The organism is Paenibacillus sp. FSL W8-0186 (assembly GCF_037969765.1).
In the GTDB taxonomy this organism is placed as follows: Bacteria; Bacillota; Bacilli; order Paenibacillales; family Paenibacillaceae; genus Fontibacillus; species Fontibacillus woosongensis.
This window is the reverse complement of record NZ_CP150207.1, coordinates 3,998,242-4,055,912: the sequence shown is the minus strand read 5'-3', so window position 1 is coordinate 4,055,912 and position 57,671 is coordinate 3,998,242. Positions and strand designations below refer to the sequence as shown.

General features: G+C 46.1%; 42 protein-coding genes and 1 pseudogene (2 of these 43 only partly in view). 32 read left to right on the top strand and 11 right to left on the bottom strand.

Annotation, left to right across the window (positions count from 1 at the left end; all coding sequences use genetic code 11):
• On the bottom strand, positions 1-669 hold the 5' portion of the coding sequence (locus tag MKX50_RS18175; protein WP_339157526.1) for a bile acid:sodium symporter family protein. 303 nt of this gene lie to the left of the window's left edge; the window shows 669 of its 972 coding nt (coding positions 1-669); it begins with the start codon at positions 667-669; its stop codon lies off the left edge, out of view.
• A gap of 297 nt (positions 670-966) precedes the next feature.
• Here MKX50_RS18175 and MKX50_RS18170 point away from each other — a divergent pair, with 297 nt between their 5' ends.
• Positions 967-2,763, top strand: coding sequence for a phosphatase PAP2 family protein (locus tag MKX50_RS18170; RefSeq protein ID WP_339157525.1), 1,797 nt, complete (start codon positions 967-969; stop codon positions 2,761-2,763).
• Between the two features lie 131 nt (positions 2,764-2,894).
• On the opposite strand, the gene MKX50_RS18165 is transcribed toward MKX50_RS18170, so the two are convergent.
• Positions 2,895-4,055: a serine hydrolase domain-containing protein gene (locus MKX50_RS18165; RefSeq protein WP_055107203.1), complete on the bottom strand. Its 1,161-nt coding sequence runs from the start codon at positions 4,053-4,055 to the stop codon at positions 2,895-2,897.
• A gap of 341 nt (positions 4,056-4,396) precedes the next feature.
• Here MKX50_RS18165 and MKX50_RS18160 point away from each other — a divergent pair, with 341 nt between their 5' ends.
• A complete protein-coding gene (locus MKX50_RS18160; protein WP_339157524.1) occupies positions 4,397-5,584 on the top strand; it encodes an MFS transporter in 1,188 nt (395 codons plus the stop codon).
• 89 nt (positions 5,585-5,673) lie between these two features.
• On the opposite strand, the gene MKX50_RS18155 is transcribed toward MKX50_RS18160, so the two are convergent.
• Positions 5,674-6,297, bottom strand: a complete 624-nt coding sequence (locus MKX50_RS18155; protein WP_339157523.1) for an acetate uptake transporter — start codon at positions 6,295-6,297, stop codon at positions 5,674-5,676.
• Between the two features lie 251 nt (positions 6,298-6,548).
• On the opposite strand from MKX50_RS18155, the gene sigK (MKX50_RS18150) reads away from it, so the two are divergent.
• From sigK (MKX50_RS18150) to MKX50_RS18115, 8 genes are all read left to right on the top strand, one after another.
• Positions 6,549-7,244 carry an RNA polymerase sporulation sigma factor SigK gene (gene sigK / locus MKX50_RS18150; RefSeq protein ID WP_055107206.1) on the top strand — a complete coding sequence of 232 codons (696 nt, stop codon included), beginning with the start codon at positions 6,549-6,551 and terminating at the stop codon, positions 7,242-7,244.
• Positions 7,245-7,743: 499 nt separating this feature from the next.
• Positions 7,744-8,712: a LacI family DNA-binding transcriptional regulator gene (locus tag MKX50_RS18145; protein WP_283925416.1), complete on the top strand. Its 969-nt coding sequence runs from the start codon at positions 7,744-7,746 to the stop codon at positions 8,710-8,712.
• A gap of 240 nt (positions 8,713-8,952) precedes the next feature.
• Positions 8,953-9,903, top strand: coding sequence for an ABC transporter permease subunit (locus MKX50_RS18140; protein WP_283925415.1), 951 nt, complete (start codon positions 8,953-8,955; stop codon positions 9,901-9,903).
• 12 nt (positions 9,904-9,915) lie between these two features.
• Positions 9,916-10,812 carry a carbohydrate ABC transporter permease gene (locus MKX50_RS18135; protein WP_339157522.1) on the top strand — a complete coding sequence of 299 codons (897 nt, stop codon included), beginning with the start codon at positions 9,916-9,918 and terminating at the stop codon, positions 10,810-10,812.
• 110 nt (positions 10,813-10,922) lie between these two features.
• Complete coding sequence (locus MKX50_RS18130) at positions 10,923-12,551, top strand: ABC transporter substrate-binding protein (protein WP_339157521.1); 1,629 nt, start codon at positions 10,923-10,925, stop codon at positions 12,549-12,551.
• A 24-nt stretch (positions 12,552-12,575) separates the two neighbouring features.
• Complete coding sequence (locus tag MKX50_RS18125) at positions 12,576-15,044, top strand: PfkB family carbohydrate kinase (protein ID WP_339157520.1); 2,469 nt, start codon at positions 12,576-12,578, stop codon at positions 15,042-15,044.
• Positions 15,041-17,320 (top strand): GH32 C-terminal domain-containing protein, encoded by a 2,280-nt coding sequence (locus MKX50_RS18120; protein ID WP_339157519.1) that lies wholly within the window; start codon positions 15,041-15,043, stop codon positions 17,318-17,320. Before MKX50_RS18125 ends, MKX50_RS18120 begins: the two co-directional genes overlap by 4 nt.
• Positions 17,321-17,430: 110 nt before the next feature.
• A complete protein-coding gene (locus MKX50_RS18115; RefSeq protein ID WP_339157518.1) occupies positions 17,431-23,082 on the top strand; it encodes an S-layer homology domain-containing protein in 5,652 nt (1,883 codons plus the stop codon).
• A gap of 597 nt (positions 23,083-23,679) precedes the next feature.
• Here the strand turns inward: MKX50_RS18115 and MKX50_RS18110 are convergent.
• Positions 23,680-24,528, bottom strand: a complete 849-nt coding sequence (locus tag MKX50_RS18110; RefSeq protein ID WP_339157517.1) for an AraC family transcriptional regulator — start codon at positions 24,526-24,528, stop codon at positions 23,680-23,682.
• A gap of 450 nt (positions 24,529-24,978) precedes the next feature.
• Between MKX50_RS18110 and MKX50_RS18105 the strand changes: the two genes are divergently transcribed.
• The 7 genes and pseudogenes from MKX50_RS18105 to sigK (MKX50_RS18075) form a co-directional block, all read left to right on the top strand.
• Positions 24,979-26,259 (top strand): extracellular solute-binding protein, encoded by a 1,281-nt coding sequence (locus tag MKX50_RS18105; protein ID WP_339157516.1) that lies wholly within the window; start codon positions 24,979-24,981, stop codon positions 26,257-26,259.
• Positions 26,260-26,313: 54 nt separating this feature from the next.
• On the top strand, positions 26,314-27,234 hold the full coding sequence (locus tag MKX50_RS18100; RefSeq protein ID WP_339157515.1) for a sugar ABC transporter permease: 921 nt from the start codon (positions 26,314-26,316) through the stop codon (positions 27,232-27,234).
• A 13-nt stretch (positions 27,235-27,247) separates the two neighbouring features.
• Positions 27,248-28,102, top strand: a complete 855-nt coding sequence (locus MKX50_RS18095) for a carbohydrate ABC transporter permease (protein ID WP_283925406.1) — start codon at positions 27,248-27,250, stop codon at positions 28,100-28,102.
• Positions 28,103-28,126: 24 nt separating this feature from the next.
• Entirely contained in the window at positions 28,127-29,566 is a 1,440-nt protein-coding gene (locus tag MKX50_RS18090; protein WP_339157514.1) for a glycoside hydrolase family 32 protein, read from the top strand.
• Between the two features lie 786 nt (positions 29,567-30,352).
• Positions 30,353-31,225, top strand: coding sequence for a fructokinase ScrK (scrK, locus tag MKX50_RS18085; protein ID WP_339157513.1), 873 nt, complete (start codon positions 30,353-30,355; stop codon positions 31,223-31,225).
• 411 nt (positions 31,226-31,636) lie between these two features.
• Positions 31,637-32,980: a NosD domain-containing protein gene (locus MKX50_RS18080; protein WP_283925403.1), complete on the top strand. Its 1,344-nt coding sequence runs from the start codon at positions 31,637-31,639 to the stop codon at positions 32,978-32,980.
• A gap of 316 nt (positions 32,981-33,296) precedes the next feature.
• A pseudogene (gene sigK / locus MKX50_RS18075) lies at positions 33,297-33,800 on the top strand (RNA polymerase sporulation sigma factor SigK); the annotation flags it as partial.
• 118 nt (positions 33,801-33,918) lie between these two features.
• On the opposite strand, the gene MKX50_RS18070 reads toward sigK (MKX50_RS18075), so the two are convergent.
• The 3 genes from MKX50_RS18070 to MKX50_RS18060 all read right to left on the bottom strand — a co-directional run bounded on the left by MKX50_RS18070 (position 33,919) and on the right by MKX50_RS18060 (position 37,444).
• Positions 33,919-35,997, bottom strand: a complete 2,079-nt coding sequence (locus MKX50_RS18070) for a sugar-binding protein (protein ID WP_339157512.1) — start codon at positions 35,995-35,997, stop codon at positions 33,919-33,921.
• Between the two features lie 206 nt (positions 35,998-36,203).
• Entirely contained in the window at positions 36,204-36,941 is a 738-nt protein-coding gene (locus tag MKX50_RS18065; protein ID WP_339157511.1) for an MFS transporter, read from the bottom strand.
• Between the two features lie 35 nt (positions 36,942-36,976).
• Entirely contained in the window at positions 36,977-37,444 is a 468-nt protein-coding gene (locus MKX50_RS18060; protein WP_339157510.1) for an MFS transporter, read from the bottom strand.
• Positions 37,445-37,632: 188 nt separating this feature from the next.
• Here MKX50_RS18060 and MKX50_RS18055 point away from each other — a divergent pair, with 188 nt between their 5' ends.
• The 4 genes from MKX50_RS18055 (at position 37,633) to MKX50_RS18040 (ending at position 40,965) form a co-directional block, all read left to right on the top strand.
• The gene (locus MKX50_RS18055; RefSeq protein ID WP_213589779.1) at positions 37,633-38,664 is read left to right on the top strand and encodes a LacI family DNA-binding transcriptional regulator; all 1,032 of its coding nucleotides are present in this window, start codon (positions 37,633-37,635) and stop codon (positions 38,662-38,664) included.
• Between the two features lie 435 nt (positions 38,665-39,099).
• Positions 39,100-39,954 carry an ABC transporter ATP-binding protein gene (locus MKX50_RS18050; RefSeq protein ID WP_339157509.1) on the top strand — a complete coding sequence of 285 codons (855 nt, stop codon included), beginning with the start codon at positions 39,100-39,102 and terminating at the stop codon, positions 39,952-39,954.
• Entirely contained in the window at positions 39,947-40,603 is a 657-nt protein-coding gene (locus MKX50_RS18045) for an ABC-2 transporter permease (RefSeq protein ID WP_213589783.1), read from the top strand. Before MKX50_RS18050 ends, MKX50_RS18045 begins: the two co-directional genes overlap by 8 nt.
• A complete protein-coding gene (locus MKX50_RS18040) occupies positions 40,600-40,965 on the top strand; it encodes a GntR family transcriptional regulator (RefSeq protein ID WP_213589785.1) in 366 nt (121 codons plus the stop codon). The genes MKX50_RS18045 and MKX50_RS18040 overlap by 4 nt, the downstream gene beginning before the upstream one ends.
• A gap of 446 nt (positions 40,966-41,411) precedes the next feature.
• Here the strand turns inward: MKX50_RS18040 and MKX50_RS18035 are convergent, their stop codons facing one another.
• From MKX50_RS18035 to MKX50_RS18025, 3 genes are read right to left on the bottom strand one after another with little or no spacing between them, the layout of a single operon-like run.
• Positions 41,412-42,089 carry a hypothetical protein gene (locus tag MKX50_RS18035; protein WP_339157508.1) on the bottom strand — a complete coding sequence of 226 codons (678 nt, stop codon included), beginning with the start codon at positions 42,087-42,089 and terminating at the stop codon, positions 41,412-41,414.
• 1 nt (position 42,090) lies between these two features.
• Positions 42,091-42,960 carry an ABC transporter ATP-binding protein gene (locus MKX50_RS18030; RefSeq protein ID WP_213589789.1) on the bottom strand — a complete coding sequence of 290 codons (870 nt, stop codon included), beginning with the start codon at positions 42,958-42,960 and terminating at the stop codon, positions 42,091-42,093.
• Between the two features lie 7 nt (positions 42,961-42,967).
• Complete coding sequence (locus MKX50_RS18025) at positions 42,968-43,336, bottom strand: GntR family transcriptional regulator (protein ID WP_244996357.1); 369 nt, start codon at positions 43,334-43,336, stop codon at positions 42,968-42,970.
• A gap of 258 nt (positions 43,337-43,594) precedes the next feature.
• On the opposite strand from MKX50_RS18025, the gene MKX50_RS18020 reads away from it, so the two are divergent.
• The 4 genes from MKX50_RS18020 (at position 43,595) to MKX50_RS18005 (ending at position 50,948) form a co-directional block, all read left to right on the top strand.
• Positions 43,595-44,299 carry an ABC transporter ATP-binding protein gene (locus MKX50_RS18020; RefSeq protein WP_213589798.1) on the top strand — a complete coding sequence of 235 codons (705 nt, stop codon included), beginning with the start codon at positions 43,595-43,597 and terminating at the stop codon, positions 44,297-44,299.
• Positions 44,299-46,620, top strand: coding sequence for an FtsX-like permease family protein (locus tag MKX50_RS18015; protein ID WP_339157507.1), 2,322 nt, complete (start codon positions 44,299-44,301; stop codon positions 46,618-46,620). Before MKX50_RS18020 ends, MKX50_RS18015 begins: the two co-directional genes overlap by 1 nt.
• Positions 46,621-46,750: 130 nt before the next feature.
• Positions 46,751-49,906, top strand: a complete 3,156-nt coding sequence (locus tag MKX50_RS18010) for an amino acid adenylation domain-containing protein (RefSeq protein WP_339157506.1) — start codon at positions 46,751-46,753, stop codon at positions 49,904-49,906.
• Positions 49,899-50,948, top strand: a complete 1,050-nt coding sequence (locus MKX50_RS18005) for a hypothetical protein (RefSeq protein WP_213589804.1) — start codon at positions 49,899-49,901, stop codon at positions 50,946-50,948. Before MKX50_RS18010 ends, MKX50_RS18005 begins: the two co-directional genes overlap by 8 nt.
• Before the next feature lie 79 nt (positions 50,949-51,027).
• On the opposite strand, the gene MKX50_RS18000 is transcribed toward MKX50_RS18005, so the two are convergent.
• Positions 51,028-52,125, bottom strand: coding sequence for a glycoside hydrolase family 88 protein (locus MKX50_RS18000; RefSeq protein ID WP_339157505.1), 1,098 nt, complete (start codon positions 52,123-52,125; stop codon positions 51,028-51,030).
• 154 nt (positions 52,126-52,279) lie between these two features.
• Here MKX50_RS18000 and MKX50_RS17995 point away from each other — a divergent pair, with 154 nt between their 5' ends.
• The 7 genes from MKX50_RS17995 to MKX50_RS17965 form a co-directional block, all read left to right on the top strand.
• Positions 52,280-53,113 (top strand): AraC family transcriptional regulator, encoded by an 834-nt coding sequence (locus MKX50_RS17995; protein WP_339157504.1) that lies wholly within the window; start codon positions 52,280-52,282, stop codon positions 53,111-53,113.
• Between the two features lie 217 nt (positions 53,114-53,330).
• Positions 53,331-54,581 carry a radical SAM protein gene (locus tag MKX50_RS17990; RefSeq protein ID WP_339157503.1) on the top strand — a complete coding sequence of 417 codons (1,251 nt, stop codon included), beginning with the start codon at positions 53,331-53,333 and terminating at the stop codon, positions 54,579-54,581.
• Positions 54,582-54,584: 3 nt separating this feature from the next.
• Positions 54,585-55,613 carry a radical SAM protein gene (locus MKX50_RS17985; RefSeq protein WP_213589812.1) on the top strand — a complete coding sequence of 343 codons (1,029 nt, stop codon included), beginning with the start codon at positions 54,585-54,587 and terminating at the stop codon, positions 55,611-55,613.
• 5 nt (positions 55,614-55,618) lie between these two features.
• Positions 55,619-55,783, top strand: coding sequence for a hypothetical protein (locus MKX50_RS17980; protein ID WP_213589814.1), 165 nt, complete (start codon positions 55,619-55,621; stop codon positions 55,781-55,783).
• On the top strand, positions 55,758-55,985 hold the full coding sequence (locus MKX50_RS17975) for a hypothetical protein (RefSeq protein WP_213589816.1): 228 nt from the start codon (positions 55,758-55,760) through the stop codon (positions 55,983-55,985). The genes MKX50_RS17980 and MKX50_RS17975 overlap by 26 nt, the downstream gene beginning before the upstream one ends.
• 112 nt (positions 55,986-56,097) lie before the next feature.
• Complete coding sequence (locus MKX50_RS17970; RefSeq protein WP_339157502.1) at positions 56,098-57,117, top strand: S8 family serine peptidase; 1,020 nt, start codon at positions 56,098-56,100, stop codon at positions 57,115-57,117.
• Positions 57,080-57,671, top strand: the beginning of a protein-coding gene (locus MKX50_RS17965; protein WP_339157501.1) for an ABC transporter ATP-binding protein. It continues 1,130 nt past the right edge of the window; 592 of the gene's 1,722 nt are visible here — the first part of the coding sequence; it begins with the start codon at positions 57,080-57,082; its stop codon lies off the right edge, out of view. The genes MKX50_RS17970 and MKX50_RS17965 overlap by 38 nt, the downstream gene beginning before the upstream one ends.

The window sequence follows — 57,671 nt, the reverse complement described above, 5'->3', positions numbered from 1 at the left end:
CAGGCTGAAATCCGTCAGATAGGGGGCAACGACCGAGCCGTTAATGGCCACGATGGCGGCCATCGAGAGCTTAGAAAACGGGTTGAGCCGCGGGCCCCACACGGGAGCGATACCTCCTTTACTCCATTCATTCAAAATCATGCCGATCAGGGAGGGCACGACGATCATCCAGAACAGGCTGCTCATCATGTCGTACACATCTAATTGCACGTCGGTGCCGACAAGCAAGGATAGAATGCCGGGAACAAGGAAGGGAGCCAGCATCGTGTCAATCAGAATAATCGATAGCGTCAGGGCGATGTTACCTTTGTACATGCTGACCCATACAAAGGTGCTGACCCCCGTCGGGATGCTGGCAGCGAGGATTAGCCCGGTGATCATATACATATCTCCCGGATAGACAAGATGGCCGAAGCCCATCGCAATCAGAGGCATCGCCAGATGCAGGATGAACAGGCAGATGAACAGGGGCAAGGGCCTCTTGAGCACATTCACAAAATCTTTAAAACCGAGGCTGATGCTTCCGGCAAAGGTCATGAATGCGAACAGCCATGGGGACAAATAAGTAAATGAAGACAGGCGGCTGCCGCAAAGGAGACCAATGACGATGCTCACCGGAGTAATTATAGGCATCAAGCGGTTCAGCAGGCGGTTCATGGATTGCAGCATGGTTGATTACGTCCTTTTCATTAGCTAGTAGAGTGGAATGTTTTGTTTAAGACGGGAGCTGCTAAATCAGGTGATGCAGCAGGCCCACCTTTTATATTAAAGGAAAGAAGAGGATGTTTAAACAGGGATGCTGTATGGATTTCGGAATGAGCTGGTTGCCTGATTGCCTGTTATGTCATGTCCAGAAATTTAATAATTCAATAACATGTCCCGGACTCTACCATGACAATCGTAAGTTACGGTTGATATGTACATATTTTTGTATAAATCTGAATTCATGCCAGCAGGAGGAGAATTATGTTTAAGTTGAAGCCGTCGAACAAAAAACGAATCGTTGTATCCTTAGCGGTATGTTTGCTGTCAGGGAGCCTTGGCGGAGGAGCAGGGGCAAGCGCCGTGGCAATCCCCGAATCGGTAGCTCCGCCGAAGCCGTCATGGGGTTACTTTGTGGACCATTACAAAAATAATGATAAAGATCATTTATCGGCCGTCTTCAATCCCGCGATTGGAGTTCTATCGGAATATCACAAGCTCTGGACTCCCGGGGACAGCTGGGATACGGGAAGCAAATTGAACAATGCGCTGCTGGACGCCAATATCCAGAAGGTCGTCGAAATCACTGCCAACCGGACGGTTGAAGAGGCGGAAGCCGCCTATTACGATGACCGCCGCAAGCAAAGCTACAGCGTCATTGAAGGATTAGGCCCCCTTACCGATATCTACCGCGTCAAAGCAGGAGCTAGGACGACGATCAAAAGCATTCCGGCCGACGCTACCCGTAAAAAATATGACGATGAGGGGACGAATTCGGGCATTCCCGAATCATCGCTTGGCAGTATTGTCAGCTTAGTCGATACGCTGCGCGGCAGCTATTCTTCGACGAATCCTGCGAAGAGCTATTACAACTATGCCCGCCCTTTCCGCTGGAATGACCATGTAGCTGTCCTGCCAACTCTTGTTCCAGCTCAAAACCCCGATCCAAGCAATGACGGCGGCTATCCCAGCGGTCACACGAATGCGGCATATTTGACGGCCTACGCGATGGCTTATGCCATCCCGGAGCGTTACCAAGAGCTGCTCACCCGCGCGTCGGAGCTTGGGCATAATCGGATTGTGGCAGGCATGCACTCGCCATTTGACGTCATGGGAGGGCGGGTCATGGCGACAGCGCTAGCTGCGGCAATCCTGAATGATCCGGCCAACAGCAGCCTGAAGAAGGCGGCCTACGAGGAGGCGCACAATATATTGCTCGCTCATACGGGGGCAGCGGCAGATCGTTTCAGCGATTATGCTGCGAACAAGCAGAACTTTACGAAGCGGTTGACTTATGATTTTCCACAGGCAGGGCCAACAGGCAAGCCGGCTGTCGTGCCGAAAGGAGCGGAGGTGCTGTTGGAGACGCGATTGCCATACCTGGACGATACGCAGCGCCGCTGGGTGCTGGCTACAACGGCTCTCCCTTCTGGATATCCCGTGCTGGATGATGAGGAAGGCTGGGGGCGTCTCAATCTCTTTGCAGCAGCGGATGGATATGGCGCATTTGCAGGTGACGTTACGGCAACAATGGATTCTACACAAGGCGGCTTTCATGCAGAGGACCGCTGGCGTAATGACATCTCCGGCACAGGCAGGCTGATCAAGAAAGGGACAGGCACATTAAAACTGGAAGGCAGCAATATGTATTCCGGGGGAACGCGGATCGACGGAGGGACGCTTGTTGGCGAATCGGAAACGGCGTTCGGCCTCGGAGACGTATCCAATCAGGGAGGCACTCTCGTGGTTGCCAATGCTTCCGGCAAGCTGACGATCGGAGGAAGCTTCAAGCAGTCTGAGCAAGGAACGCTGGAGCTTCGCCTTGACGGCCCAAATGATGGGCTGCGGATTAAGGGAAGCGCGTCGTACGCAGGAAAGCTGCGGGTAAATTTTGCGAAGGGTTACGTGCCTACGGGCGTCATCACGATTATTACGGACGGCAGTCCGGATAAAAATGGAGAGTTTGCATCGGTAGAGACCGCCGGATTGCCGAGCGGTTATAAAGTTCAGACGATCTACAACGGTTATAGCGTTCAGTTGAAGGTGCATGCGGGCAAGTAGCTTTTGATGCCTTCTAGGCATCGTCCAAACGAAACTGGAAAAAGCCAATCTACGGTCTTATCAACCCCGTAGATTGGCTTTATGCATTTAAAATAATCTATCATTACGCTCTATTCTGCTGCTGTATTGGGTTACAAGCTGCCATAAGCTGCTGCACGGACGCGAAGATGGTGATACTCCTCCATGTTAGGGAATAATTGATGCATGTACACGACCGAGAAACCTTCGCTTGGATCGATAGAAGTCCAGGTGCCCGCTGCGCCGGTCCAGCCGAATTCACCGATGGAGCTGTTGGAGTGGCCGGCCGCCGGATCCATCATCGTTCTGACGCCAAGCCCATAGCCGTAACCAGCAAGGTAGGAATTGTGGAAGTCGGCCAACTGTCTATCATTTAAATGATTAGTCCGCATTAGATCGATCGTCTTCCGGCCGATGATTCGCTCACCCTTCCAAACTCCGCCGTTGGCCAGCATTTGCGTGAAGGCCAGATAATCCTTCAAGTTGGAGTATAGTCCGACACCGCCGCCCTCATAAATAGAGTCTGCCTGATGATGCTCATCAAGCCAGCCGGGAACCTCCTGCAGAGATCCATCTGCGGCAGGGCTATAACAGGAAGCCATCCGCTCCTCGATATTATCGCGATAACGGTATCCTGTGCTGGTCATTCCCAGCGGGCTGAACAGCTCCTCCTGCAAAAACTGGCCCAGCGATTTGCCGGAAATGACCTCGATCAAAGCGCCGACCAAGTCGTGCCCGTACCCGTAAAGCCACTGCGTGCCCGGTTCAAAGGCCAGCGGAACCTGAGCTGCGGCTTTGGCTTCGGTGAGCAGGCTGTATTTTCCATGCTCCTCCTTTAGCTTCTGCTGCAGATCTCTTAGCTGCCGGGCCGATTCGGATTCCCCGAAGGGGTAAGGAATTCCTGCGGTCATGCAGAACGCGTCTTTGATAAGAATCGGGTTTTTGGCGGCTTCCATATAGATTTCGCCGTTCGGTTTGGTCTTGACGACCTGCGGATTTTTAAATTCGGGAATGTATTCATGCAGCGGCTCATTCAGGAGAAAATGTCCTCTTTCGAAGAGCATCATGGCTGCGGTACATACGACGACTTTTGTCATAGAGAACAACCGGAACACCGTTTCGTCAGATATCGGGATTTCCTTGCTTACATTGGCATAACCGTGATAGCCTTCATACAAAATTTCCCCATGTCTTGCTACAGCGCAGGCACAGCCAGCAAGATTCTTCTTCGTAAAGCCGTCCAGCATTGCGTCCAGATGCCGAAAATCTCCCATACCAGATCCCCCATTTCATTGATTTTAATGATCGTATCCGTATAAAAGTTCATATATCCGTGAATAAAATCATCATACTGCAAACAGGGCTTTTGGGGCAAACTCCCATTTTTTGAATTGTAAAATTTAAGATCTGTATCAGTAGATTATTCCACTTTCATTCGCGGCAGCGGCATATGTGCTGATTTATTCAAATATGCAGCGCAAACTGGACAAAGATGTCTTGAAGGCGGTATGCAACTGTGTTATATCATAGTCACGGGCTTAAGTCCGAATAATTATGACTATTACAATTAAGGCATGTATAGCATCATGAAGCGGAGAGATCAATTTTGACAACCATGAACAAAAGAGCTGCAGCACGACAAGACAGACAGATGCTGATCCTTCGTGGAATAAACTTCTGGCAGTACGCTATTTTAGCGGTGCTCGCGCCATTTTTGCCGTTGTATTTTGCGAACTTGGGGTATTCGTCCTCGCAAGTCGGTTTTCTGATGATGATTGGCCCGTTTGTAGCAAGCATGATTCAGCCGTTCTGGGGGTATGTGAGCGACCGGCTGCAGACGGTAAAAATGATGATTTTTTGGCTGTGGATGTTGGCGATTGTTAGCAGTGTCGCATTGTTCAACTCTGGGGAGAGCTATGTACTGACGCTATGTTTCGTGTTATCGTTGTACTTCTTCTATCAGCCGACGATGCCGTTGCTGGACAGCATTTCCGTCCAATCGGCAGCGCGCAGAGGGAAATCCTACGGTTCGCTGCGATTGTTCGGCTCTTTGGGCTATACCGTAGTATCCCTGTTGGGAGGGCTGCTGCTGGCTGTTTTGGGCGGGATTACCGGTCTGCCGTATTTGCTGTGGGCCGCTTGGGTCGTGCCGTTACTGCTGCTGATCTTCCTGCGCGACGAGCCTGCTGAAGGAGAAGGCATGACTCTGACCACCTTAAAAGAACTGTTTACGAACAAATCATTCCTGTGGTTTCTGTTTCTGGTATTCGTCATTTCAGTTCCTCATCGGATGAATGATGTGATGCTGGGCCTGTACATGAAGGAGCTGGGCGCCACCGATGCCATGGTCGGATGGGCCTGGGCTCTGGCCGCTGCCATGGAAATTCCCGTCTTCGCTTTGCTCGGGAGGTATCTAAACCGGATCCATGAATACGTGTTGATCGGCATCGTCGGCCTGTTATACACGATTCGCTGGTTCATGTATTATGTGTCGGATGATCCGTGGGTTCTATTGGCGCTGCAAGCAGGGGCTGCTATCACCTTTGCCGTGTTTTGGATCGTGGCTATGCATTATGTCGCACGGATTCTTCCTCCCCAGCTAGGGGCTACGGGCTTTTCATTGCTGAGCATGGTGTACCTTGGCCTGGCCGGCATGACGGGCGGAGTCGTGGGCGGGAGACTATCTGACCTGTACGGGGGATCAAGCATGTATTTATTTGCAAGCATTGCTTCCCTTGTCGGAGGAGTCCTGTTTCTGGCGACGGAAGCAATGTCCCGCCGACGTGCCTGGAAAGCCCGGTAATAAAGTCACACCATATGAAAAAGCCGCCTATCGCGTATCGGAGCGCGAAGGGCGGCTTTGTTTTTGTAGTTAGCAAAGTTAGCAGCGGGTCAGGTCCGGGGTTTGAAGATGCCAAACGGGCGCCCTACGGGCAGAAATACCCGGCCGAAATGCACATTCAGCACCGCCGCTCCGGCACCATACAGCGAGAGCAGGGCAATACCCATTTCCGCGTAAGCAGCCAGGGTGTGGAACACTTCCGGGGCAATGCCAAATGCATCCATAGCTAGACCTAGAAAAAGAAGATCAATCAGGACAAATATGAAGAAGAGCACTTTATGTGTCTCCATAGCACCGATGGTCATAAATATAGTAAAGATGAGATATCCGGCAAATGCAAAGCCAAGCTGCCTGCCGTCTATGCCAGCAGCCAGCTCCGGCCCGAATGCGCCGAGCTTGATCAGCCAGCTGACGCCCATGGAGAACCAGAAGAAGGCATAGGCGCCAAAGGCGGTCATCCCAAAGGTGTTGTTATGCTTCGCATCCTGGATGCAGGCGAACAACTGGGCGAACGCCCCGAGAAATATCGCCCACGGAAGGACATAACTTAAGCCGTCTGTCAGTCCCAGCTTTTGCGAGGAAGCGACCAGAGTGACGATAGCCAGTCCAAACAGGCCGATTCCGCTGGGATCAGCCGTGATGATTTTGACATGAGTAGAATTTGCAGTTTGCATAGTTTCGTAAAAGCCTCCACAAGATGATATATTGCTTCATTCCTCCGATAGCGGAATGCATGCTGGATTATCCATTATATCCGATTTGGTCTGGCTCTGCAGCGATGTTTTCCACATCAAGAAAGAGAATCGAAGATTCCCGCGTACATGCACATCTAGGCCAGCGCCTACATACAATGTAGAACTGAACTTCATTGTGAGCTGGAGCGGGGCGTTCCCCTTCGGCCAATCGACGTGGGGGTGCTTTGTTCATGGAATTGTTTTCTGCGATTGCCTTGTTCGTGAAGCAGTTGACTTTGCTTGTGTCTTATGTGAAAAACAATGCGTTTCCCCAGCCATTGACGGAGGAGGAGGAAGCGAAGCATCTTCAGCTCATGGCTGAAGGAGATGCTGTATCCCGAAATATGCTGATTGAGCATAACCTGCGGCTGGTGGCTCATATCGTCAAGAAATTCGATAATACCGGCGAGGATCTGGAGGATCTGATCTCGATCGGGACGATCGGGCTGATTAAAGCCATCGAGAGCTTCCGGCCGAACAAAGGGACCAAACTGGCGACGTTTGCGGCGCGCTGTATTGAGAACGAAATACTGATGCATCTCCGGTCACTGAAGAAGACGCGTAAAGATGTGTCGCTGCACGATCCGATTGGAACGGATAAAGAGGGTAATGAAATCACGCTTATAGATATTCTTGGGACGGAAGCCGACGATGTGGTGGACCGGGTTCAGCTGAAGATGGAGAAGAGCAAAATCTACCAAAACCTCGATATTCTCGAAGCAAGGGAGCAGGAGGTTATTAAGGGTCGCTTTGGTCTCGAGCATGGGGGCGAGGAACGGACACAACGTGAAATCGCCAAGGAGCTGGGGATTAGCCGGAGCTATGTGTCGCGGATTGAGAAAAGGGCGCTGATGAAGCTGTATCATGAGTTTTATAAGAAGAAATAAGGTTCATTTTGCAGGCTGCTCAGTTTAATCGCTAGCAGTCTGTTTCAAGATTATACATCTAGATACAAATAACATTCCTCGTGCATATAACTTGACGTAACCCTGTTCGGTACCGCCGAGCTATGTGGCTGGAGAGAGAACAAGAGGTTATTCAGTCCAGCCGTGAAAGGTTTATCCAAAGAAGCCATTCCTTTGTCAGGAGTGGCTTTTGTTATATGCTGATGTATATTTTGCTGTCAAACAGTACTTTGTACTTTACATTACAGTGAACTGTAAACACAAGGGATTGTGCTAGATTATCGTGTGGGATCGGAATGCCACTTGATAACAGATGAATGTGATTTCGTTCCCGTAATTCGCTGGCCGTTAAAATAACAATTTAAAGGTGAAAGTGTGAGTGTTAAGAAAAATATAAAACTTGAAACGTTTCCAAAAAAGTATTGAAACGTTTCCAACTTGATGTTATTATATGGTTCATAAGAGAGTCCGGGGGGGTAATATGGCAAGTATTAAAGATGTAGCTAACTTGGCTGGTGTTGCTGTGGGGACCGTTTCCCGAGTCATTAACAACTCTGGCGCTGTAAAACCTAATACACGCAGAAAAGTAGAGGAAGCTATACGAGAACTGAATTATATTCCAAATGAAGTAGCGCGAAATTTCAAAATGCAGAAATCCAAGATGGTAGCTCTATTGCTCCCAAGTATCTGGAATCCTTTCTTCTCTGAACTGGCTTATTATATTGAGGATGAGTTGGACCTCGAAGGCTTCAAGCTCATGCTGTGTAACAGCGGTGGCAAGCCTGAGAAGGAATTGTATTATCTGGATATGCTCAGGCAGAACAAAGTGGCGGGTATTGTAGGCATTACTTACAATGATATTGAAAGTAATGTTAGCCATGATATTCCTATTGTAAGCATCGACAGACACTTTGATAAAAAAATCACTTGCGTCACTTCGGACAATTATGAGGGGGGACGCATAGCTTTAAGGGAGCTTGTTAAGGCAGGTGCCCGGAAACCGGCTTTTATTGGGAGTGTCACTTCCGTTTTCAGTGAAACGATGAATCGAAAAAAAGGGTTCATTCATGAAGCGGAAACGTTGGGAATCGAAGTTGTGGTCTATGAAAAACCGGATCCCATTGTCGATGAAAATGCCTTTTTTAACGAATTTTTTAATGAATATGGCGATGTGGATGGCGTTTTCGCTATTACGGATATGTTAGCCGCCAGCTATATAGAAAGAGCACGAAGACAGGGCATTCGTGTTCCAGAGGATGTAAAGGTTATCGGTTATGACGGCATTCAAAATCATCCCTATTTTCATCCTATCCTATCAACGATCAGGCAGCCGGTGGAAGAAATGGCCCGTATGACGATCAGGCTTCTTTACAATAAGATCGAAGGTAAACCTCTAGATAAGCAGGTGTACCGTATTCCTGTCATTTATAAGCCAGGCGAAACTACATGATCCCTTTTAGGAGAAAAACATCAGTTTATCCGGTATGGATAAATGAACTGAAGTTTTTCTATTCCAAAATTGGAAACGTTTCAAGTGAATAACCTATTCCAATTTATATAGATATTTGACGAAGATATCAATTTATTATGGTTGATTCATTATATAAATTTAAACGGGGGCGTTTTGCTCCACCTAAATTGGAAACGTTTCAAAATTGCTGATTAATTTACATTGAAAGGGAGTATAAGAGTGAACTCAAGAACTAGCGGATTGGATCATTCCATAATCAAACCGAACCGCAAAAGATGGAGAAGGGTAAAACGGGACTATGAACTGTATCTGTTTTTGTTGCCCATCATTATTCTTTATCTCGTCTTCAAATATTATCCGATGTACGGCGTGCAGATCGCTTTTAAGGATTTCACCCCAAGTAAGGGGATCTGGGGAAGTGAATGGGTAGGGTTTCAACACTTTATCGATTTTTTTAATTCCTATAACTTCTGGACAATCATCACGAATACGCTCTCTCTCAGTTTTCTTTCATTGTTATTTAGCTTTCCAGCTCCAATCATTATCGCAATCATGCTGAATCAGATGCTCGGTAAGAGATACAAGAAATTTGTGCAGACGGTGATCTATGCCCCCCATTTTATTTCTACCGTCGTACTGGTCGGTATGCTTAATGTTTTTTTATCTCCAAATAGCGGAATTGTGAATCACATGATCACCTGGTTCGGTGGAGAGCCTATTCTCTTTATGGCGAACGAGGGCTGGTTCCGGCCATTGTATATACTATCAGGTTTATGGCAGGAAACCGGATTCTCAACCATTATTTACCTTGCTGCTCTTGCAGGAGTCAATCCTGAGCTCCATGAAGCTGCAATAATGGATGGGGCAAGCAAATGGAAGCGTGTATGGAATGTGGATATTCCAAGTATTTTGCCAACGATCGTCATTCTGCTGATTCTAGCACTCGGCAACGTGATGAGCATCGGCTTTGAAAAGGCATTTCTTATGCAGAGCGATTTGAATTATGCTGCCTCCAATATAATCCCTACCTACGTGTATGAAATGGGGATTCAGAAGGCTCAATACAGCTTTTCTACGGCAGTTGGCCTGTTTAATTCTGTCGTCAATATTATCCTGATTGTCACCGTTAACTGGATTGCTAAAAAGATGACAGAAACTAGTCTGTGGTAGGAGGAGTTCATCTTGTATCAGTTATTGAACAGAAAGAGCAGAGGGGACGTATGGTTCGATATTATCAACAATATTCTGTTAACCCTCGTTATGCTGCTCGTATTATTCCCGTTGTATTTTGTGCTGATCGCTTCATTTAGTGATCCCAATTATATCTACTCCGGTGAGGTCTGGTTATTTCCAAAAGGCTTCACGTTGGATGGCTACGAGCGGATTTTTAGTGATTCCTCCATATGGATTGGGTACGTTAATTCGATATTATACGCAACCCTAGGAACAATAATTGGTGTCGCCGTGACTGTATTCGCGGCCTACCCGTTGGCTCGTAAAAATTTGGTAGGTAAATCGGTGATTATGTGGTTCTTAATGATTACGATGTTTTTTAGCGGAGGGCTGATCCCTACCTATTTGCTGATTAAGGATCTTCACATGCTGAATACGATCTGGGCACTTGTTATTCCTGGAGCGGGCGGTGTATTCAATGTGATTATCGTGAGGACATTTTTTCAATCTTCCATACCTGACGAAATGTGGGAAGCGGCTTCTATTGACGGGTGTTCCAACACCAGATTCTTCTGGAGCATCGTCCTGCCATTGTCCAAATCCATCCTGGCTGTCATGGTGTTGTATCATGTCGTCGGCTTCTGGAATGGTTTCTTCGACGCTTTGATCTACCTGAACGATGAAAACAAATATCCTCTGCAATTGGTGCTTCGCAACATACTTGTTCAGAATCAAGTCAACTCTGGGATGATGATCGATGTGGAATCTTACGCAGCCAAAATGCGCGTTACGGAATTGATTAAATACGGTGTCATCATCGTATCCAGTCTGCCGCTGTTGATTCTGTACCCTTTTTTGCAGAAGTACTTTGTAAAAGGCGTGATGATCGGATCGATCAAGGGTTGAGTTTAATGTTGACGAAGCTTGAAAGGGGGGATGTGCAGAAATTGAACAAACGCAAATGTAGAGCACGTATGATTTTATCTTGATGGATGAATAAAAGGGAGGTTATCTATGTGAAGTCTTTATTTAAAAAAGCAGGAATTCTTGTATTAGCCGGAGCATTTGTGCTTAGCGGATGTTCGGAAAACGGCAACGGGTCAAAAAAACAGGAAAGCAGCCCGGTTCAAGATACAAATTTCAACAAAACCGGCCTTCCAATTGTGAACAATACAGTGACATTAAGAATGGTATCCCCGAAAGCTGCATTGGCGCCGGAGTTCTCGGAAATGGAAATTTTCAAGCGGCTGGAAAAGGAAACAAACATCAAGATCAAATGGGAAAACATTCCTGACACCGATTATGCAGAGAAGAAAAACTTGTTACTCGCAAGCGGAGATTTGCCGGATGCATTTTATGCAGCTGGATTTACCGACTACGAGCTAATCAATTACGGTAAAGACGGAACCATTATTCCGTTGGAGGATTTGATTGATCAATATGCACCTAACTTGAAAGCGCTTTTCGAACGACGGCCAGATATCAAATCATCGATTACGGCGCCGGATGGGCATATCTATGGGCTGCCGTCTTGGGAAGATAATAATCTTGGAACTAACCCCTTCTTTCACGTCATCAACAAAAGCTGGCTTGATAAGCTGGGTCTGAAAGTGCCGCAAACACTGGATGAATACACGGAGGCACTGCTTGCCTTTAAAACGCAGGATCCGAATGGCAATGGAAAGCAGGATGAAATTCCACTTAGCTTTATGCATATGCAGTGGTGTATGGATATTGCCGGAATTTTCGGCGCCTTCGGACTTCCGGATAACCTGGAGCATAGAGTCGTACGCGATGGAAAAGTCATTTTCACCGCAAATCAGCCTGAATATAAGGAAGCTCTTAAGTATTTTCATGAAAAATGGTATAAACAGGGCCTGATTGATCCCGAATCCTTTACCCAGGACGCAGCACAATATCTGGCAAAAGGTAAAACAACAGATGAGACACTTGGATCTTATATCTGGTGGGAAATCGATGAGGTTGTCGGGACTGAGCGCAGTAAGGATTATGTTCTGCTGTCTCCGCTGAAAGGGCCGAATGGAGGTCAGACAATCGGACGTGCCAATGGCGGTGGTCCAGGACGAGGGGCTTTTGTTATTACCAAAGAAAATAAGAACCCGGAAATCACCATGCGTTGGATCGATCAGCAGTATGAACCATATATGGCCGCTCAAATCCATTGGGGCCCGCTGGACGTCGTATTTGAGAAGGATGAAAGCGGTAAGTTGGTGAACTTGCCGGTTCCGGATGGAATCTCCGCAGGTGAGTTTCGCCAAAAGGTTGCTCCGGGTTCGGGCGGACCAGGCGTCATTACTTTTGAAGATTTCGGAAAAATTGTAGACATGGAGCCGCGGGCCCAGCAGCGTGCTAAAGATTTGGAGCAATATTACAATCCGTACATGGAAAAGGAAAACTATCCAAGCATCTTCTTTGAACCAGAGGAACTGGACAAAATCAACAAGATTGAGCCTGAATTGATCAAATACGTAAATACGCAAAGAGCTAAATTCATTGTTGATGGCGGAGTGAATGAACAGTGGGACAACTATGTGAAGACACTGGAGAAGATGGGCCTGAATGACTTAATGGAAATTTATCAAACAGGGCTGGATCGCTATAACGCAAATTTAAATAATCATTAAATAGAGGATAGGTGGGGAGAAACTGTGCTTGATGTTATTGCGATCGGGGAAGTATTGATTGACTTTACTCCGGCAGGCCGTACAGCGGGAGGTAACGAGCAGTTTGAATGCAATCCTGGAGGGGCTCCGGCTAATGTAGCCGCTGCGCTATCCCGATTAGGAGCAAGAACGGCATTGGTTAGCAAGGTCGGGGAGGATCAATTCGGTTCCTTGCTGCAGAAGACTTTACTTAACATCGGTGTGGATGTGACTGGAGTATCTTATACGAAGGAAGCGAGCACTACGCTGTCATTTGTTCATTTGGATGACAAGGGGAATCGCTCCTTCAGCTTCTTCCGGAGCCCGGGAGCGGATACCTTCTTACACACAAGAGATATTCCGCTGGGCAGGATTGAAACGTGCCAAGTATTACATTATGGCTCGTTGTCCATGACTCATGAACCGGCCCGGACGGCAACAAAGACGGCAGTTCTTAAGGCAAAGGAAGCAGGAGCTTTACTTTCGTTCGATCCGAATATCCGGTTTGCGTTATGGGAGAGTCAGGAGGAGGCCAAGCAGAATATTCTTTGGGGCCTGATGTATGCCGATATCTTAAAAGTATCGGAAGAAGAGCTTGCTTTTATTACGGGCACAGATGATGTGGAAAAGGGCTCACTTGAGCTTCAGCAACAGTTTGATATCACGTTAATCGTCGTTACTTTAGCGGAAAAAGGCTGCTATTACCGATTGGCTGGGCAGGATGGATATGTTCCAGGATTTCAAGTAAACGTCATCGACACGACAGGAGCCGGGGATGCCTTTCTGGGCTGCTTGTTATATAAAATCCTGGAAGCAGGAAGCTCTCTGAATGATCTATCCAACCAGCAAATCACTAGCATGCTGACTTTTGCTAATGCCGGCGGAGCGTTGGTAACAACACGAAAGGGGGCTCTTGGAGCAATGCCGACGACAGATGAAATAAATCAGATGATTGATTCCAACCAACAGGTTAATGATGAATATTTCCGACCGGGTTTTCATTTTTCACCTCCATCCCATTGGTTGAATGATCCCAATGGATTAGTTTTTTACGAGGGAACTTATCATTTATTCTACCAGCACCACCCTTACGGAAATAAATGGGGACCGATGCACTGGGGCCATGCGGTAAGCAAAGACCTGGTACATTGGGAGCATATGCCGATCGCCCTGTTCCCGGATGAGCACGGTGCTATTTTCTCGGGCTGCTGTGTGGTGGACTGGAAAAATAGCAGCGGATTGTTCGAAAAATCCCATGGACTGGTTGCGCTCTTTACCCATGCGGATACACATCCGGAGACCGGACAGCCGCGCCAGCGGCAAAGCTTGGCTTACAGCAGTGACAAAGGTCAAACCTGGCAGAAATATGAGGGGAATCCCGTACTTGCAGAGGATGAGCTTGTTGACTTCCGTGACCCGAAGGTGTTCTGGCATTCACAAAGCGGGCGCTGGATTATGGTTCTCGTGGCAGGAGATCATGTCCGGTTCTACCAATCTAAAAATCTGCGTGAATGGTCTTTTAGCGGTGAATTCGGTAGAGGAGAAGGTTCACATGACGGAGTTTGGGAGTGCCCTGATCTGTTTGAATTGCCGATTGATGACACCGGGCGTACCAAATGGGTACTTATCATAAGCATCGGCGATAATCCCAGATGTCCGGAAGGATCACGTACGCAATATTTTATTGGAGAGTTTGACGGAAATACATTCATTAACGACAATACGGCCGATCACATCATGTGGCTGGATTATGGTAGAGACAATTATGCAGGAGTTTCCTGGTCGGATATACCTGAGAAAGACGGACGCCGTGTAATCATCGGGTGGATGAGTAACTGGAAGTATGCCAACGAGACACCTACCGGTTCTTGGAGAGGGGCTATGACTCTACCTCGCGCCTTGTCACTGACCGAACGGGACGGAAGTGTGAGTTTGACCCAAATGCCAGTCCGGGAAACGGAACAGCTTCGCAAAGAATCCATGCGCTGGAATGACGTCACTGTTACGCCGAAGACTCCTTTTTTGCAGAAGGTGAAGGAGGATTTGCTAGAGATTGAAGCGGATATCGATATCCGGTCCGGTGAAGAAGTTCATATCGGATTGACATCCTCTGGGGAGGGAGAGATCGTAATCGGATATGACTCTGAGAATCAATGGATATTCATCGACCGTTCAAAATCGGGGGTTACGGATTTCCACTCATCATTCGCATGCAAGCACGGTGCGAGAATCGTTGCGTTGAACGGAAAGATCAAGCTGCATATCTGGCTGGACCGCAATTCCGTTGAAGTGTATGCGGATCATGGCCTGGTTGCACTGACGGATCAAATTTTTCCTGACGCTCCTATCGAGAATGTCGAGGTAAGCACGAAATCAGGGCAGGTAGTACTGGATTCAATTCAGATCCATACGCTTAAATCCATTACTATTCCCGGTAACACAGCTGAGTTGACTGTAGGGAGGGATGATGCATGAGCTGCCCAATGGATGACCAGGGATTAATCATGCATTGGCCTTTTGATGAAGGAGCGGGAGCAAGCGCTCTGGAGAATGTATCCCGTGTCCGCAATGAGATTCAGTACGTATTTAATCAAGCGGAGTTTACCGAACCGACCGGTCCGCAGTGGAGAAAGGGAGTAACGGGAAGCGGTCTCCTGTTCGACGGTTACTCGACTTTTATTTCCCATTCGGTCAGTGAAGAAACCACAAACGGCGGGCCGGAATTTCGATCGGCACTAAGCATAGGAGTGTGGGTTGCGCCACGCTCCTATGATTGGGGCTATGAAGGCAAGTTGGCTGCCATTGTGAACCGCCACAATATGGACTGCAAGCAGGGGTATTTGCTTGGCATATTCAGACACGGCCGCTGGTCTTTCCAGGTTGGACTCGAGGATGGGGGCTGGAAGGAAGTTTGGTCACCGGACGGCTGTGAACTGCCGAAGAATGAATGGTCTTATGTAAATGCTGTTTTTGATGGGAATAACGGCGAAATCAAGCTGTATTTGAATGGCCGTGAAATTGCTTATTCCGAAGTGCCCAGCGGTTCCCGCCTTGCTGAAGCCACGGGCACGGATTTGCTCATCGGCAAAAATAATCATAGCAGCGTGTGGGCAGGAATATTCAATCTCCAGATGTTTAGCGGTATCCTCGATGAATTGAAAATATACAACCGGGCCTTAAGTGCAGAGGAAGTGGCCGCTTCTTATCAGCAAATGCTTGATTCCGTGCATGGGGGCATTAAGCCTCAGTTGCAATATGATGAGATCAAGCTGGATCGGACACCTCTGCTGCAGGACCGGCACAGACCGCAGTATCATGTCAGCCCACCCGCCCATTGGATGAATGAACCGCATGCGCCGATCTATTTTGACGGGAAATATCATTTGTTCTATCAGCATAACCCGCTAGGGCCGTTCTTTTATCATATCCATTGGGGGCATTGGGTCAGTGAGGATCTCGTACATTGGCGTGATCTTCCGGTGGCCCTGGCGCCTGAAAAGGATCAGCTTGCACCGGACGGAATCTGGTCGGGAAGTGCAACTTATGATGAGGACGGTCTGCCTGTCTTGTTCTTTACGGCAGGCAATGACAGTGCTTCGCCGAATCAGAGCGTGGCGCTTGCCCGGAGCACTTATTCCCGGGATGGCGATCCGAATTTGGTTCAATGGATCAAGCATCCGGAGCCGCTCATCGTACAGGAGAAGGGAATGGGCGCATTCGGGGATTTTCGCGATCCATTCGTGTGGAAGGACGATGAAGGCTGGTATGCTTTAGTTGGATCAGGAATCGAAGGCGAAGGCGGGGCTGCACTCGCATTTGCGTCCAAAGATATGCTGAATTGGACTTACAAAGGGCCATTTTATCAGGCGGATATTCAGAAGTTCCCCTATCTTGGACCGATCTGGGAGCTCCCTGTCCTTCTTCCTCTTGGCACCGACAAGCAGAGTGAGAACAAGCATCTTTTACTGGTCAGCCCTGTGGGGAAGGGCGCCGATGTCGAGGTGTTCTATTGGATCGGGCGGCTGGATAAAGAACATCTTTCGTTCATTCCCGATCGGGAGGAACCGGAACTGATTGATGTCGGTGATTTCCATTTTACCGGCCCGAGCGGAATGGTGGATCCGAAAACCGGCAGAAACATCGTCTTCACGATCGCCCAAGGCGACCGGACGTCCGAACTGGAGTATCAATCAGGCTGGGCTCATAACGCAGGCTTGCCATTGAGCGTGTATTTGCGGGAGGATGGACGGCTGGGAATCGAGCCGATTCAAGAGCTGGAGTCTCTGCGTGGTGCTAAGCGGCTATCGATCCGTGACAAGTCATTGGCCGAGGCTAATGTATTGTTAAGGGACGTTCAGGGTGACATGCTTGAGATTCAAGTGGAACTGGAGCCGGTTTGTGCGTCACAACTCGGAATTAAGGTCCGTTGTACGCCGGATGGTGAAGAGGAAACTTTACTGTACTATGATTTCAATGAAGCTAGACTCTTGGTGGACCGGACGAAGACGACGCTGCATCCGGGAGAAAAATGCAAAGGGATTCAAGGCGGCAAACTGGAACTGTTAGGTGAGAATTTGAAGCTTCATATCTATTTGGATCGCTCTATGGTTGAAGCCTATGCCAACGGATTGAAAAGCCTGACGACCCGGGTCTATCCGACCCGTAGGGATGCTTTGGGCCTAGAGATCTGGGGAGATGGAGAGCTTATCGTTAAATCTATGGAAGTATGGGATATGCAGTCTATTTGGTAGAGAAGCGCTTCGGCGCTTCTTGCCGGTAGGCATAGAACGTTATATGCATTCAGGAAGTTTGCACCTGCATTTTGAAAGCGTTTTATTCGAATAATGAAGGGAGCTCTTGAATGAGAAAAGTTAAGAATAAAAAGAGTTGGATTTCCAGACTGGTTATTTGGGCGATCGTGCTCCAGCTTGTTTCTCCCGGAATTTCGGCAGCAGCCAAGCAGGGGTTAAGCTTTGGGGAAGCTCTCGATTCAAAACCGGGCCTGGGATGGTCGGTTACGGATGCGGTCTATCAAGTTCAAAATCCAAGTTTCGAAACGGGGGATATGACAGGTTGGACGGTAGTCAGCGGCGAAGCGTTTGGTCCGGACAGCGTATCGAACGAAACTACGTGGTGGGCGGAGCAAATCCCTTATCACCAGGAAGGAACCTATCATTTAAACGGTTGGAAGTATAGCGAGTCCGCGACCGGCGTGCTTCGTTCCAGCACCTTTGAGCTGGGCGGAAGCGGCTGGATCAGCTTCAAGCTGGGCGGCGCAAAAAATCCTAACAAAGTATTTATAAATATCGTAGAAGCCGATACGGGGCAGGTTATTGCCAGGTATGGCAACAGCGCATTCGCCGACGTGAGTTTCCCGAATCCCGATCAGGGCATGCGGCTTGCTAACATGGAGCAATATAAGGCGGATCTTTCAGAGCATTTGGGTAAAAAGCTGTTTGTCGAGATCGTCGATAATGCCACCTCGGATTGGGGGCTGATCTTTGCGGACGCCTTCTTCATGTATCATCCATCCGAGCCGGCCGAGGGAATTGTCGCCACGGATATCAAGCCGGACTTCAAACGCTATCAAATTGAAAATCCCGGCTTTGAAACCGGAGATTTATCGGGATGGACAGTCGTTGAAGGCGAAGCTTTCGGTCGAAACAGCGTTTCAGATGAAACAACCTGGTGGGCGGAACAGATTCCGTATAACCAGGAAGGCGCCTATCACTTAAACGGCTGGAAGTATGACGAATCTGCGACCGGCGTACTTCGTTCCAGCACCTTTGAGCTTGGGGGAACCGGCTGGATTACCTTCAGACTGGGAGGAGGCAAGCATACGGATCAAGTATACGTAAACGTGATCGATGCGGATTCGGGAGACTTGATTGCCAGGTACGGAAACACCGAATTTAACGAGTCCGGCTTTCCGGATCCTGCGCAAGGCTTGAGACTCGCGAATATGGAGCAATATAAAGCCGATCTCTCCAAATATATCGGAAAGAAGCTATATATTGAGATCGTCGATAAAGGGGCTTCGGATTGGGGACTCATCTTTGCGGACGCCTTTAACACCTTCAATGAACTTGTTCCGCAAGAAGGAGTCATGGCCGATAACATCATGCCGACCGAAATGCAGAATCCAGGTTTTGAAACCGGAAATTTTGACGGTTGGACCGTTGAAGGCAATGCTTTTCAAGTAACCGATGAACCTGGGGCAGGTAAAGAAGGCAACTTTTATGCCAAATCCTCATTGGAGGGACAGGGCTCGATCACCTCTAGTATTTTCACGCTTCAGGGAACGGGAACGATTAACTTTACTATTTTAGGTGTCGATCATCCGCAGGATGCCTGCGTTGCACTATATGATGCCAACACTGACACGCTGCTCAAGAAGACCGGGAACATCCGGGCAAATGAGAGAATTTCGTGGAAAATGCAAGAACATTATAATAAGAAGCTTTACATCAAGGTAATCGATCAATCGAATCAAGCCAGCATTTCCGTGGATGCTTTTGAGACTCGCGCTGTGGGCAACATATTCTACATGAATTTTGATGAAGGCACAGGAAAGAAGGCCCTTGAGGACGTAAGCAATCTTGAGCATGATGTGTATTATGTATTTAATGATGCCAGGTATATGGCCTCTAAAGACCCTAGGTGGACTTCGCGCGGAGTAAAAGGCGGGGCGTTGCTGTTCGATGGATATTCGAATTTCATTGAGATTAAGGCAGAGAATACGGTTCCGGCACGTGACGCATTAACGGTTGAAGCTTGGGTTGCCCCCCGCAGCTATGAATGGGGAGACGGAAACAAGCTGTCCACCATCATTAGCCAATCTAATCAGGATAAAGCGGAAGGCTTCGAGCTTGGCATGTACCGGCACGGCACTTGGTCGATGCAGGTCGGGATCGGCGGCCATTGGATTCAAGTGTGGGTCGAAGATCATCCACTAGAAAAATACAAATGGAATTACGTAGCTGCTACCTTCGACAAAAAGGATGGGATGATGAAGTTGTACCTGAACGGCGAGGAAGTCGCTTCCCAAGCCACCCCTGTGGACATTCCGATCACCCCATCTACGGAAAACCTGATGATCGGTAAAAATAATAAACCGGTCGAGCTGGCAGGTTTGTTCTCCTATAATATGTTCAGCGGACTTATCGACGAAGTGAAGCTGCAAAACAAAGCCCTTACCCCTCAGGAGATCCTTGCTGAATATGAAAATGTGAAAACGCTTCATGGCGGATCGGTTCCGGAAATTCCGAATGGCGATATTGACGAGGACCCGAGTGTGTTTGATGGAGATCAGCATCGTCCCCAGTACCACGCGATGCCGCCGCAAAATTGGATGAATGAAGCGCATGCACCCATTTATTATTACGGCAAATACCATTTATTTTATCAGCATAACCCGCAAGGTCCATATTGGCATCAAATCCATTGGGGACATTGGGTGAGTGACGATATGGTTCACTGGGAAAATGTGAGGCCTGCTCTGGCCCCCGAAGCGGGCACCCTGGATCCGGACGGAGTATGGTCAGGGAGCGCAACATATGATCGCAACGGTAATCCGGTACTCTTCTATACTGCCGGGAACGACTCTCTGTCGCCTAACCAAAGAACAGGATTGGCGACCCCGGCCGATTTGGCTGATCCTTATTTAGAGCACTGGGTGAAATATCCCGAACCCGTTACGGAACAGATGGGAAATGGCATTCACAATGAGTTCCGGGACCCCTTTGTATGGTACGACGAAGAGGTAGACAAGTGGTATCAGTTAGTGACGTCCGGCCTTCAAGACTACAGCAGCGGCACAGCTTTGGTGTATGTGTCCGACGATATGTACAACTGGGAGTATAAGGGGCCACTATACGTTAGTGACAGAAACCTTTATCCAGAGCTCGGTACGGTATGGGAACTACCGGTATTACTGCCGTTAGGCAGGGATAGTACAGGCAAGCAACAGCATATTTTTATGGTTAATCCCCATGAAAAACCGGAGCATGTTGCTCCATCTAACGATGTGCAAAGAGATGTTGAAGTTTTTTATTGGATTGGAACCTGGGACAGGGACAATTTTAGATTTATACCCGATCAGGAGGCACCCTCCAAATTGGATGTAGGCGACGGTTATCTGACCGCAGAGAGCGGCATGGTTACGCCTGACGGAAGAACGGTCGTTTTCTCCATGGTGCAAAACGTAAGAACACCGCAGGCGGAATATCAAGCCGGATGGGCTCATAATCTGGCGCTGCCAGTTTTCCTAAGCCTGGATAGTCATGATCAATTGCGCATTGAGCCTATTCAAGAAATGCAGAGCCTCCGGGGGGCAAAACTGGTTGATTTTGCGGATAAAAACTTGGAGGCCGCCAATCAATGGATCCAAAATGTCAAAGGCGACATGCTGGAGATTGTGATGGAAATTGATCCGGGCGAAGCCCAGAAATTCGGTCTTAAGGTGAGACGCTCCGAAAACGGCCAGGAAGAAACACTGATATACTACGACAAGACGAACGGAACCTTCAATGTGGATCGGACCAAGAGCAGCATTGATCCGGATGTGCGCGTGGATGGCATTCAAGGCGGATACGTCGATCTTGGCGGAGAACATCTGAAGCTCCATATTTTCCTCGATCGTTCGGTAGTAGAAGCCTTTGCTAATTATAAGAAGAAGCTGACAACCCGCGTTTACGTAGGCCGGTACGACTCACTCGGCTTAAAGGTTTGGGCTGACAAAGATATCACGGTCAAGTCGATGGAAGTATGGAATATGAATGCCTTGACGGGTGAACCGGCTGCTCCGGTGTATGTTCCGGATGACTGGGACAACTCGGTGTATACTGATATTACGGATCTGCCTAACCACGATTTTGCTACAGGCGATTTAACGGGCTGGCTAGCGGAAGGAGATGCCTTCCAGGATGTCCATGTGACCGATGCTAAGTTGTTCTGGGATACGATCTATTTCAATCCGTCGCAGAAAATACCAGGCGGGTATCATTTGTGGGGTTTCAATGAGGTAGCCGGTGGTGACAGCTTAACAGGAACGCTGAAATCACAAAATTTTGTACTTGGCGGGAATGGTAAGATTAATTTCCTTGTCAGCGGCGGGCGTGATCTGGATAAGTTATATGTTGCATTGGTCCGAGTATCGGACGAAAAAGTGTTATTTAAAGAGACAGCAACCAATTATGAGGAATATCAACGGAAAGTTTGGGGCGCATCGCAATATATCGGCGAAGAGCTTTACATTAAGGTGGTTGACCAATCCACGGCCGGTTTTGGGCATATTAATGTTGATGATTTCAATGTGCCGGTTAGAGTGAAAAATCCGACCAATCCAACAGTACCGACAAAACCGATCGATCCTGCTCCATCTATTCCTGTTGAATCGGGCAGCACTGTAAGCAATGGAGTTAACCCAAGTAAACCAGCCAGTCCAAATAGCCTGTCCTTCGAAATGGCTAAGGGTGAACGGCAGGTGCTGTTCCCGGTTAAAACGGCGGCAAATGATGGTAAGAATGCTTTGAAGATTAAACATAGCGGAGCAGAGATCGAAGTTCCCGCTGAGGTACTGAAGGAATTACAAGGGCTGGTTACAAGTGAAGAACTTGAACGTGCCCAAATCTCCTTTGAAATAGACACATTATCGGCAGATCGGATGAAAGCACTGATAGAACGTGTCAAGAGCAAGAATAAAGCGGACATATCAGCTTTAGGAGAGGTCTATGACTTCAAATTATCTATCGTGAAGGGTGATGGAACGGAGCTTAAGCTTGAAAAATTCGCCAAACCCGTCACCATCAGATTGAGCGCACAGGAGAATTACCACCAAGATTTAACGGGCATTTATTACATCGCAGATGATGGCAGACTGGACTATGTGGGTGGAACCTATGTGGAGGGTAAATGGATAGCGGATGTGAGTCATTTCAGCAAGAATGCCGTCCTTACGTATGATAAATCATTTGAAGATGTGAATGCCTCCTTTTGGGCCCATGATGTTATAAAAAGGATGGCAGCGAAGCAAATTGTCTTGGGTGTGAGTGAAACTGCATTCGCACCAAAGCAAAATGTAAGCAGAGCTGAGTTCGCTTCTTTGATTGTTCGTACACTCGGAATAACAGGAACAAACTCAACTACATTCAAGGATGTAGCACCCACGAAGTGGTATGTTTCTTCTATTGCTGCAGCATATGAAGCGGGAATTGTAACCGGAAGAAGCAATGATACCTTTGCGCCGGAGGACACCATAAGTCGTGAAGAAATGGCATCTATGATTTATAAAGCATATCTGTTTCATACTGGACAGAAGGCTGCTGTTAATCGTCAAAGCAATTTCAAGGATGCCGGTACGATAAGCGGATGGGCTTCAGATGCAGTGGCTGCCTTACAGGAGCTTGGATTAGTTAACGGACGAGGCAACCAGTTATTCATGCCACATGAAACGGTGAATCGTGCGGAGGGTGCGCAAATCATCTCACTTCTGCTGGATAAAGTTAATAAATAACGGTTAAGGGAAAGCCGGGGAAGCAAGGTGATGTCCGCCTTCGCCATGCCTCCGGCTTTCTCTGATTTATACCGAGAATCATCTTACCAAAGTAGGAGTTCACACAGCATGACTGAAATGGAGTTGACCGCTGGCCTGATTGTTGCTGCTGCTGACAAGAGGCCTGGGAAGATTCTGCGGCGTTCATGTTCATATATATAACACTTGGGAGCAGCCCGAAGAGGAAGCCGGGGTCTGGTGGTATGGGATAGGAAACCGGAAAACCATTGACTGGTGTTGGGGCGAAGGAGACGAGAAGTTTTTTTGTGGATGGTGAAACCGTTCCGTCCACATTTGGAACGGGTAGCGAGGACTACATTGGTTATGCCTGGGCGGCGGCCGCCCTTTCCTATGTTCGATAGCGTATTTACTTGTCAGCCCTTTGTTGAATTAGATGCCAATGGACACACCTCGGTGAATCGTTTTCAAATTTGCGACAATGTTCCTTTCATGAATTCCTTTGAAGGCGATATAGAAAAATATAAAGGAAATACCCTTTATTCGTGAAACTAAGACCATCCTCCTGTTAGGCTCTCCAGGTGAATATAGTGAATAATTCTAATCTTCATGTTTATAGATTTTTTTCTTACGATAAAAGGAAGGATTAACTCCATCTATTTTTTTAAAGGCTTTACTAAAGGAATGAATATCCGGAAAGCCGACACTTTCGGCAATGAGCGTTAACGGGTCATTAGTGAACTGAATCATTTCCTTCGCCTTTTCTATTCTTAGTAAAAGATGATATTGGATTGGGCTCTTCCCGAATGATTGTTTGAATAATGAAATCATATAGTATTTGCTAATTCCCGAAATTTTGGAAAGTTCATCTAAGGTTACCTTTCGGTCGATATTGTGGTTCAAGTACATCCGCAACTGCTCCATTTCTCCCATATTGGTTACTAGATGTGGATTACAGTTCCAGTAGTTTTCACGTAAAAGTGCATTCAATAACTGCAAAAACAGTCCTTTTATATTCATTTCATAAAAGGGTAACGTCATTTGAAATTCTTTTATGATTTCAAAGATGATTCTTTCTATAACCAAGGTATTCCTTAACCGAATGTGACTGGGAATCTGAGGGATAATTTGCTCAAGATCGTCGTTTCGAAACCATTTCATTTCATCCGCAGTCATATCTTCAAGTTTTTTAAAGGAAACCTTCACATCCGGACTATCCTCTTTATAGAACAAATCAAAATGTAAATGAGGTTGTCGTACTAATTCTGTTCCTAACTTTCTAATAGAGTGCCGTTGCTTTGGACGAAAAAGAAAGAGGTCCCCCGATTCACCGGTAAAAACATCATTCTCGACGGTTACTTGTATTCTGCCTTCCTTAACGTAAAGTAACTCATAGTCAAATAAAACTCTCTCCTCTAAATACCAAGGGAATGGGATATGACTATCCATTGCTAATCGGATGTACGGCGATAATTGTTGAAAGTTCATATTAGTCTTTCCCTTCAGAGTGTTTTTCAAAGCAATATATGACAAATAAATAATAATTCTACCTAAATACTAATTCATAAATGTATTATAGCATGTATATGTGATGAGTGAATCGTTTCCATTGATTAGAAATTATTGACAAGGAAAGCCAATCTCGTCATGAAATTAAATCAGGAACAGGACATGAACGTTTGGGCAAAAAAACAGCCATTAAGCGGATTGCCATTTATCAATGATTCATGCAGTCTACCTGAATCAAGCTGGGATCGAACGAGGGGAAACCGGTATTTTATTGAGAGGGTATCACTTCATGAATGTGCAAGAGAAATTATGGTCTGGTATTCTTGGTGGTTGTATGGTTTTGTCGACGGTCTTGTCCGGTAGTTCAAGATAAGTTGAGAGGAGAAAAGTATGAAAACAACACGTGTAATGATGAGTGCCGTACTGTTTCTTTGTTTCTTGGTTGTGTTAGTCGGATGTGGAAGTAACTCTGCAGGTAGCTCTAATGACAAGACGTTAACGCTATTAGTTGAAGGCGGTGGTCCTGCTTTTGAAGTGGCGAATAGAACCGCAGCGAAGTTTGAGGAACAGACAGGCTATAAAATTAAGATCGATTCTGTTCCTTATAGCGGGGTATACGATAAGTTGAAGGCTGAAATTGATGCGAAAAAATCGACTCACGATGTAGCGATTATTGATGTATTATGGTTTCCTTCCTTAGCGAAGGGACTGGAACCGTTAGGGAATGTGCTGACGGAAGAACAGATGAATGATTTCTTACCTCAGTTAAGTGAAAGCGCTACGATAAATGGGGAATTGTTAGGGATTCCGACTTGGAGCAATTCTAAAATTTTGCTCTACCATAAAGGTTTGTTTAAGGACCCGAATAACCAAGCGAACTTCGAGAAGGAATTCGGCTATGCATTGAAGGTTCCAACGAGTTGGAAAGAGTATGAGGATGTTGCAAAATTCTTCACGAACACTGGAATGTATGGCACGTCCGTCTTCGGTCAGACAGGCGGCGATGCTGTCAGCAGTTGGCTCGACCATGTTACTCAAGCGGGCGTTGATTCCTTGGTGCTGGATCGTAATGGTGAAGTGAATATTACTGAAGAGCCATATGTCCAATCGCTCACCTTCCTGCAGAATCTAGTCAAAGATAAAGTTGTCCCTGAGGATTATCTGTCGATTGCAAGTAGCGAAACTGCAGAGCTGTTTAATAACGGTAAATTGGCGATGCAGCTTGCGTGGGGACATTTTTACCTCTCCTCAGATAAAGTGTTGCCAGGGCAGATCGGTGCTGCACCGATGATTGCGGGAGAGAAGGGTATTGGCGCGGTGCCAGGGCCCTGGTATCAAGTAATCTTGAAGGATTCCCAGAAGAAAGACATTGCGGAGCAATATCTCAAATTCATGTATGATCAAAATGAACTGTATATGGAATCGTTAGGGGTAGCAGCTCGAAAGTCAGTCTTTGAAAAGTATATTGATATTCCGCAATATGCGCATGTGAAGGCGATTGAAGCGACCCTTGACGGAGCACAGACGCAGAACAGACCTCAGATTGAGCAATGGAGCCAAATTGAGAATGAAGTTCTCTCGCCGATGCTGCAAAAGGTTCTATCCGGCAGCGATCCAACCACGGAATTAACATTGGCTAAAAAGCAAATCGAAGAAATTCTAGGCAGATAGAAAAAAGGTGGTGCGTTCGAACGTGCCACCTAAGCAAGGAGTCTAACGATACACATGATCACGATAACAGAAGAGTCTCTTCCAAAAAAAAAATCTCAGAAACGAGTGTCTTCGACCATTGATCGAAAAACATTGATGTTGTTTTTCTTGCCAGCAGCTATTTTTATGTTCCTGTTCTTGTTATATCCGTTATTCATGCTCGTGTTCGACAGTTTCTTTGTTACCAATGATGTTGGGACACGCACTTTTGCGTGGGGCGATAATTACCTCCGTGCCGCAGAATCTGCTTCGTTTTGGAAGTCGTTTAAGAATACGGTCATTTATGTGTTGTTGGCAGTAGGTTTTGAGACAGTCATTGGCTTGACCTTGGCAGTTGTTTTTACGCATAAATATCGTGGGTTCCGCTTCTTGCGCACCTTGATTTTGTCGCCATTAATGATTGCACCGCTCGTGGCCGGTTTGATCTGGAAATTCATGCTGAGCAACCAGTTCGGCATTATTAATACGTTATTGGTGAAGCTGGGGCTGATTGAATCCACTAACAGCATACTCTGGCTGGCCGACCCTAAAATTTCACTCCTGTCATGTATAATTGCGGATGTCTGGCTAACAACACCCTTTATGATGTTGATGTTTCTAGCGGGGATTCAAGGTGTTCCGGACAGTCTATACGAAGCGGCGGAAATCGAAGGTGCAAGTCGTTCGCAAATGATTTTCAAGATTATAATACCGAATATTAAACCGATTCTTATGAGCGCTCTGGTCGTGCGGATTATTGATGCTGCGCGGTCCTTCGATATTATTTGGGTCATGACACAAGGGGGACCTATCAATTCATCTGAGCTCTTGAGCGTGCATATTTACAAGATGCTTCAACGGTACGGTGATGTAGGGTATGCGAGTGCAATGGCCGTGATCTTCATTGTGCTATTGGTAGGAATTACATTGCTATCCATGCGAAAAGTAAAAGAATAGGGAGGCGATTCCATTGTTTGCAGAACAACTCGGGCGAAATAGAAAAGACAATGTTTGGATCTTTATCATGTATGGAGTAGCTGCATTGTTCTTAGTCCTCTTTATATTTCCGTACCTATATATGTTGCTGTCCTCACTTAAGCCGTCCAATGAAGTGATTTCCACGTCGCCAACTTTTTTTCCAAAGGCTTTCTCGATCGAGAATTATATTCAATTATCGCAATATGCGGGGATGGGTAAATTCTTTCTCAACAGTATTGTAGCAGCAACAGTGGGTACTCTTATTTGTCTTATCTTAGGATCTATGGCTTCGTATGCTATTTCCAGAACAGCAGCATCGAAATTAAGCGGATTTTTCTTGGTGCTTGTCCTGTGCCTCAAGATGATTCCGATGTCTAGTATCGCGGTTCCCATTTACGCATTGATCCAAAAATTCGGTTTATATGATTATTTGCCTGCTCTAGTCGTAGTGTATGCAGCTGTTAATATGCCATTTGTACTGTGGATGATGATTAGCTTTTTTAAAGCCATTCCAATCGATATGGATGAGGCGGCTTCGATTGACGGGGCTTCCCCGATTGTGAGCTTTCGAAAAGTCATTCTGCCGATCACCATTCCAGGGATCATTTCGACGGGGATCTTCACCTTTTTGTTGGCGTGGAACGATTTCTTGCTAGCACTTCTACTGACGAGCAGCTCAGCAAAGACCGTGCCCGTTGCGTTGTCGGAGTTTTTGACGGCATACAACTTGGATCTGGGACCGATGACTGCGGCAGCAACTTTATTTAGTTTTCCGGTGATCGTCATCTCGTTCTTCTTACAGAAATATCTGGTATCTGGCATGATGGCCGGGTCCGTGAAGGAATAATACAACGATGTCGGAGGGATCAGCATGGATTTGCATGAGCAAAGAATTGCAGAAGCGAATATCTATTTGAACCAGTATCGAGATAAAATCAGTCAAAGTCAATATCGCCAAAATTATCATTTCTGCACACCTGTTGGTTGGTTGAATGACCCGAATGGATTCATTCAGTATCGAGGCGAGTATCATTTATTCTATCAATTTCATCCGTACAAGCCTTATTGGGGTGCAATGTACTGGGGTCATGCCAAAAGTAAAGATTTGATTCACTGGGAGCACCTCCCTGTGGCATTGGCGCCGAGCGAATCTTATGACGATCATGAAAAAGGCGGTTGCTTCTCAGGAACAGCGATTGAGAAAGACGGTAGATTATATATCTTCTACACCGGAACGATCCTCCAAGGGGAAAAAGTGATTCAGACCCAATGTCTTGCGATCAGTGAAGATGGGGTGAAGTTTACGAAGTATGCGGGAAATCCGATTATCGAAGCGGATTATCCGGGTGTTACGCCTGAGAATTTTCGTGATCCGAAGGTATGGAAGCATAATGGCCGGTATCATATGATTGTCGGTACGAGTATTTCGGGGAGAGGAAACGCCTTGTATTACACGTCGGATAATCTAGTGGATTGGGAACTCTCGGGCCCATTCGTTGATTATCAAGGCAATTATGGGACCATGTGGGAATGTCCGGATTTCTTTAGGATCGGAGAGAAGGCGGTCCTTCTTTTTTCACCAATGGGCCTCGGCGAGACGACAACGCTATATTTGATTGGAACCATCGATGATGCGACGGGGAAGTTTAGGATTGAATCCGAAGAAGTGATTGATTATGGGTTTGATTTTTACGCGCCGCAATCGATTTTAGACCATCAAGGTCGAAGGATTATGATGGCTTGGCAGAATGGATGGGATTGGATGCCATGGTGGAAAGATTTTGGCCCGACGTCAGAGATGGATCAGTGGTGCGGGGCGATGAGCTTGCCAAGAGAAGTGACTTTGAAGGGTTCTCAATTAAGTTTCAGACCTATTCAAGAAATCTCGCAATATATGAAGAATCAGTATCTGTTTCAAGAGATTTTTGTCTGGAAAGAAGAGCGTCTGTTAACCGCAGAAATGTCGGAGAGTTTTATGCTCGAATTAGATCGAACGGATCTTCAGGGTACTTTAACGTTGACCATCAGAAATGAGCAGGGAGTCGCCGATCAGATTGTTTGCTCTCGAACGCGTGTAGAATACTTCAATGTTAACAATCCGTTTGGAAAAACAGGGAAATCGATGGTGGCTGCTGACAATGAACCGCTTCTTTTGTATTCCGATAGCTGCAGCTTGGAGATTTTTGGAGTGGAATCAGGAAAAATGTTCTCTGTAAATAACTTCATGAAAAAGGGCAAGCGAATAATTACGGTGACGAGCGATTCTCCAAATACAATAATTAGATTAAACCTTAGTGAAATACGTAATTAGTTGGTTGCAAGATGAGAAAGGGTGCTCGATCTTGGCGATTATTAGTGATGTGGCAAAGAAAGCGGGGGTTTCCATCAAAATGGTATCCGGGTATTTGAATAACAAGGATATATTTCCGCAAAGACAGGAGCGACGATCCAACAAGCTATTGATGAATTGAATTATATACCTAATCAAGTCGCACGTAATTTATTCAAAAATAAGACTTATTTGATCGGCCTCGTGATTCCGGATGTGAAACATCCTTTTTTCTCGACGATCATGGCATTTAATGAGAATAACTGAATTCCAGGAACTTGAAAATAATTTTGTGAAATACGGCGAATTCAAGTGAAAAAGAAAAAGGTTAGATTAAGATACTGCAACAAGCGTTATCGCACCTTTGAATTCGAAATAAACAGCCATCATATTCCGTGTGCTACGTACGAGCTCGCTTGGAATCAATTTGATTTATGTAGCCATATTGAGGTGGCTGATGAAATACTGACGCAGTATCCAGATATTGATGGAATCTTCTCGGTAAATCTGGTCATCATTGCGATGCTTAGACAAGCTTTGAAGCGATGCATTCGGGTTACTCAAGCATTGAGATGAGTCGGATATGATGGGACCTATGTGTCGTTAGATGACCTATCCTTCTTTTCCAAGCGTCATCCAGCCTAATGAGGAGCTGGCCAAGAAAGCCGTCGCGCTCTTGGTGGAGTTAATGGACAAGAAGGAAATCGATTAAATGATCTATGAGTTGGATGTTCATCTGACGGAAGAACAATGATGGGAGGAAGAGAAATGCTACTGGGCTCGATTGAAGCGGGCGGGACGAAATTCGTCTGCAGCGTAGGCACGCCAGAACTGGAGATTATCAAGAGAGTCAGCTTTCCTACAACGACGCCAAGTGAGACGCTAGCGCTCGTGATTGATTTTTTTCAACAATATGCAGAGGAATTGCAGGCGATTGGGATCGGCTCATTCGGTCCAATTGATATTCATCCGGCTTCGCCAACGTACGGCTATATTACCTCGACACCGAAGCTGGCCTGGAAGGACTTTGACTTTGTAGGGACGATGACCGAGGCAATGCATGTGCCAATCGCTTGGACAACCGATGTCAATGCAGCAGCTTATGGGGAATATGTGAAAGGGCACGGCCAAGGCTTGTCCAGTATCGTCTACTATACGATCGGAACGGGCGTCGGCGGCGGGGCCATCCAGCAGGGACAATTCATCGAAGGATTCAGTCACCCTGAGATGGGACATATCTTCGTTCGTCAGCACCCCGACGATCTCTTTGAAGGGGCTTGTCCCTATCATCAGAATTGTCTGGAAGGGTTGGCGGCGGGGCCGGCGATCGAGAAGCGATTCGGTGTGAAGGGCCAAGAACTGCCAGTAGATCACCTGTACTGGGAGATCGAAGCGTATTACATTGCGCAATGTGCGTACACCGCAACGCTCCAGCTTTCCCCGGAGCGGATTATTTTCGGTGGGGGTGTTATGCAGCAAGAACACATGGTTCAGCGCGTGCGCGTGATATTCAAGGATTTGCTGAACAATTATGTCCGAACGCCCGATCTCGCCCAATATATCGTGACGCCGGCGTTAGCAAATAATGCAGGGACGGTCGGCTGCTTTGCCTTAGCGAGGGATCGGGTGTGGGAAGTGTAGAATGTTTGTGATGGGGGGAGCCCGCAGAAGCTGGTTAGCTTTGTTAGTCTTTGACTTCAAGACTAACTCTATGTCTAAATTGGCAGGGGGAGCTCCTGCTGCGGATTAAAGGTTGGTAATCCTCCCCTAAACTCCGACGTGCATTCGGAATATACTAATGTTGTCGACAAGTAGACAGCGCTTTTCGTCTTAAATGAAAGATAATAAGAATTGAGCGAGTTCATAAAGTCTTATTAAGAATCTGAACGTCTTTCGGAAAAAACTGATTTTTCTTGTCAAGTAATGATCCTTCTGAGCGAAAATAATCGGAAAAACTGTAGGAAAAGTACGAGTTCTTAGGCTTTACTTCCAGCTATATCAGGAATAAGTAGTTTATGAACAAACACAATTAATTGATAGGAGAATTTATCTATGGCTAGTAAAAATTATTACGACGTAACAGAGTGGCCTGTCGGTAATCCGTATGAGGATATTGGTGAGGTAATTAATAGCATTATAGCAGATATTAAAAGTAGGCAAACGGACACTGATGTGAATAAAGGCGGAAAGCCGGGTGCGGTTATCTATATTCCACCGGGAGATTATCATCTTGTCAGTCAAGTAGTTATAGACATCAGTTATCTTAAAATTATGGGTTCTGGACACGGGTTTACATCTTCGAGTATTCGTTTTAATACTCCTGAGAATGAATGGCCGGATTTACATGAATTATGGCCGGGAGGAAGTCGCATACTCGTAGATATTCCCCTAGAAGTAAATGATGAGGAATATAAAGGAGCTGCATTTTATGTTGAACGAAGTGGAAATCCCCGAATAAGTTCGGTAGAGTTTTCTGATTTTTGTATTGATGGTTTGCATTTTATTGAAGATGGTTCAGGAGAAATAAATCCGGAAAACACATACATGAATGGGAAAACGGGTATTTATGTTGCGAGCGCTTGTGACTCATTTCGGATTACAGGCATGGGCTTTGTGTATTTAGAGCATGGAATTACGATCTATCATGCTGATGCACTGACTATACACGATAATTTCATTGCTGAGTGTGGTAACTGTATAGAACTACGAGGTTGGGGACAGGCTTCAAAAATAACCGATAACTTGATAGGAGCTGGTTTTAAAGGATATTCAATTTACGCTCAAAATTTTGGTGGACTTTTGATTACAGCGAATAATGTTTTTCCACGAGGTGCGAGCAGTATCTATTTTGATGGTGTGACACGTTCCAGTATCACAAATAATAGACTTCATTCATTTTATCCAGGAATGGTGGTATTCAGGGAAAATTGTTCGGAAAACTTGGTTTCTTCAAATCACTTTTTACGTGACCATGAACCTTGGACCCCTTTTCTGGGAATAGACAATGGTTTAGATGATTTGTATGGTCTCCTCTATATCAGTGGTAATAATAATTCTATAATAGCTAATCACTTTTCTGAAGGAATTAATACTCAGAACATCAAGCCGGTAGGTGCCACACCTGTAATCATACGTATTGTTTCGGGTAATGGAAATTATATTTCTAATAATCATGTTGTTGCCACTGAGGTTCATGCCAAGGTAAGTGATTCTTGTTTCTCTGCGCAAGTAGACGCTTTGTTGACTACCGAAGCATCAGAGCCGCTTACCGTAACAACAGTATTGGTAGAAAAAGAATCGCTTCAAAATACGATTCTTGATTCGGGAAGCGATGCACAGGTTGTTATGGACAAGACTGTAAATGCATTCAGAGCCACACCAACGCCAGGAGCATAAATAATATACTCAACTATTTTGTGGTAATTTTTGTTCAATAGTTTCAATTGCAAGTCGGACACTTAAATTATTTCGTTTGTCATTTAATTTTTTGGGGCGCTTCCAGCGATGGAAGTACCTCTTTTTTTATTTTTCCCATATTTGGATAAATTAATTCGAAACAAGCCAGAGTAAACCCTGATTCACTTGTTAAGAAATTCTTTAATTTAACTACCTGTATATACCCTTTGTATAATGGCTAAAGCTCTTTAACTGACAAACAATTTAAAAGTCCGTTACTTTTCTTTAGAAATTAACATCGTTTCGTGTCCATAACCTCAAAAAATTCGATAATACCGGCGAGGATCTGGAGGATCTGATCTCGATCGGGACGATCGGGCTGATTAAAGCCATCGAGAGCTTCCGGCCGAACAAAGGGACCAAACTGGCGACGTTTGCGGCGCGTTGTATTGAGAACGAGATACTGATGCATCTTCGGTCACTGAAGAAGACGCGTAAAGATGTGTCGCTGCATGATCCGATTGGAACGGATAAAGAAGGTAATGAAATCACGCTTATAGATATTCTTGGGACGGAAGCCGACGATGTGGTGGACCGGGTTCAGCTGAAGATGGAGAAGAGCAAAATCTACCAAAACCTCGATATTCTCGAAGCAAGGGAGCAGGAGGTTATTAAGGGTCGCTTTGGTCTCGAGCATGGGGGCGAGGAACGGACACAACGTGAAATCGCCAAGGAGCTGGGGATTAGCCGGAGCTATGTGTCGCGGATTGAGAAAAGGGCGCTGATGAAGCTGTATCATGAGTTTTATAAGAAGAAGTGAGGAAAGGCCGAGGGCTCCGGGAGCCGCTCGGCCTTCCTGTTGATCTATACTGTAATTCTCTGTCGAAAAAACCACTCTGATAATGTATGCGTCGTACTAGAAAACGATATCTTGCACTTTAGTTGCGAAAAAGGTCCGGCAATATGTCATAAATATACTGGTTCACCCAATTCCAAGCATGCGTACCGCCATCGGCAGCGATAAAGTAGAAATTCCCTTTTTTCGTATCTGATGAATAAACAAAGACATCGGTGAACTGCTTCATCGCGTCGATCTGAGGTTTCAAGTTCGGATAGGCAATATCCAGGGTGCCTGTGGCGCTGAAAATATAGTAATCCTGCGGCTTATACCCGGATGCCCTTGCAACGTCGGCAAGGTACTTTGCCGTTTCATTTGGCTTGAGGCCGCCGCCTCTCTGCTCAAGGATCCAGCTATCGCCGGATAATGGCAAGTAGTACTTGAAATAGTCCAAATTATGGATAAAGGTATACCAAGTTGTGACCGAACCCATGGAGAACCCGCCGAATGCCCGATGCGCCCGGGATGCTTTCAAATCGTCCAAGCTTCCGGATTTGGCATAGGTATTGTACTTGGTTTCCACCAAAGGAACAATTGTATTGATCAGTTCCTCATGGAAGAGGGCGACATCATCCTTACCGCCGTAGAACGTAGGTGTCACCACAATAAGTGGTTCAATGTCACCATTTGCAATCATATTGTCCAGTATTTTCTTCATTTCTTTGCTCTGGCCGGGTCCGCCAAAAATGAGATTCTCATTCTCGCCCCCGCCATGCATCAAATAGAGGACATTGTAATTCTTATTTGGATTGGAAGCGTCATAATCGTAAGGAAGATAAACATTTAATTTCTTGTCGTCTGTACCGCCCTTTAAGTTAGCCGCTTTGTACGATAAGCTTTCAATCGTCCCCGGTTTGCTATTTTCCAGGCGATATTCATCTGGAACCGGCTTGAAATATTTCTCGTTCGCCGCTTCTTCCGTCATTTCCAGCTTGCCGACCGCATCCTTGATGGCGGCATATTGATTATCGATTTGTTCCTGGGTGACTTTTTGGTCTTTGAGAACATTTTCGGCGAAAGCATTGGCAATCGCATCCGTAACTATATTTGCATTTTTATAAAGCTTGAGATCAAGCTTCAGCGTACTTTTGATCAAATTGATGAGATCGTAGGGGTTCAGTTCGCTGACATCGCCCTTTTTCTTGCCGGTAAGCAGGATTTCACCGAACTTTGTCGTATCGTTCCAGGCGCTGCCGGTCGAATCGAATAAATTGATAGTACCGACTCGCTCCGATCCTTTCGCGTCGTTCACCTGCAATTCGATGCCAAGCACCTTTCCGTTTTCCGGTTTTGTATTTAAAGCGATTCTTGCTTCAATGATATATCCGTCTTCCGTTTTTCTTGAAGATGTGTAGAACCGTTCGGTATTTCCGTTGTCCACGGACTGCATATTTTCATAATTTACGCGAAAATGCAAATCATCTATGCCGTATTCCTGCGTTTTGTTATTGTGCTCATCAAGAAATAACTCCACGGAATCTTGCATATAAGGTGTTTCGGATTGTACGGATAAGTTTGGATCTTTAACCTCTGCAAGAATGTAAAGCGCGCGGTCATCCCACAATGCCTTAAACGTGGCGGTTGTGTCGGTATGGCTTGATACGTATTTAGGTGAAACCGCTTGCGCTTTATTCCATACCGGATCCTTAATGCCGTCTATGACCGGCGATCCAAAATAAGCAATCATTCTTCCGCTGGAGTCGAACCCGTTCTTATCTACAGGCACTTTTGCTGGTTCCGGTGTTGGTTTCACATGAGCCTCCTTGACAATGACTTTCAGGGAGAGAATTTCCGTTTTCTTGTTAACCGTTATTTTGCAAGTGATGGTTGCAGAGCCGACTGAAGATGCTTTAACGAGTCCGTTCTGATCGACCGCTGCCACTGAGTTTTTGTCGCTGCTCCAAGAATAGCTCGCACCGGGAGGCTTATTGACGATCTCCAATGTAAAGGATTCGCCGACCTGCAGATTGATGGCGCCCTTCTGTTCAAATGCAGGCTTGCCTTTGGCAGCAGCCGCGGAGACGTCATGCAATGGACCGAGAAAACATACAGATAACAAAGATACAATGACTAAGATCTTCATGATAGGCTGCACTAACGGCTTCGTTCCCGTCTTCAAAAAAATCTCCTCCTTTTTCTTTTCGGAGCACGTGTTTCTGTTATTGCTGGGTCGCTCCCGCTGCTTCTTGATATTCCGCATCCACACCCTTTCATAAAAAATGCATTTTCGTTTTAGCATTTTTTGGCTTACGCGTGAATCGTAACTCGATTTGTACAAAAAGTCAATATTAAATCCGGGCTGCAGGCGTTGCTAAAACGTTAAATCTAAATGCCCGTATTCGTCCGCCGTGAACTTTCCATATAGAAGAGACTCGATAAGGCGAAAATCATGATGAAGCTTGCAAGCAGGAAGATCCACCGCATCTCCAAGAAGTCGGACAAGAGCCCCCATCCTGCGGCTCCGGCGCCGATCCCAAAGTCCAGCGCGATGTAGAATGTGGCGTTCGCCTTTCCCCGGTTTGCTTGATCCGTGTTCGTAATGGCCATTGCATTCAGTTGAGGGATTAGACATCCATTCGCGAAGCCGAACAAGACGGCACAAATGACCAGTTCCCACAATGTGCTTGCAAAACTGATTCCGGCGAGCGCAATCCCGAGCGCAAGCAGATTGACGGACATGACGAAGCGGGGACCCATCTTTACGGTCCACGGTCCGACGATGAAGCGGGAAAGCATTAATGCAGCGGCTTGAACGGCGAAAACTACACCGATATGGCTGATTCCGTTGCCGATCGCGAATGATGGGAGGAATACCATGACCGTGCTGGTTGCCAAAGATACGAACAGGACGACAACCGAAGGCGGAATAGCACGAGGTTCTACGAGTTTATTCCAATGTCCTGCCGCGTCAAGTGAATGCTGCTTGGAGGGGGGACGCGGGGTGTAGGCCGCCACTTCCTTGCGATCCCTGTTCTCGGTTTCGATACGCACGCTGATTAGGAGGGCGATCAGGGAGACGACTCCGGTCAAGTAATAGAGTACAGTATAGTCGGAAACTTCCAATAGGTATAGTGTGGCAGACGGCGCAATCGCTACGGCTAGCGTTCCGAAGAGTCCAAAATATGAGACCCCTGGGTCATCTTGTTTTCTGGCAAGATGTCAGTGGCCATTGTACTGGTTGCCGTCGAACTTGCGGAGAATGAAATGCCGTGCATGATTCGCAGGAAGATCAGCGCAGGTATGAAGGCAACAAAGCCGTACAGCATAGTCGTAATCGTATAAACGACAACCCCCCACAGAAGGATGGGCTTTCGCCCGTAGGTATCGAGCGTTATACCGATAAGCGGTCGCGTCAGAAGCGCTGCCAAAGTAAAGAAGGTCATGGACAGCCCGGCCAGCGCATGGCTGCCTCCCAAGTGAAGAAAGAACAGCGGCATGGACGTAATATGAACCTGTGTGCAGATTCGAAGCAGTGTTGTCACGATCGTCAGTTTAATAAAGTCTGCTGTCCAAATGCTCGAACTCGTTAACGGTTTGTCGATTGCACGTTCGGGGGATGTCGTCATGCTCTGACCTCCTGAGGGATATACAGACATAGTTGCATTTACGTTTTAGCAACTAAATCGTAAGGGGAATGATGTCTAAAGTCAATATAGTTCATAAATTTATGCCGACGATCAAAGCCGCTGGTTTGACTTTCCCGGTACTTTTCCGTATTAATAGAGTATTACGAACGGGGAGTGGACGGATAGGTATGTCTACGATTAAAGAAATCGCTGAAAAAACGAAGCTTTCCGTGGGGACGGTTTCAATCGTACTCAACGGCCGCGGCGACGAAATGCGCATTTCAAAAAAAACGCAACAGCTAATTTTGGAGGCTGCGCAAGGGGTCGGCTATGTACCCAATATGTCGGCAAGACGATTAAGACAATCCGGTGGTCGAAACCTTCCGGTCATCGCCACGTTCTGGCCGTCCGACCTCTCTTCCGACTTGTTGGGGCGTTTTTTCATGGGAGCCCAGAGCTCGATTCTGGAACAAGAGTATGCGTTCGAGATGACGATCCAGCCTTTCAAGCGGAAGCACATCCATAGAATAAAGGAAATATGCGACAGCGGCATGTATCATGGCGTGATTCTAACGGGCATCTCCGCAGAGGACCAACGTTATCTGGAAGACAATCCGCTAAACGTACCGACCGTGCTGTTCAATCGCAAGAGCAGCATCTATAGCTGCGTCCATGTCGATACTTACGAGATTGGCCGCAAATCGGCTGAATTGTTTGCGCTCCGCGGGCACAAGAAGGTTGGCACGATTGTGCCAGACCATCTCGTGAGGTCGGAGAACAATTTGCGCTTCAAGGGGTTCGTCGAGTCGTGCGCCAAGTACGGACTCGAACTGGAGGAGCGGCATATCCAAGCCGCTCCGATGACGATGGAGGGAGGAAATGCGGCGGCCAGGAGAATCGTGGAGGGAGGCGGCGAACTGCCAACAGCCATGTTCTTCCCGCTGGGAATTATGGCAGTCGCAGCCCTTCCCGTGTTCCATCGCGCAAATATCAAAATTCCCGACGCGATGGAGATCTTGACGTATGGCGACCATGATGCCGAGAAATACAGCGTCCCGTCCCTTTCAACGGTCAAGCTGCCCGTTGAAGAGATGGCCGCGGCATGTATCCGTTTGGCAATGGGAAGGATTCTTGATCCCTCGACGAAGCCGAAAGCGGTCGTGTTCGAGACGCCGTTTATCTTCCGTGAGTCTTGTGGGGGCTTCATCCAAGAGCTTTAACGCTATGTTATCGTTGGCTTCGTTTTTTCTAGGCGGTACATCTTCATCTTGCGATACGGTTCGATCATTAAGAGGTCTTTCATTATGGATCCAGCCGCCATTACCCTAACCATCCCCGCTACAGCACCAGTAGCGGGGTTTACTCTCTTTCTAGAATAGGAGTAAATCTCGTCTAATGCCACGATACCTCCTTGCAGCAAATCCCAGATCAAATGAATATGTTTGATTCACTCAATTTAAATTCCCGATCCAAAGCGCTTGACTATGACGTAAGGTCATAGTGCATAATTCTCACTAAAAAACGAGCCCGCCGACTTTAAAGTCTGGCGGGTGTTTTATATAATTTTTACTCCTAAGGCTGGGATCGTTGACGTTCCCAACTTTTGGTGATATATTGTGTATGTACGATATACACAATTTGTGAGGAGGTACAGAATGCTGGCGCTAGATATTCGAAATATAAATAAGAAATACCCGAATTTTGCGCTCAAAGATGTTTCGTTCCAACTGGAGAAGGGTTACATTATGGGCTTTATCGGTGTTAACGGTGCAGGTAAAACAACCACGATCAGATCGATTTTGAATATGACCCATATCGATAGCGGCGAGGTTCATATTCTGGGCAGAAACATGGCCGAACACGAACTTGAGTTGAAGCAGGACATAGGATTCGCCTTTGGAGGCACCGATTTTTATAGGCGGAGCAAAATAAAGACGTTGACCAATACGATTAAAAAGTTCTATCAGAATTGGGACGATGTGACTTACTACAACTATCTTCGAAGGTTCAAATTGGATGAAAACAAAAAAGTCGCCGACCTGTCGACGGGAATGAAGGTGAAATACAGCCTGGCCCTTGCCTTATCCCATGGGGCGAAGCTTCTCATCCTGGACGAACCGACAAGCGGGCTTGATCCGGCCTCGAGAGACGATCTGCTGGATATTTTCCAAGAGCTTATCGTAGGCGGCGAAGTCAGCATCCTGTTCTCGACCCATATTACCTCCGACTTGGAGAAGTGTGCGGATTTCATTACTTTTATCTCGGATGGGCAAATTATTCTTAGCTGCGAGAAAGAGGAATTCAAAGAATCTTTCCTCCTGCTGAACGGTACCGAGAGCCAATTGCTGCAGGTGAAGGATCAGATGATATCATATAAAACGAATTCGTTCGGTTTTACAGGATTAATTCACGTTGGCGATTTCGATCCATCCTATGGCATAAAAACTGCCACGCCAAGCCTTGAGGATATCTTGGTATATTTCACGAAGAAGGGGGATACCCATGGATAACTTGGTAATGAAGGATATTAAATTAGGTGTACATCCAATGTTTTTTATCATGCCTTTTATGACCGGCGCTTTAATGCTCATTCCCGGCTGGATCTATTTCATCGTTCTTCTGTATTTTGTCTGGATCACGGTACCGAATATGTTTAACCAATTTCGATCGCAGAACGATTTGATGTTTACTTCGATGATGCCCGTCACCAAGCGGGATATCGTAAAAGCAAGAATAATTGTGGTTGCCGGCTTGGAGGTGTTGCATATTGTGATCGCCATGGGCTATAGTTTGATCACGTTGCGCTTATATCCGAATATGAACTACATTTTCTTCCCGCCAAATTTGGGTTTCTGGGGTTTGTGTTTTGCCATGCTGGCGATCTTTAACCTTGTCTTTATCCCCATATATTACAAAACGGCGTACAAAATCGGCGCTGCGCTGCTCTACTCCATAACGGCTGCCATGTTGTTCGCTGGGATCGCCCAGTGGCTCGGGTTCCAGAGTCCGATGATGTCTGATATTTTCTATGACACGGATGCCTACAGCAGGGTGCTTCAAGCCTATATCCTGATCGCGGGGATCGTGATATTTATAGCACTTACCGCCATTGCTTATCGAATTGGGGTCAAACGATTCCTTAAAGTGGAGATCCAATGAACGTAGCTATTTCGAATACCTCTGAGAAACCAATTTATCAGCAGCTATTCGAGCAAATCAGCGCTCAAATTCTGAAAGGCGAGCTGGAGAGCGGCTATTGTCTGCCGCCCATCAGGCAAGCAGCCCACGAGCTGCGTATTAGTGTCATCACCGTCAAGAAGGCATGGGAAGAACTCGAGCGGTGCGGTTTGATCAATACGGTCACAGGAAAAGGATGCTTTGTGGCGGAGTACTCACCCGAAGAGATGCTGCGAATGCGCAATGAAATGGTTATGAAACAAATGGCTGGCGAGGTGTCCTATTACAAGTCCTTCGGTCTTACCTTAGATGAAATGATAGAAATATTGAAAAAGGTTTATTAACAGTCGATAGTTGCCCGATTCCCCCTGATGCATACCCATCTGCCATCACGTGCGAACGAGCTCAAAGGTGGCATCGGGTTGTGTCTATATCATCAAGAGGCCCGGTAACACAAATGCCCTTCAACAAGCTCTGAGAGCTAGAATGAAGGGCATTTTGAGTGCAGCCTTCTGCAAAATTTTTCAAAAACAGTCCACTAAATGGGGACGAGACTCAAAGACGATTTGGAAAGCCTATGCACCCCCTTCCAAACCTCTAACGATTGCCACAGCCGTTAATCAGCCGAAAATGAGCACCTCGATGTTCTAACGGTTGTAATCTACGTTATTTGTGCAGAATTCGTCGCAACATATTAAAAAATTTGATATTAGCCTTATATATAACCGTTAGATTTTCAAAAAATGAAAAATCGGCGGATTAACGGCATTGGTAACCGTTAGAACAAAATTTAGTATGTTCTTCTCCTGGTAAAAAACCAACCGCCGGCTACGAATAGGAGGATAAGCCCAAGATTAAATCCGACGCCCGCGAGCAGCGAGCCGTTGAATAACAATGCTTCGAAAAAAGAAACAACATGAACGCGCAGCGAAGGAATCGCCGTTCCAGTTGGGATTGCTACGATCAACAGTGCCCATATCAGCCAACCGACAAAGTGGTAGTAACCGGAGACCAGCATGCTTAGTAGCGCCATAACCATCAAATAAAAAATAGTTTGGTAGAGGAAAGAACCTGCCAAGCCAAATTCGCTCCAACGAAACGCTTCGACAAGATTAACAGTGTTCTTATGGAGCACATTCACTTCAACCAGAGGCCATAAACAATTGAATAAAGCGACGGCTGCTGCCCACACGGCATAGACGAAATGAAGCCCCAAAAAATATTGTTTTCGGCTTGCGCCTAAATGTATGATGCTTTTGTAATAACTAAGCGGAAGCATGGTTGCAATAAGGAGCAAAATGAGGAGCAGCAGGTTGCCATCCGCAAGTACTTTGCTTTGCTTGATGTCTATAAAGAGACCGACAATGAATTCAGCCAACCTGCCAAGGAGAATGAAAATAATGACCATCCATATGTAAATCTTCAATTGCAAATAGGTCGCCTTTAAATGAACGGCCAATGCACTCAATTTAGTGACCCCCTTCGATCAAATACGAGAAAAACTTTTGAAGCGTCAAATGTTCAATTGTAATGTCTAGTTGGCGTGCCTGCTGCCTGTCCCCCTCGTTCAACATTTCGAAAATGGCGGCAAGCTTCCCGTGGCCGTAAGACTCCGTATGTAATACTCGCTTCCCTTCCGTAAATGAAGCCACGGCGTCCGAATTTCCGCGAATCAAATAAGCTGCCATGCGTATCCGATTAATCTCGTCATGAAGCAGGAGGGAGCCCTGGTCCATGATATAAACCCGCTCCGCGACTGGGGCGATTTCGTCAATCAAATGCGTAGAAAGCAAAATCGTACGGGGATAATTGGCGTAATCCTCCAACAGCTCTTTGTAAAACTTTTCCCGCATCAATACATCAAGTCCATGCACCGGTTCGTCGAATAATGTCAACGCTGCCCGGCTGGCCAGACCGATGGTAATTCCTACGAGCGATTCTGTCCCTCTTGAGAGCTGTTTGATTTTTTGGTTTGGATCGAGCCCAAACGTCTGAAGCAGCTTATGAGCAAACGTCCAGTCCCAATGGGGATGAAAATTCGCAGCAAGCTGCAAAGCCTCGATCACTCGTGCTCCTCCGAAGTGCTTGTTGTTCTCCCGAACGAAACAGAAATCCTCAGGAAGTTCTCCTTTTTCAAGCTTGTTCCCTCTGATCTCAATGGAGCCATCGTTCGCCAAGATTCCGCCTGCTATGATGTTTAGCAAGGTCGTTTTGCCGGCACCGTTTCGCCCGAGCAAGCCGTAAATCACGTTTTCCTCCAGCTGCATATCCAGATCCCGCAATGCGTAGGTAGGGCCGTATTTTTTGTTTAATTTATCGCAACTCAATACGATGCTCACAATAGATTCATTCCTTCCGTAATTGTTTGATCATGTTAATGATATCTTCGGTCGTCAGCTCGAGTTTATCGGCTTCGCAAAGCAGATCAGACAGCAGCTCCTTGTAGAAACGGTCTCTTCGCTGATTCTGAATCTTTTGTTTGGCATCCGGCGAGACATACATGCCAAGCCCTCTTTTTTTATACAAGATGCCTTCATTTACGAGCAGACCGATCCCCTTCACTACGGTAGCCGGATTGATTTGAAACAGCTGAGAAAACTGAGCCACGGAAAGAATCTGTTCGTCCTCTCGGTAAGTTCCGTTCAGGATATCGTCCTCAATGATATGAGCTACTTGTTGAAATATTGGCTGTTTATCGTCAAAAGTTACGTTCATTGCCTCACCACTCAGCATCGTAGTTTGTTACCTATCTAGCAGCAAACCATAACTTACGCGTAAACAGATGTCAATAGCAAATCTCCTGAAGAGAGAAAAAGATCCTTACTTACACTTACCCCAGTTATTGACAATGGAGTTGTTGTATTATAGTATGCTACATGAGTAGTATACCGACATACAATGAAATATACAAGGCTCATGGCTAAGGGGAGCGCTTCAGCAGGGTGAAAAATATATCATGGGGAGATACGATTTATGAAAACATTAATCGAATTCAAAAACGTAACGAAAGAATACAAAATTGGCGAAGTGCCGATCAAGGCGCTGAACGGCGTTGATTTTTCCATTAACGAGGGCGAGTTTGTTGTTATTCTGGGGGCAAGCGGCGCCGGCAAAAGCACGATTCTGAATATACTTGGCGGCATGGATACGGCTTCCTCGGGTAAAGTGACTGTCGGCTGTGAGGATATAACTAGCTTCAACGAGAAGAAGCTTACGGGATATCGCGCCGAGAAGGTTGGCTTTGTCTTTCAATTCTATAACTTAATCCCCAATTTGAACGCCTTAGAAAACGTTGAATTCGCCGCTGAAGTATGTAAAAACCATTTGGATGCCCAAGAGATATTAAATAAAGTCGGGTTAAATAACCGGATGAAGAACTTTCCGTCCCAGCTCTCTGGAGGGGAACAGCAGCGAGTCGCCATAGCTCGCGCCGTTGCCAAGAACCCTTCGCTACTGCTCTGCGATGAACCAACCGGCGCGTTGGATTATGTGACCGGCAAGTCCGTATTGAAGCTTCTTCAGGATTTGAACAGAGAAACGAAAAAGTGCGTTGTGTTGGTCACGCATAACTCCGCGATTGCCCCGATGGCGGATAAAATCATTCGCGTGAAAAGCGGAAAAATCGAAAGCGTAACGGTCAATGAGCACAAGCAAAGCGTTGAAGGGATTGAGTGGTGATGAAATTATTCAAGAAATTGTTAAGGGATATCAAGCAATCGATCGGCCAATTTTTTGCTTTTGTGCTGGTTATTGCCGTAGGCGCTTTTTTCTACACGGGGCTAGTAACGTTAAGCGATAATCTTAGCGCTTATTCGAAGGACTACTTTCAAGCGCATAATTTAAGCGATTTGAACGTCTACTACGACCGAATTTCCAAGCAGGATATGGCGGAGTTAGGCAACATCGAAGGGATAAACAAAGTTGAAGGACGGTACACCTTTGATGCGACGCAATCTTTTGACAATGGGAAAGCGGCCATAAAGGTTCATTCGATCCCTGTCAATAATAGCATTAATACGCCTACGATGATCGAGGGAAGCATTCCGTCTAGCAAGGATCAAATTTTGCTGGATTCCCATTACGCTAGGGAACATCAGTACAAAGTCGGAGATCAAATACGGTTAAGCGTCAATGATCAGGATGTGGCATTCACCATTAGCGGATTGGGCGAGAATGTGGAATACGCGAAGAAGAATGAAACCCAGAATCATAAAACATCTGGATTCGCATATGTGGCTGAAACGGGAGTTCCTCGAATCGCCGGTAGCCTTTTCTATAATGAAGTGTTGATCGATGCGGAAGAAGGGTACGATGTAAACCAGTTAAGCCATAACATTGAAGCACAATCCAAGAATCTTTATGTAAGCCAAATCAGCAAAGAGCGGACGTTCAGTTATTCGCAGCTTCAGCAAACGGTCCATAACAATAAATTGATGAGCAAGGTTATTCCGTTGGTTCTCTTTATGATCGAAGCGATCATTCTCTTCCTTACCATGTCTCGGATCATCGATTCGCAAAGGAACCAAGTAGGCATTATGAAGGCGTTAGGAGTGAAAAACAGCAGCATCATGCTCCATTATATGGGATTCCCGGTGCTTGTCGGCATCATAGGCTCCATTCTTGGCGGCGTCGTTTCGGCGATTCTATTCGTTCCAATGATTGAGGCGTCGAATGCCAGATCCTACTCGCTGCCGGGCATTAGCTTCTCCCTATCCTCCTTCTCGGTTATTCCGCCTATCCTATTCTCGAGCGCATTCGGCATGCTGGCTTGTTACCTGAGCGGCATAGGCATTCTGCGAGAACGCGCAGCGCAGGCGATGAGGCCTAAACCGCCGAAGAAGATGAATAAGCTGCTCATCGAACGGTTTCCGGGAATCTGGAGACGTATTTCCTATAGCTATAAGATTATTTTGAGAAACATCTTTCTCAATAAGCACAAGGCGCTAGCGAGCTCCATTGGCGTTGTGGTGAGCACGGTATTATTGATCACGGCTTTCGGGACTCAAACGTCCTTGCAAAGGGTGGCTGATCAGATCGAAGAGGTAAATACCTATGATCTGAAGGTCGATTATGCGAGGGAAACAGAGCTTCAGAAGGTGCAACTGCCTGCCGGGATTGAAAGCAGCTATCATCTATCAGCTGTTCCCGTGGAATTCGTCAAAGGCGATGATCATGAGAACACCACGTTGATCGTTACGGAGAAGGACAATGCTCTCATTCAATTTTTCGACGAGAACGACAATCCGATGACACTTATGGACAGCGGCGTGCTGGTACCCAAATCGTATGCGGATCACTATAAGATTGCGGTAGGGGATACGATCCGCATCCAATTCACCGATCCGTCGTTTGCGAATAAAGCAGTCGAAATGAAAGTTGTGCAAATATCCAATCAGTATTCGAATCCGTCGTTCTATTGCACGATAGCGTATCTCCATAGCTTTGGCATCGACTACAACCCAACATCGCTTCTAGTGAAAGCCAGCAATGCCGCAGACCTTACTTACGTCCGTCAGTTCTTTGAACAAGACAATCAGGTAGAAACCATCGCCGACAAGGATGATTTGAAAGAATCCGCACAATACATTCTGAAGCAAAACAGTTTTATCTTCATCATGTTTATCATTAGTGCCGTCATTCTTTCGTTTGGTGCCATCTACACGATATCCTCGATCAATATTTATGAAAGGAATCGCGAGCTGGCTACGCTTAAGGTATTGGGCTATCAAAAAAGCAAAATAAACCGGCTGATCTTCTTTGAGAACATGATACTCACCACCTTTGCCGTCATTATCGCACTGCCGATCAGCGGCTATATGTATTCCATTATTATAGAGGCGCTGTCGAGTACCCATCAGCAAATTCCAGATCAAATCAATATGTTTGTTCTGCTCGTATCCGTCATTCTTGCCTTCCTGCTCACCACGCTCTCTAACTTGCTGCTTCGGAGAAAGGTGTCCCGAATCAATATGATTGAATCGTTAAAAAGTGTAGAATAAATGACCATTTCCAATCCAAAGAATTTAAACAATAAATGTAAAATAATGAAGTATAAAACACTACTCCGACATGCTATAATTTCTCCGCATGGAAATTAGATGGAAATATACAGAGAACAGGAGTGGAGAGATGCTTAGCAATGAACTGGATACAAACGGAGAGCATGAATTAACACACCCACAGCAAAGAATCTGGATGATGGAAGCAACCTATCCGGGCACCTCGATTGGAAACTTGAATGCGGCCTTGAAGTTTGAGCAAAGGCTGGATGTAACCGTGCTGGAGAAGGCTGTTCAAGCGTTGATTGCATCCTATGATATTTTTCAGCTGCGCCTGCATGTCAGGGATTCGGGGGAAGTATACCAATCCTTTATGCAGCAGCCTGAGCTAGAACCAGTTGATGTCGTTCCATTCAGCCAGGATACGGAGCAATCCGTCATTGACGAGTGGATTCGGGAACAAGGAAAAATTCCCTTTCAGCTCATCGGTTCGGAATTGTATTATTTTTGCATCATTTTAAAAGGCGAGGACGAAACATGGTTATACATGAAATCCCATCATATCATTCAGGATGGATTCTCCCTGAGTAAATGCGGACTGGAAGTTTACAGACTATATCAAGAGCTGCTTCATGGTGAAACTCCTCAAATCCCTCTGCCATATTCCTATCAAGCTTATATAGAAGAAGAGAAGAAGTATCTTCAGTCCGGCAGGTTTGCGAAAGACCGTAAATATTGGCTCGAAAAATTTCAAACTGTTCCGGATTCCTCTACGATCAAACCGAACCTTGCACCTGCCATAAATACACATGCTGCAAGGTTTTCGTATTCTCTGTCAAAGCTGCTGTCAGAGCAAATCAATCACTATGGCCAAGCGCATCAAGTGAGCCCTTCGAGCTTGCTTCTAAGCGCCCTCTCTATACTTCTGTTCAAATTAACATCCAACCAAGATATCGTCGTCGGTACCAATTATTTGAACCGGACAAATTTGAATGATAAACATGCGCTCGGCATGTTTGTCAGCACTACGCCATTAAAAATGACGCTTGAACCGGAGATGACATTCAGGGAACTTGTTTCACAGGCGGGTCAGGAACAATTGTCTGCGCTGCGGCATCATAAGTATCCATATGATCTTTTGCTGTCTGAAATCAGGAAAAGTCATACTCATGTGAACCGTTTATTTCAGCTAAGCATGGATTATTTGGATATGGGGCAGGCGGAAGAAGCCGGCTCGCAATTAGGGAATAGTGAAGATTACGGCTGCGAGGATCTGACTTTGGACGCTGTATTTCATTTGCATAACATGCCCGGCAATTTGCTGCTTAAAATAGATTACAGAACCAGTTTATTTACGGAAGAGGAAATACGGCAAATTTGCGATCGGCTGATGTTGATTATGGAGCAGGGAATGAAATCTCCGGGGCAAATGCTCAAGGAATTCGACATTGTTACGAAGGAAGAGAAGCACAAGCTTCTGGTGGATTTCAACGACACCTCGTTTCCCGTCAGAGACATCACGGTTCATCAGTGGTTCGAGGAGCAGGCCAACCGGTTCCCGGCTCGGACTGCGGTGGCATTTCAAGGCCAGTCGATGACTTACCGCCAATTAAATGAACGGGCGAATCAACTGGCGCACACCTTGCGAAACAAAGGGGTCGAGGCGGGGCAGCCTGTAGGCATTCTCGCGGAACGATCCGTGGAGATGATTACAGGTCTTCTCGCGATCCTCAAAGCCGGAGGCGCATATGTTCCATTCGACCCGGAATATCCGCAGGAACGGATGAATTACATGATCGGCGATTCCGGGATAAAGATGATGCTGCTGCAAAAGCATCTTTCAGCCAAGGCCGCGGGTGTGGAGCATCAAGTTGTGTTGGACGAGGAAATCTCCTATTGCGAAGAGAAAACCAATTTGCAGGATGTGAATCAACCGGGAGATTTGATGTACATCATGTACACTTCGGGGACAACGGGCGCTCCCAAAGGAGTCCTGATCACGCATCGCAATGTAACCAGTCTGATCCAGGGTGCAACCGAGTTTCAGATCACAGAACAGGACCGGGTTCTTCAATTATCCAGCTATGCGTTCGACGGATCCACATTTGATATTTACAACGCCCTGCTGCGCGGGGCGGCACTCATCCTCGTTCCGAAGGAAACGATGAGAGACATTGCCCAAATTACGGATTTGATCAAAAATGAGCAAATCACAGTTTCTTTTATGACGACAGCCTTATTTAATTTGTTCATCGATTGTGACCTGTCGAGCTTGAAAAATATGAAGGCGATCTTTTTTGGGGGAGAGCAGGTATCGGTATCCCATGTAAGAAAAGCGCTGGATATGTTAGGCGCTGGCCGCTTATATCATATATATGGCCCGACCGAGTGTACGGTGTATGCGGCGTACTGGAAAATTAACAGCATCGATCCTGAAGCGGCAACCCTGCCGATTGGCTCGCCGATCAGCAATACCCAAATGTATATCGTCAATGGAGATCGTCAGCTTCAGCCGATCGGTGTTCCAGGGGAGCTTTGTATCGGGGGAGCCGGCCTTTCCCGGGGGTATTTAAATCAAGATGATTTGACGAACGAGGTATTTGTAAATCATCCTTTCGCGGCGGGAGAACTAATTTACAGAACAGGCGATCTCGCAAAATGGCTGCCTGACGGAACGATCGAGTATGTCGGGCGAATGGATCATCAGGTTAAAATACGCGGCTTCCGTATCGAGCTTGGTGAAATCGATGCTCAGCTGGCTAAAGTTCCTTCCATCAAGCAAAGTGTTGTTGTCGTGCGGGAGGACGAAGCCGGCGAGAAGCAGCTTTGCGGATACTACGTGTCAGACAGGACATTTGGGGCCGGCGAACTGCGGAATATTTTGTCACAGTCTCTGCCTAGGTTTATGATCCCAACGCGGTTCGTTCAGCTTCATGAAATGCCTTTAACCCCCAACGGAAAAATAGACCGTAAAGCCCTGCCCAAGCCGAGCGAGAGAGCTCACTATACAGGGACGGAATACGCTGAGCCGCAAACGGAGCTGGAGCAAAAGCTGGTCGCCGTATGGTCGGAGGTGCTTGAAAACGTCAATATCGGTATCGATGACGATTTTGTGGAGCTTGGCGGGCATTCGTTACTTGCGCTCAAGCTTGAGGTAGAACTGCAGAAGCATTTTGACATCGATCATTTCGATCTCCAGGAATGCAATACGATCCGTAAGCTGGCGGTGTATATTGAGGATAAGCTGGCGGTTGCTGTTGGCGGAGGGGAATACAATAATGTATAAACAGCTCCCTGTTCATATGCAGCCTGCGCTGTACAGCTATTTGCACCATGCGTATCCATTATCCGTCATGCCGGAGCATCCGCATTTTCTCCCCTGGCTTCACAGCCATTATATTCAATGGAGCGCGGATTCTGAGTTTTTTAATCATCTGGATGAACACATCTTTGTTAACTACTATCAGCCCATGCATACACACCATTACAATGAGCTGCTTCATCTCAAAATCATTACGGCAGATCTGCTCAGCCGGATAGATACGGGAACGGATTTGATCGCTTTTTTCAAGCGAAGTATCGACCAGGGAGACTATGTCTATTTATTTCTGGATGAATTTTATTTGCCGGGGAAGGCCATGTACAGGCGGCATCATTTTGCGCATGACACTTTATTGTTTGGCTATGATGATGAGAAGCAAGTGTTTCATACGCTCGGTTTTAATCACAATTATGAGTACGGACAGACGGATATCGGATATGAGCCGTTTCTGGAAAGCTATCGGCTGGCAGATCGCAGCAAAGCGTATTATACGAAGGAGATTATACTGTACAGCCTAAATAAAGATCGGATCTATGCATTTGATTCTCAGCTGGTAATCGAAAGCCTGGAGGATTATGTGCTGTCCCGTAACAGTTCAGAGAGATACAGGGCGATCGCTAGTCCCAACAATCACGTGTATGGACTTAAAGTTTACGAGGAAATCGTCAAATATTTGCATTTGCTCCAATCAGACTCCACCTTATACCGTAACATTATCCCGGTCCACCTGCTTTGGGAGCACAAGAAAATGATGGCCGACCGATTGGAGTATATGACACAGCACGGCTATTGGAGCCCGCCCGAACAATTGACTGCCCAGTATCAAGAAATTGAACGAGAGGCCTTTTTGATCCGAAAGCTATTTTACAAGTACGCTTTCTTCTTAAAGGAAGATACGAGCTTGCTGGAAGAGGCTGTGGCCAAGATCCAAACGCTTGCGGTTAAGGAATCGCTGGTGTTGGAGCAGGTGCTGAATGAGCTGAATGGAAAATCCATCGTATTTTAAAAGACTAAGAGTAAAACACTTTTTTTATGGGGAGCCGGCGGATGCCGGCTCATTTTTTAGCTGTGGGCCCGGCCCCGCATTATGTTTCCGCCAGATTCATCTCTACGCACATGAGAATGAAGGCGCCAGCGCCGTGCAGATCGTTTTCGCTGGTGGGACGGGCAATGTAGTGGGCGTAATCGCCGATTCCGGTGCCGATGCAAATGTTGCCGATCACGACGTTGCCATTCTCGTCGAACTTCAGCGTATCGATTACGCCTTGATAGCCTTTCCAGGCGTAGTCCATGTATTTGGGGTCCAAATAGCCGAACCGGACCGCCTTGGCAATGGCATGGACAAACAGCGCTGAACAGGAGTTTTCCAGCCAATTATCCGGGCGGTCTCCTTTGTCGATGACTTGATACCACAGTCCAGTGGCGGGATCCTGATAGTTCGTCAGAGCGATAAGCAGCTCTCGTAGAATGGTCACGAGCTGTGCTTTATCCGGATGATCCTCTGGCAGGTATTCGAACATTTCCAGCAAGGCTACGGGATACCAGCCAATGGCGCGGCCCCAGAACTCCGGCGCGACACCTGTGACGGGGTCGGCCCATTTAGCCTCTTTGGTTTCGTCCCAGCCGTGATATAGCAATCCGGAGGCAGGATCCTTCGTATGCTTCGCCATAAGGAGAGCCTGGAAGGTCATCATGGAGTAATATTCGCTGTCGCCGAACGTCTTGGCAAATTGCACGGCAATCGGACCGGCCATATACAAGCCGTCCAGCCACATTTGATTCGGATAATGTCCCTTGTGCCAGAATCCGCCCGACGGATTCGCCGGCCATGACTTCAGCAGAGGCACTAGCGTATGCAGCGCTTTTTTGTATCGCTCGTCTCCTGTCTGCTCATAGAGAGTAAAGAGAAGCACACCGGGCTGAATGTCGTCAAGCTCGTCGGACTTAAACTTCTTGATGCTGCCGTCCTCAAGTACTTGGCTGTCCACCCACCGTTTCATGTAGTTGTACAGCTGTTGTTCTCCGGTCTGCCGCCAGCATTTCTCCATGCCGGACAGAAAGACCCCCTGATGGTAGTGGAACCGGTCCGGCGGAAGATCCTCCGGCTCGAATTTGGCCATTAATGCCTCGCAGGCTTGCTGCGCCCATTGAATCGGGCTCTTAAGCGATGTGGATGATGGCATGGATATCCTTCCTCCTTTTTGTTTATACTGCTATTCTAGCATCGTAATATGTACATGTTTTGCGAATATATCCTCTTTCTTCTTATTTCTTGCGATATAATGAAATATTAAGAACTACATCGTTAACAACGGTTAGGGAAGGAGAGCGAGGAGTTTGGGAGATCTTTATTTTGAGAATCGCACAGGAAATTTTCTGGTGTCCCACCGGAAAGCGTTAAGCCACCATATGCCCGTCAGCCATTTTCACAGCACATACGAAATCTATTATTTGATGTCCGGCCAGCGGAATATCTTTATTCAGGATCGAACGATAGCGATGAACGAGGGCGATGTGGTCATTATTGCGCCGAATATTCTGCATCGTACGCTCAATGCGGTCCAGCCGAAGCATGAGCGGCTCATCATTAATATACACGAGCAGTATTTTGCGCCGGATGGTTCCCATAAGGAAGCGCTTCGGCCTTTGCTGGAACGGGATTATTTGATTGTGAACGGTTCCTTGCGCAGCCAACTGTCGATCGAGCCGCTGTCCCGGGCTATTATAGAGGAAATGAAGGAGCAGGAGAGCGGCTTCGAATTATTTGCGCAGACGCTTGCCGTACAGCTGCTTATCATTTGCTGCAGGCATTTCAAGCAGAACGCCATGGAGGCGCTAGCCTCGCCAAGTCCCATGCATGAAAGAATATTGGAGATCGTCCGCTATATCAACGAACATTACACAGAGGATTTATCGCTTCATCTGCTGGCGGACAAGTTCTATATCAGCCCCTATTATTTGAGTCGCTACTTTAAAAAAGCAACGGGCTTTACATACGTAGAGTACGTGAATAGCGTCCGAATCAAGGAAGCCAAGAAGCTGCTGGAGGGCTCTTCCATGAAAGTGAACTTGATTGCCAGAAGGGTCGGCTTTGGAAGTGTGACGCATTTCGGCCGGGTGTTCAAGGAGGTTACGGGCAATGCGCCGTTATTTTACAGAAGGAATATTTAGTCGTAGATATTGGTAACATATGCATATTGCAATAACAAATGTCATCATCGGAATGAAGTTCAAGAGATATCCGTATCTTTGTGAATAAAATATGTATATAGATTGGGTTATATTGTATTAATTTACATCTAAGCAATATAATAGGCTCAAGAATTTGCTCTATGATCAGTCTTCTGAATCCAAATGATTATTTGTAATCTTAGAAGGAGACAATAATATGAAAATTGCAGATTCTAGTAGAACCATTATTTATGGCGACAGGGTAATTTTAATGAACAGAAATACGGGTTCGTGGCTAAAGATTTCTAAGGAATGCTTCAATATTCTTAATGAAGCTATAGAGAATAAGTTGACACGAACCGAACTTCTTGAGTCTTTTCAAGATACTGAGGATAGGGAATATTTCAAAAGAATACTAGTACAATTAGATGCATTAGATTTTTTGAAATCTACATCCGACTCTAGAACATTGCGAGAGATCAGCTTCTCACTAACGCGTAGATGTAACCTTCAATGTACCCATTGCATCGTCGATGCCCCGAATGAATCAACCTCTGAATATTTAAACACAGCAGAAGTCATCCATATCCTCGATAAGATGATCGCATCTAATCCCAACAACATTACTCTCACGGGTGGTGAGCCACTCTTAAGAAAAGATTTCTTTGAAATTTTGGCATACTTGAGAAGGAAATTTGACGGAAATATCACCTTAATGACAAATGCTACTCTCATTAATAAGAGAAATGCTGGCGTACTATCCAAATCAATTGATACCTTCTGTATTAGTATAGACGGCGTCGATGAAAGCTCCGTATCTATTGTCCGCGGCAGCGGCGTATATGATAAGACCGTTGCCTCCATAAAATTGCTGCGTACCCTCGGCCATGAAAAAATCAGTTTGTCCATGGTGCTGACCGAAAATAATCACAGATTGGTCGGTGCCTTCTACGAATTAAATAAGCAACTAGGCACCAAACCCATGCTGCGTGCGTTGTCTCTAACAGGACGAGCCGGCCAATATAGGGATTTGCTTACTTCATTTAAAGAGGACAGGCCTAGTCAACTGGCTGATGACCGTGATGGGGTAAAGGAGAACACCATTTCGGATTCTACTGGGTGCAGTTGTACTGCAGGTATAGATCAAATCACGATTAATTATAATGGCGACGTGTTCCCGTGCGATTTATTTATGGATCCGCAATTTAAGATAGGAAACATCAATGAAATTGAAGACCTTAATCAATTTATCCGCTCCCAGCAGGACAATGGAGCTGCTCATTCCTGTGTTTCACCATATGAGCCGGATAGTCATCCATTATGTAAGGAGTGCCCAGTAAACCTTTTTTGTTGGCGTTGTCCGCATGACCTTTACCGGCTTGAAAGTCATTCGGAAGCTTTTAAATCGCGTTGTCAAAGCATTAAGCCTTATTTAATGAAGAAGATTTGGGAGCAGGAGGTGATCTAGCGAATGATTGCCTCAGTGTTTTTAACCTCAGCATGTAATTTAGCTTGCAAATACTGTTACCAAGGCACTCATGAAAATGGAAGAACAATTTCACGCGAAACGATGGACCAGTTGCTAGATTTTTTACTTCAACATATCGAACGGAATAAAGAAAAAAACATCATGATTGTTCTTCATGGAGGGGAACCTCTACTTGCCTTTGATGAGCTTCGATATTTAATCGATAAGGCACGCACGATCATTCCCTCTGCCTACTTCTCAATGACGACCAACGGTACTTATCTTACTCCAGAAATGGAGACTTATTTGCAAAAAGAGCTGGCTTATCTATCGTTGAGTATTGACGGCTCTGAAGCGAGCCATGACCGTTTTAGATTATTTGCTACTGGAAAGGGGACCTGGAAGAAGGTATCGGCTGCAGCAAGACGTCTTCTATTATCATTCCCTGAATTAAGAGCTCGAATGACCATTCGTTCAGAAAACGTAGATAACCTGCTGCATGATATTATCGAACTCATTGAAATGGGATTTACCTCTATATCTCCTGTACCTGATTATTTTGATGCTGGCTGGAATGAGGATACTTTGAAGAAACTGGAACAGCAGTGTCAAGAGATCATCAAATGGAAAGGCGCCACAAATTGCCAGGTGGATATTGGTTTTATTGAAGATGCAGTACGTGCACGTAAATACTCTGTCTGCTCGGGCCTTAAGTCAACGTTAAGCATTGATTCCGAAGGAAATATTTATCCTTGTACCTATTTGGTTGGAAACCCGCTAATGGCTGCCGGTCATGTTAAATATGGAATAAATCCGGACAAACGTTGGGATATTCTGTGTAAGGGAGAACAGCCTAATCCTGATTGTATCGGTTGTTCCCGGTATGAATATTGCCCTGGCACGAGATGTAAGCTTATCAATCAGCTTATGACCGGGGAGTTCGATCGTCCATCGCCTGTTCTATGCCATATTGAAAATGTTAAATATCGAAGCGGGGTGTTTTCTAAACGGCTACAACTAGAAAGGAGGTGAGAATAATGAAGATCGTGAAAATCAAGGATAAAGAAATCAACTTAAACGTTAGAGGTCAAGGATGTGATAATGACTGCGCGATTACGGTCTGGAAGGGAAAAACATCAAGCAGTGAAAAAGGCTGCTGGTCAGCGGATGGTTACAATGCGCAAACAACCTCATGGTGGTAAAAAATCATATCTCGAGAAAGAAGGTGAAAATATGAAAATCGAAAAAATACGAGACAAAGAAATTAGCCTGGATATTAAAGGACAAGGATGCGGCAATGATTGTTTCGAAGAAAAAGTATGGGTAGGCGCAACTAATGGAAACACGAAGGGCTGCGTTATTTATGAAAATGTGTATACGCCTAAGACAACCAGTTGGTGGTAGGATACGGTTCATGATATGAATTAATAATCTGATCACTTTCGAGGATGGTGTATAAGGCGCCATCCTTTCATTTAACTAAAGAGAGGAAATAGTCAGCGATATGTGCGATGTCATGATATTGGACTCAGGAGTCGATCAGCAGTTTTTTCGAGAAAACTTTGCCGCTTCCTATGCATTCGAATTTTCGGAAGAACAAAACTGTTTTATTCGAACGGAGTGTTCCAAGGATGTTTCAGGTCATGGCAGCGCCTGCGCCTACGTAATAAGCCGTTTGGCGCCGAGTGTTCGTTTTGGCAGCATAAGGGTTCTTGATGCAGACCTTATTGGGCACTCAAATAGGCTTGAACAGGCTCTCCGTCTATGCCTAACTATAAACGTTCGTATACTTCATATGAGCTTCAGTATGGAGTCCTTCCATATCGATGAACATCTGAAGCATTTATTTCAAAAGCTATATGATCAAGGAAAATGGGTTGTCGCCTCCGTTAAAAATGGCTCTTATAGTAGTTATCCAGCAGCATTGCCAACGGTTATAGGTGTAAATGGCACCTTAATGCCGGAGTCGGATGCCTATTGGTTTGACGAGAATAAGCTTGTGCAAGCTGCTGCAGATCTTACTCCGATGTGGACTCAGCGTGAATTCAATGAATATTGTTTCTTTGGAGGAAATAGCAAGGCTGCGGCAGTCGTAACAGGGCATTTGGTCAATCAGCTTATTCGGCATGATAGAAACCAGACGATCTCTTACTCTGCTTTATTAGCCCAGTCAGCCCTAAGAAAAAAATGGGACGATGGTGAACTGCAGCGTATGCTCCCTAGCGATACTTGCATGCCAACAGATGTAGGGAGGCTGCCTCAGGATTTATATACAAAAATAAAAAAAATGGTGTGTTCCTATTGCCAGCATGGCCAATTCGATTTAGCCAATAGCCATTTGCTAATTTCAAGAAATGGGATAGCCCGACAGCGCTTTTCCCGATTCATGAGTGAAATAGAGTCCACCCTGGGTATTTCGGCAAATAAAATGCACTGGGAGTTCCGCCATTTTACTAGTTTCGATCATTTCATATGTCATATTGAAAGGATATATCACAATGAATCGAACACATATGCTCAAGGCGATTATTCATAACTTTTCAAAACATAAGTCCTCTTTTTTAATTGCGTCGCTACTGCTTCTCCTGAGCAGTTTTTTTAGCGTGCTAACTCCTTATTTCATTATGAAAATATTAGATAAGTCCATTCCTTTTGGAGAATGGTCTAGTCTTCTCGGTTATATTGCTTTGGCTTTTATTGCTACCTTCCTTAACAATTTGACGAAGCTGTTGTCTGATTATGTTTTTTCTAAGCTTGCCCGCACATTTGTCATTAATATTCGGTCACGCTGTATAGCGCACCTGCAGCAAATGAATGGTGAATACTACACCCATATAAATTCCGGAGATATGCTGAAAACAATATTTGAGGATATCGAGAACATCCAGCAGACAGCTACATATTCGTTTGTCAATTTTGCTGCGGACATATTGATTTCTGTTGGAATGCTGTTCTTTCTAGGATGGCTGCAGCCAGAACTATTAATGGGGCTTCTCTTGCTGCAGGTATTCGTCTTCTTGGGGCAAAAAAAATTTAACCGATGGGTCGAAGCTCAGAGCATTAGTTTGAGAAGTGCCAGCGGAGAATTAT

Bases quoted from the DNA above. Each gene is read 5' to 3' on its own strand.
- MKX50_RS18170 (WP_339157525.1), top strand. From the start codon at position 967: ATGTTTAAGTTGAAGCCGTCGAACAAAAAACGAATCGTTGTATCCTTA.
- MKX50_RS18165 (WP_055107203.1), bottom strand. From the start codon at position 4,055: ATGGGAGATTTTCGGCATCTGGACGCAATGCTGGACGGCTTTACGAAG.
- MKX50_RS18160 (WP_339157524.1), top strand. From the start codon at position 4,397: ATGAACAAAAGAGCTGCAGCACGACAAGACAGACAGATGCTGATCCTT.
- MKX50_RS18155 (WP_339157523.1), bottom strand. From the start codon at position 6,297: ATGCAAACTGCAAATTCTACTCATGTCAAAATCATCACGGCTGATCCC.
- sigK (WP_055107206.1), top strand. From the start codon at position 6,549: ATGGAATTGTTTTCTGCGATTGCCTTGTTCGTGAAGCAGTTGACTTTG.
- MKX50_RS18145 (WP_283925416.1), top strand. From the start codon at position 7,744: ATGGCAAGTATTAAAGATGTAGCTAACTTGGCTGGTGTTGCTGTGGGG.
- MKX50_RS18120 (WP_339157519.1), top strand. From the start codon at position 15,041: ATGAGCTGCCCAATGGATGACCAGGGATTAATCATGCATTGGCCTTTT.
- MKX50_RS18115 (WP_339157518.1), top strand. From the start codon at position 17,431: ATGAGAAAAGTTAAGAATAAAAAGAGTTGGATTTCCAGACTGGTTATT.
- MKX50_RS18110 (WP_339157517.1), bottom strand. From the start codon at position 24,528: ATGGATAGTCATATCCCATTCCCTTGGTATTTAGAGGAGAGAGTTTTA.
- MKX50_RS18105 (WP_339157516.1), top strand. From the start codon at position 24,979: ATGAAAACAACACGTGTAATGATGAGTGCCGTACTGTTTCTTTGTTTC.
- MKX50_RS18100 (WP_339157515.1), top strand. From the start codon at position 26,314: ATGATCACGATAACAGAAGAGTCTCTTCCAAAAAAAAAATCTCAGAAA.
- MKX50_RS18090 (WP_339157514.1), top strand. From the start codon at position 28,127: ATGGATTTGCATGAGCAAAGAATTGCAGAAGCGAATATCTATTTGAAC.
- scrK (WP_339157513.1), top strand. From the start codon at position 30,353: ATGCTACTGGGCTCGATTGAAGCGGGCGGGACGAAATTCGTCTGCAGC.
- MKX50_RS18080 (WP_283925403.1), top strand. From the start codon at position 31,637: ATGGCTAGTAAAAATTATTACGACGTAACAGAGTGGCCTGTCGGTAAT.
- MKX50_RS18060 (WP_339157510.1), bottom strand. From the start codon at position 37,444: ATGACGACATCCCCCGAACGTGCAATCGACAAACCGTTAACGAGTTCG.
- MKX50_RS18055 (WP_213589779.1), top strand. From the start codon at position 37,633: ATGTCTACGATTAAAGAAATCGCTGAAAAAACGAAGCTTTCCGTGGGG.
- MKX50_RS18050 (WP_339157509.1), top strand. From the start codon at position 39,100: ATGCTGGCGCTAGATATTCGAAATATAAATAAGAAATACCCGAATTTT.
- MKX50_RS18045 (WP_213589783.1), top strand. From the start codon at position 39,947: ATGGATAACTTGGTAATGAAGGATATTAAATTAGGTGTACATCCAATG.
- MKX50_RS18040 (WP_213589785.1), top strand. From the start codon at position 40,600: ATGAACGTAGCTATTTCGAATACCTCTGAGAAACCAATTTATCAGCAG.
- MKX50_RS18025 (WP_244996357.1), bottom strand. From the start codon at position 43,336: ATGAACGTAACTTTTGACGATAAACAGCCAATATTTCAACAAGTAGCT.
- MKX50_RS18020 (WP_213589798.1), top strand. From the start codon at position 43,595: ATGAAAACATTAATCGAATTCAAAAACGTAACGAAAGAATACAAAATT.
- MKX50_RS18015 (WP_339157507.1), top strand. From the start codon at position 44,299: ATGAAATTATTCAAGAAATTGTTAAGGGATATCAAGCAATCGATCGGC.
- MKX50_RS18010 (WP_339157506.1), top strand. From the start codon at position 46,751: ATGCTTAGCAATGAACTGGATACAAACGGAGAGCATGAATTAACACAC.
- MKX50_RS18005 (WP_213589804.1), top strand. From the start codon at position 49,899: ATGTATAAACAGCTCCCTGTTCATATGCAGCCTGCGCTGTACAGCTAT.
- MKX50_RS18000 (WP_339157505.1), bottom strand. From the start codon at position 52,125: ATGCCATCATCCACATCGCTTAAGAGCCCGATTCAATGGGCGCAGCAA.
- MKX50_RS17990 (WP_339157503.1), top strand. From the start codon at position 53,331: ATGAAAATTGCAGATTCTAGTAGAACCATTATTTATGGCGACAGGGTA.
- MKX50_RS17985 (WP_213589812.1), top strand. From the start codon at position 54,585: ATGATTGCCTCAGTGTTTTTAACCTCAGCATGTAATTTAGCTTGCAAA.
- MKX50_RS17980 (WP_213589814.1), top strand. From the start codon at position 55,619: ATGAAGATCGTGAAAATCAAGGATAAAGAAATCAACTTAAACGTTAGA.
- MKX50_RS17975 (WP_213589816.1), top strand. From the start codon at position 55,758: ATGCGCAAACAACCTCATGGTGGTAAAAAATCATATCTCGAGAAAGAA.
- MKX50_RS17970 (WP_339157502.1), top strand. From the start codon at position 56,098: ATGATATTGGACTCAGGAGTCGATCAGCAGTTTTTTCGAGAAAACTTT.